Source organism: Leisingera coralii, from assembly GCF_049056525.1.
In the GTDB taxonomy this organism is placed as follows: domain Bacteria; phylum Pseudomonadota; class Alphaproteobacteria; order Rhodobacterales; family Rhodobacteraceae; genus Leisingera; species Leisingera coralii.
In genome coordinates this window covers 109,237-151,497 of record NZ_JBHUPT010000017.1, presented here as the reverse complement: position 1 = coordinate 151,497, position 42,261 = coordinate 109,237, and the positions used below count along the sequence as shown (strand labels likewise).

At 61.3% G+C, this 42,261-nt stretch carries 42 protein-coding genes, 1 tRNA gene and 1 riboswitch (1 of these 44 only partly in view); of the genes, 28 read left to right on the top strand and 15 right to left on the bottom strand.

What is annotated here, in order from left to right; all coding sequences use genetic code 11:
* The first annotated feature begins 245 nt into the window (after nt 1–245).
* Nucleotides 246–1,970, top strand: coding sequence for a DUF1217 domain-containing protein (locus ACFMBG_RS07320; protein ID WP_421054047.1), 1,725 nt, complete (start codon nt 246–248; stop codon nt 1,968–1,970).
* Nucleotides 1,971–2,113: 143 nt separating this feature from the next.
* Here ACFMBG_RS07320 and ACFMBG_RS07315 read toward each other — a convergent pair whose 3' ends face one another.
* On the bottom strand, nt 2,114–2,629 hold the full coding sequence (locus ACFMBG_RS07315) for a GNAT family N-acetyltransferase (RefSeq protein ID WP_421054046.1): 516 nt from the start codon (nt 2,627–2,629) through the stop codon (nt 2,114–2,116).
* 234 nt (nt 2,630–2,863) lie between these two features.
* On the bottom strand, nt 2,864–4,129 hold the full coding sequence (gene purD, locus ACFMBG_RS07310) for a phosphoribosylamine--glycine ligase (RefSeq protein WP_421054045.1): 1,266 nt from the start codon (nt 4,127–4,129) through the stop codon (nt 2,864–2,866).
* 133 nt (nt 4,130–4,262) lie between these two features.
* Between purD and xseA the strand changes: the two genes are divergently transcribed.
* Nucleotides 4,263–5,765, top strand: a complete 1,503-nt coding sequence (xseA, locus tag ACFMBG_RS07305) for an exodeoxyribonuclease VII large subunit (RefSeq protein WP_421054044.1) — start codon at nt 4,263–4,265, stop codon at nt 5,763–5,765.
* Nucleotides 5,766–5,820: 55 nt separating this feature from the next.
* On the opposite strand, the gene ACFMBG_RS07300 is transcribed toward xseA, so the two are convergent.
* A complete protein-coding gene (locus ACFMBG_RS07300) occupies nt 5,821–6,216 on the bottom strand; it encodes a hypothetical protein (RefSeq protein ID WP_421054043.1) in 396 nt (131 codons plus the stop codon).
* Nucleotides 6,217–6,363: 147 nt separating this feature from the next.
* Between ACFMBG_RS07300 and ACFMBG_RS07295 the strand changes: the two genes are divergently transcribed.
* The 4 genes from ACFMBG_RS07295 to ACFMBG_RS07280 all read left to right on the top strand — a co-directional run bounded on the left by ACFMBG_RS07295 (nt 6,364) and on the right by ACFMBG_RS07280 (nt 9,888).
* Nucleotides 6,364–7,005 carry a lysoplasmalogenase gene (locus ACFMBG_RS07295; protein ID WP_421054042.1) on the top strand — a complete coding sequence of 214 codons (642 nt, stop codon included), beginning with the start codon at nt 6,364–6,366 and terminating at the stop codon, nt 7,003–7,005.
* A gap of 76 nt (nt 7,006–7,081) precedes the next feature.
* A complete protein-coding gene (gene ftsY, locus ACFMBG_RS07290; RefSeq protein ID WP_421054041.1) occupies nt 7,082–8,260 on the top strand; it encodes a signal recognition particle-docking protein FtsY in 1,179 nt (392 codons plus the stop codon).
* A gap of 83 nt (nt 8,261–8,343) precedes the next feature.
* The gene (locus tag ACFMBG_RS07285) at nt 8,344–9,246 is read left to right on the top strand and encodes a DMT family transporter (RefSeq protein ID WP_421054040.1); all 903 of its coding nucleotides are present in this window, start codon (nt 8,344–8,346) and stop codon (nt 9,244–9,246) included.
* Nucleotides 9,247–9,276: 30 nt separating this feature from the next.
* Nucleotides 9,277–9,888, top strand: a complete 612-nt coding sequence (locus ACFMBG_RS07280; RefSeq protein ID WP_421054039.1) for an inner membrane-spanning protein YciB — start codon at nt 9,277–9,279, stop codon at nt 9,886–9,888.
* Between the two features lie 126 nt (nt 9,889–10,014).
* Here ACFMBG_RS07280 and ACFMBG_RS07275 read toward each other — a convergent pair whose 3' ends face one another.
* Nucleotides 10,015–10,698 carry a glutathione S-transferase N-terminal domain-containing protein gene (locus ACFMBG_RS07275; protein ID WP_421054038.1) on the bottom strand — a complete coding sequence of 228 codons (684 nt, stop codon included), beginning with the start codon at nt 10,696–10,698 and terminating at the stop codon, nt 10,015–10,017.
* A gap of 135 nt (nt 10,699–10,833) precedes the next feature.
* A riboswitch (SAM riboswitch) is annotated at nt 10,834–10,912 on the top strand.
* Nucleotides 10,913–10,971: 59 nt separating this feature from the next.
* On the opposite strand from ACFMBG_RS07275, the gene metZ reads away from it, so the two are divergent.
* On the top strand, nt 10,972–12,162 hold the full coding sequence (gene metZ, locus ACFMBG_RS07270) for an O-succinylhomoserine sulfhydrylase (protein ID WP_421054037.1): 1,191 nt from the start codon (nt 10,972–10,974) through the stop codon (nt 12,160–12,162).
* A 117-nt stretch (nt 12,163–12,279) separates the two neighbouring features.
* On the opposite strand, the gene ACFMBG_RS07265 is transcribed toward metZ, so the two are convergent.
* Nucleotides 12,280–13,068, bottom strand: coding sequence for a HalD/BesD family halogenase (locus ACFMBG_RS07265; RefSeq protein ID WP_421054036.1), 789 nt, complete (start codon nt 13,066–13,068; stop codon nt 12,280–12,282).
* A 108-nt stretch (nt 13,069–13,176) separates the two neighbouring features.
* Here ACFMBG_RS07265 and ACFMBG_RS07260 point away from each other — a divergent pair, with 108 nt between their 5' ends.
* The 12 genes from ACFMBG_RS07260 to ACFMBG_RS07205 all read left to right on the top strand — a co-directional run bounded on the left by ACFMBG_RS07260 (nt 13,177) and on the right by ACFMBG_RS07205 (nt 29,281).
* Nucleotides 13,177–14,031, top strand: coding sequence for a LysR family transcriptional regulator (locus tag ACFMBG_RS07260; RefSeq protein WP_421054035.1), 855 nt, complete (start codon nt 13,177–13,179; stop codon nt 14,029–14,031).
* A 110-nt stretch (nt 14,032–14,141) separates the two neighbouring features.
* Nucleotides 14,142–15,245: a GTP cyclohydrolase FolE2 gene (folE2, locus tag ACFMBG_RS07255; protein ID WP_421054034.1), complete on the top strand. Its 1,104-nt coding sequence runs from the start codon at nt 14,142–14,144 to the stop codon at nt 15,243–15,245.
* Between the two features lie 292 nt (nt 15,246–15,537).
* Entirely contained in the window at nt 15,538–16,455 is a 918-nt protein-coding gene (locus ACFMBG_RS07250) for a hypothetical protein (RefSeq protein ID WP_421054033.1), read from the top strand.
* 47 nt (nt 16,456–16,502) lie between these two features.
* The gene (locus ACFMBG_RS07245; protein ID WP_421054032.1) at nt 16,503–17,951 is read left to right on the top strand and encodes a TrkH family potassium uptake protein; all 1,449 of its coding nucleotides are present in this window, start codon (nt 16,503–16,505) and stop codon (nt 17,949–17,951) included.
* 178 nt (nt 17,952–18,129) lie between these two features.
* Entirely contained in the window at nt 18,130–19,368 is a 1,239-nt protein-coding gene (locus tag ACFMBG_RS07240; protein ID WP_421054031.1) for an aspartate kinase, read from the top strand.
* A gap of 271 nt (nt 19,369–19,639) precedes the next feature.
* Nucleotides 19,640–21,880 (top strand): phosphoenolpyruvate--protein phosphotransferase, encoded by a 2,241-nt coding sequence (gene ptsP / locus ACFMBG_RS07235; protein WP_421054030.1) that lies wholly within the window; start codon nt 19,640–19,642, stop codon nt 21,878–21,880.
* A gap of 216 nt (nt 21,881–22,096) precedes the next feature.
* Nucleotides 22,097–24,391, top strand: coding sequence for a bifunctional salicylyl-CoA 5-hydroxylase/oxidoreductase (locus ACFMBG_RS07230; protein WP_421054029.1), 2,295 nt, complete (start codon nt 22,097–22,099; stop codon nt 24,389–24,391).
* The gene (locus ACFMBG_RS07225; protein WP_421054028.1) at nt 24,388–25,143 is read left to right on the top strand and encodes an SDR family NAD(P)-dependent oxidoreductase; all 756 of its coding nucleotides are present in this window, start codon (nt 24,388–24,390) and stop codon (nt 25,141–25,143) included. Before ACFMBG_RS07230 ends, ACFMBG_RS07225 begins: the two co-directional genes overlap by 4 nt.
* The gene (locus tag ACFMBG_RS07220) at nt 25,140–25,592 is read left to right on the top strand and encodes a MarR family winged helix-turn-helix transcriptional regulator (RefSeq protein WP_421054027.1); all 453 of its coding nucleotides are present in this window, start codon (nt 25,140–25,142) and stop codon (nt 25,590–25,592) included. Before ACFMBG_RS07225 ends, ACFMBG_RS07220 begins: the two co-directional genes overlap by 4 nt.
* Nucleotides 25,592–26,395 carry an enoyl-CoA hydratase family protein gene (locus tag ACFMBG_RS07215; RefSeq protein WP_421054051.1) on the top strand — a complete coding sequence of 268 codons (804 nt, stop codon included), beginning with the start codon at nt 25,592–25,594 and terminating at the stop codon, nt 26,393–26,395. The genes ACFMBG_RS07220 and ACFMBG_RS07215 overlap by 1 nt, the downstream gene beginning before the upstream one ends.
* Nucleotides 26,396–26,505: 110 nt before the next feature.
* Complete coding sequence (locus ACFMBG_RS07210; RefSeq protein ID WP_421054026.1) at nt 26,506–27,666, top strand: acyl-CoA dehydrogenase family protein; 1,161 nt, start codon at nt 26,506–26,508, stop codon at nt 27,664–27,666.
* A gap of 1 nt (nt 27,667) precedes the next feature.
* The gene (locus ACFMBG_RS07205; protein WP_421054025.1) at nt 27,668–29,281 is read left to right on the top strand and encodes an AMP-binding protein; all 1,614 of its coding nucleotides are present in this window, start codon (nt 27,668–27,670) and stop codon (nt 29,279–29,281) included.
* A 124-nt stretch (nt 29,282–29,405) separates the two neighbouring features.
* Here the strand turns inward: ACFMBG_RS07205 and ACFMBG_RS07200 are convergent.
* Nucleotides 29,406–29,479: transfer RNA gene (locus tag ACFMBG_RS07200), tRNA-Cys, on the bottom strand.
* A 523-nt stretch (nt 29,480–30,002) separates the two neighbouring features.
* Here ACFMBG_RS07200 and ACFMBG_RS07195 point away from each other — a divergent pair.
* Nucleotides 30,003–31,127 (top strand): hypothetical protein, encoded by a 1,125-nt coding sequence (locus ACFMBG_RS07195; protein WP_421054024.1) that lies wholly within the window; start codon nt 30,003–30,005, stop codon nt 31,125–31,127.
* A gap of 95 nt (nt 31,128–31,222) precedes the next feature.
* On the opposite strand, the gene ACFMBG_RS07190 is transcribed toward ACFMBG_RS07195, so the two are convergent.
* A complete protein-coding gene (locus ACFMBG_RS07190; RefSeq protein ID WP_421054023.1) occupies nt 31,223–32,170 on the bottom strand; it encodes a retron St85 family RNA-directed DNA polymerase in 948 nt (315 codons plus the stop codon).
* Nucleotides 32,167–33,132: a retron St85 family effector protein gene (locus ACFMBG_RS07185; protein WP_421054022.1), complete on the bottom strand. Its 966-nt coding sequence runs from the start codon at nt 33,130–33,132 to the stop codon at nt 32,167–32,169. Before ACFMBG_RS07185 ends, ACFMBG_RS07190 begins: the two co-directional genes overlap by 4 nt.
* A 711-nt stretch (nt 33,133–33,843) precedes the next feature.
* On the opposite strand from ACFMBG_RS07185, the gene ACFMBG_RS07180 reads away from it, so the two are divergent.
* Both ACFMBG_RS07180 and ACFMBG_RS07175 read left to right on the top strand, forming a co-directional pair.
* Nucleotides 33,844–34,782, top strand: coding sequence for a HipA family kinase (locus tag ACFMBG_RS07180; protein WP_421054050.1), 939 nt, complete (start codon nt 33,844–33,846; stop codon nt 34,780–34,782).
* Entirely contained in the window at nt 34,779–35,657 is an 879-nt protein-coding gene (locus tag ACFMBG_RS07175) for a DUF3037 domain-containing protein (RefSeq protein WP_421054021.1), read from the top strand. The genes ACFMBG_RS07180 and ACFMBG_RS07175 overlap by 4 nt, the downstream gene beginning before the upstream one ends.
* A 273-nt stretch (nt 35,658–35,930) precedes the next feature.
* Here the strand turns inward: ACFMBG_RS07175 and ACFMBG_RS07170 are convergent, their stop codons facing one another.
* The 7 genes from ACFMBG_RS07170 to ACFMBG_RS07140 all read right to left on the bottom strand — a co-directional run bounded on the left by ACFMBG_RS07170 (nt 35,931) and on the right by ACFMBG_RS07140 (nt 39,712).
* Nucleotides 35,931–36,821, bottom strand: coding sequence for a hypothetical protein (locus ACFMBG_RS07170; RefSeq protein WP_421054020.1), 891 nt, complete (start codon nt 36,819–36,821; stop codon nt 35,931–35,933).
* Between the two features lie 61 nt (nt 36,822–36,882).
* Nucleotides 36,883–37,869, bottom strand: coding sequence for a tyrosine-type recombinase/integrase (locus ACFMBG_RS07165; protein WP_421054019.1), 987 nt, complete (start codon nt 37,867–37,869; stop codon nt 36,883–36,885).
* A gap of 2 nt (nt 37,870–37,871) precedes the next feature.
* The gene (locus ACFMBG_RS07160) at nt 37,872–38,030 is read right to left on the bottom strand and encodes a hypothetical protein (RefSeq protein WP_421054018.1); all 159 of its coding nucleotides are present in this window, start codon (nt 38,028–38,030) and stop codon (nt 37,872–37,874) included.
* 163 nt (nt 38,031–38,193) lie between these two features.
* Nucleotides 38,194–38,568, bottom strand: coding sequence for a hypothetical protein (locus tag ACFMBG_RS07155; RefSeq protein ID WP_421054017.1), 375 nt, complete (start codon nt 38,566–38,568; stop codon nt 38,194–38,196).
* Nucleotides 38,568–38,816: a hypothetical protein gene (locus ACFMBG_RS07150; RefSeq protein WP_421054016.1), complete on the bottom strand. Its 249-nt coding sequence runs from the start codon at nt 38,814–38,816 to the stop codon at nt 38,568–38,570. The genes ACFMBG_RS07155 and ACFMBG_RS07150 overlap by 1 nt, the downstream gene beginning before the upstream one ends.
* Nucleotides 38,817–38,895: 79 nt before the next feature.
* Nucleotides 38,896–39,177: a hypothetical protein gene (locus ACFMBG_RS07145; protein WP_421054015.1), complete on the bottom strand. Its 282-nt coding sequence runs from the start codon at nt 39,175–39,177 to the stop codon at nt 38,896–38,898.
* 238 nt (nt 39,178–39,415) lie between these two features.
* Complete coding sequence (locus tag ACFMBG_RS07140) at nt 39,416–39,712, bottom strand: helix-turn-helix domain-containing protein (protein ID WP_421054014.1); 297 nt, start codon at nt 39,710–39,712, stop codon at nt 39,416–39,418.
* Nucleotides 39,713–39,801: 89 nt separating this feature from the next.
* Between ACFMBG_RS07140 and ACFMBG_RS07135 the strand changes: the two genes are divergently transcribed.
* From ACFMBG_RS07135 to ACFMBG_RS07110, 6 genes are all read left to right on the top strand, one after another.
* Nucleotides 39,802–40,035, top strand: a complete 234-nt coding sequence (locus ACFMBG_RS07135; RefSeq protein ID WP_421054013.1) for a hypothetical protein — start codon at nt 39,802–39,804, stop codon at nt 40,033–40,035.
* Nucleotides 40,032–40,355: a hypothetical protein gene (locus ACFMBG_RS07130; RefSeq protein ID WP_421054012.1), complete on the top strand. Its 324-nt coding sequence runs from the start codon at nt 40,032–40,034 to the stop codon at nt 40,353–40,355. The genes ACFMBG_RS07135 and ACFMBG_RS07130 overlap by 4 nt, the downstream gene beginning before the upstream one ends.
* A 97-nt stretch (nt 40,356–40,452) precedes the next feature.
* Nucleotides 40,453–41,325 carry a helix-turn-helix domain-containing protein gene (locus tag ACFMBG_RS07125; protein ID WP_421054011.1) on the top strand — a complete coding sequence of 291 codons (873 nt, stop codon included), beginning with the start codon at nt 40,453–40,455 and terminating at the stop codon, nt 41,323–41,325.
* Entirely contained in the window at nt 41,322–41,615 is a 294-nt protein-coding gene (locus tag ACFMBG_RS07120) for a hypothetical protein (protein ID WP_421054010.1), read from the top strand. Before ACFMBG_RS07125 ends, ACFMBG_RS07120 begins: the two co-directional genes overlap by 4 nt.
* Nucleotides 41,616–41,619: 4 nt before the next feature.
* Nucleotides 41,620–42,033: a hypothetical protein gene (locus ACFMBG_RS07115; RefSeq protein ID WP_421054009.1), complete on the top strand. Its 414-nt coding sequence runs from the start codon at nt 41,620–41,622 to the stop codon at nt 42,031–42,033.
* Nucleotides 42,030–42,261 carry the 5' portion of a DUF1064 domain-containing protein gene (locus ACFMBG_RS07110; RefSeq protein WP_421054008.1) on the top strand. It continues 197 nt past the right edge of the window, so the window shows 232 of its 429 coding nt (coding positions 1–232); it begins with the start codon at nt 42,030–42,032; its stop codon lies beyond the right edge, outside the window. The genes ACFMBG_RS07115 and ACFMBG_RS07110 overlap by 4 nt, the downstream gene beginning before the upstream one ends.

The following is a 42,261-nucleotide window of genomic DNA, read 5'->3' as shown; positions in this document are numbered from 1 at the left end:
ACGCCGCGCATTGGCGCGGCGCCCGGCCCAACTGCGAGGCCCGTCCCGTCGGGGATGGGCCGGAACAGGCGGGAGCGTTTCCGGCCTCCTGCGGCCTGGGCCGGTGAGGGATGGCTGGACAGCCCGCTACCGGCCGGCCTGCGTCGGAGTCCGTTTCCGGTTTATTCACCACCTTCGGTTTATCTTGTGCCGGATGAGCAGATCCGGGCGCGCGGCCCCGGGGCGGTTTTACAGGAGACAGCAGCGTGAGCTTTACGCCATATGTGTTCGGCACCGGCATCGCAGGGTGGACCTTCCTGCAGCGGACCCGGGACCAGCAGCAGGAGGTTTTCGAGAAATCGCCTGTCCTTGACCGGGCGGTGCAGGATTTCACTCAGAGGATCACCAGCGTTCAGTCGGCGGACCAGCTGCTGGATGACTACAACCTGCTGACCGTGACCCTGGGCGCCTTTGGCCTGGATGAGGATATCAACAACAGGGCCTTCCTCAAGGAGGTGCTCGAATCCGATATGAGCGACCCTCAGTCGATTGTGAACCGGCTCAACGACAACCGGTACCAGGCGCTGGCGGAAACCTTCGGCTTCGGCAGTTCGGACGGCCCCAAGCTGCCCAGCGCCAGGGCGGAGAATGAATTTGCCGGTATCAACACACCGGATGACCTGCTCTCGAACAGCACGCTTCTGCGCCAGGCGCTCGGAAACGTGGGGCTGGAAGGGATGGAAAACAATCAGTTCTTTCTGCAGAAAGTTCTGGAATCCGATCTGGAGGACCCCAACTCCTTTGCCAACAAGCTGTCCGATCCGCGCTTTGCCGAATTTTCCAGGCAATTCAGTTTCGGCCAGGTGCCGGAATATGAAAACAGCATCGAGGCACTGGTCAACGAGTTCAACGAGCATACCGATGGCCTCGCCAGCGCGGACGACCTGCTGGCCGATGAAGACCTGCTGCAAGCCGTCATCGAGACGTTCGATCTGGAAAGAACCTATCCGGACTTTCTGCGGCGGGTTCTGGAATCGGATACCACGGATCCCGATTCCTTTGTGAACCAGCTGGAGGACAAGCGGTACCTTGCGGTGTCCGAGGCCTTCGGGTTCGGCTGGCCGGACATCAATGCGATGACCGATCCGGAGGAGCTGCTGTCAAACCCGGCGCTGCTGGAGGATGCGCTGGACACCTTCAACCTCAGCAACCGGGGCGAGGACTACTTGCGCCAGGTGCTGGAATCCGACCTGTCCGACCCGAATTCCTTCGTCAACCAGCCGGAGAACCTGGCCTATTACGACTTTGCCGATGCCTTCCAGAACGAATGGCCGGAACCTGTCAGCAAGATGCAGGTGTTCTCGGATGAGATCACGGACAAGCTGGGCACATTCACCGATCCACGGGACCTGGTATTCGACCTGAGCCTGTTCGAGGCAACGCTGGACCTGTTCGGCCAAAGCAAGCGGAGCACTGAATTCGACACGGTGATCCGCGCCTTCGAGTCCGACCTGTCGTCCAGTATTTCTTTCGCGAATTTGCACTATGATACCGGTTTGAAGGCAATGACTAATGCCTTTTCCTTCAACAAGGGGGAGACCGGCCGGGTGTACCCGGAAGGATTTGCAGAGGAAATTGCAGAGCTCTACTCTACCCGCCAGTTCGAAATCGAAATCGGCAATTCGGATCCCAACATGCGGCTCGCGCTGGCGCTGGAGCGCGAATTGCAAAGCGTTGCGGATGCGGGCGGCAGCGAGAACGCCCATTGGTACAACATCATTGGTTCGCCGCCGCTGCGCACTGTTTTTGAGACCGCGCTGGGCCTGCCGTCCGGCATTGCGCAGCTGGATGTCGAGCGGCAGCTGGTCGAGATGAAGGACCGCGCCTTTGCGGCCTTCGGGACAACCCACCCGGCGGACTTCCTGGAGCCCGAGATGCTGGATCAGTTCCGCAGGCGGTTCCTGCTGCTGAGCGATCTGAACACCCTGTAAGGCGGCACCCGGCGCGGGCGGCTGACGCCACTGCCCCGGCAGCAAGGCTGGCGGTGCCGGAGCGTTCCGGGCCAGCGTGGTTTCTGAAGCGGATGGCGGTTGCACGGCCGCCGCGGTGGCAGCCGTTGCGGCTGGCCGGCGCCTCACTGGCGGCCCGTCTGAGGTGCCTCCGGCCCCGGCAGGGCCTCTTGCGGCCGGACGGGCTTCCGCATGGTGATCGAGGTCGGCCGGTCGAACCCCTCATGCGCGGTTTCTGCTGTCTTGACAAATCCCATCCGGGCAAAGGCAGCATGGTTTTCCGCCAGTTCGACACGCGTTTGCAGCTGAAGCACCGGCAGGCCGAGGGCCGCGGCACGTTCTGCCGCCAGCCTCACCAGACGCCGGGCCAGCCCCATCCTGCGCTGCGGCCGGTCCACCGCAAGCTTGCCGATATGCAGGCAGCCGTCCATAGGCGTCAGGAAAACACAGGCTTGCGGCGGGGCGCCGATAACCCAGATTTCGGCGGTCCGGCATTGCTCCTGCAAGGTCTCCACTGTCAGGCGGTGCATGGAGGAGGGCGGATCGATACGTCCGTCCATATAGGCAAAGCTGCGCCGGATCAGGTTCAGAACATCCTGAAGGCACGGATCGTTCCCGGCAAGGCGGCGGGGGGTGTTCACCGGGGCACCCCGGCCGGGCGTGGCGAGGGCGGCAGAAACGCCCGGATAGAGGCTTGGGTCATGGCCATATCCTTAGCTGCTGCAGAATGATAACTTGCCCTGCACCGCCGGGCAATCCGCTGCCGTGTCGCCGCAGCCTCCGCTGCCGCCGGGCGCGCCAGCGCCCGGCCACGCCCAACTGCGGCGGGCAATCTCCGATTGGCCGGGAGCAGGCGGGAGCGCTGCCGGTGCCGCTTAGCCCAGCGCGCGCCAGCCGATGTCGCGGCGGAAGAAGCCCTGCGGCCAGTCGACGCCGTCCACCATCGCATAGGCCCGGTCGCGGGCCTCCTGCAGGGTTTCGCCGCGGGCGGTCACGTTCAGCACCCGGCCGCCAACAGCCAGCACCTTGCCGTCCTGCTCCTGGGTGCCCGCGTGGAACACCATGTTGCTGCTGTCCTCGGGCAGCGCGTCCAGCCCCTTGATCTCGGAGAACTTCTCGTAAGACCCGGGGTAGCCTTCGGCCGCCATCACCACGGTGATCGCGTGATCGTCGGCCCAGTTCACCTGCGCTTCGCCCAAGCGGCCCTCGGCGGCAGCGTGCATCAGGTCCAGCGCCTGGGCACCGAGGCGCATCATCAGCACCTGGCATTCCGGATCGCCGAAGCGGACGTTGTATTCCACCAGGCGGGGCTGCCCGTCCTTGATCATCAGACCGGCATAGAGCACCCCCTGATAGGGCATGCCGCGCTCTGCCATCACCCGCATGGTGGGCTTGACGATCTCTTCCATCGCCTTGGCCTCGACCGCCGCCGACAAGACCGGCGCGGGAGAGTAGGCGCCCATGCCGCCGGTGTTGAGGCCGGTGTCGCCTTCGCCGACGCGCTTGTGGTCCTGGGCGGAGCCGATCGCCAGCACGTCCTCGCCATCGACCAGCACAAACAGCGAGGCCTCCTCGCCCTCCATGAACTCCTCGATCACCACCTCGGCGCCGGCGCCGCCAAAGGCGCCGCCGAACATGCCGTCGATGGCGGCAATGGCTTCATCTTCCGTCATCGCGATGATCACGCCCTTGCCGGCCGCCAGCCCGTCCGCCTTGACCACTGTCGGCGCACCGTGCCGGCGCACATGCGCCTTGGCGGCCTCGGCATCGGTGAAATGGCCGTAAGCAGCGGTGGGGGCGTTTGCCGCGTCGCAGATTTCCTTGGTGAAGCTTTTGGAGGCTTCCAGCCGCGCCGCTGCCCCGGAGGGGCCAAAGACCAGGATACCGGCCTCGCGCAGACGGTCGCCGACACCTGCGGCCAGCGGCGCCTCGGGGCCGATAATCACGAAGTCGATGGCATTTTCCTCGGCAAAGGCGGCCACGGCGCCGCCGTTCTCGATATCCAGGGCGGCGCAATCGGCGATCTGGGCGATGCCTGCGTTGCCCGGTGCCACGATCAGCTTGTCGCATTTGGGGTTCTGCATCACCGCCCAGGCCAGGCTGTGTTCGCGCCCGCCGCTGCCGAGGATAAGGATGTTCATCTGCGTGTTCTCCGATCTGCCTGAGCCGAGAGGTCCCCCGGCGCTGTCCGGGGCTTGCCTTGCTTGCGGCGCGTTCTATGCTGCGCGCGACTTCAAAACAAGACCGGCCAAAAGCCGCAGGAGAGCAGCCCCGATGTCCGACCTGTTTGACGATCCTCAGCCAGGGCAGAATGCCCCTGAGTTCACCGTTTCCGAGATTTCCGGCGAGGTGAAGCGCACGCTGGAGAGCACCTTTGGCCGCATCCGGGTGCGGGGCGAAGTCGGGCGGGTGTTCAAGGCGCGCTCGGGGCATCTCTATTATGACATCAAGGACGACCGCTCGGTGCTGGCCTGCACCACCTGGAAGGGGCAGATCAGCGGCCTGTCGGTGGTGCCAGAGGAAGGGCTGGAGGTGGTGGTCACCGGCCGCCTGACCGCATTCGGTGCCCAGTCCAAGTACAACATGAACGTTGATGAGGTTGCGGTTGCCGGCCAGGGCGCGCTGATGGCGCTCTTGGAAAAGCGCAAGAAGCAGCTGGAGGCGGAGGGCCTGTTTGCGCCGGAGCGCAAGAAGCCTTTGCCCTATCTGCCGCAGATCATCGGGGTGGTGACTTCGCCCTCCGGCGCGGTGATCCGGGACATTCTGCACCGGCTGCGCGACCGCTTCCCGCGCAAGGTGCTGGTCTGGCCGGTCGCGGTGCAGGGGCAGAACTGCGCGCCCGAGGTCGCCCGCGCCATCGAAGGCTTCAACCACCTGACGCCGGGCGGCGCGCTGCCGCGGCCCGATCTGATCATTGTTGCCCGCGGCGGCGGCTCGATCGAGGATCTGTGGGGCTTCAACGAGGAGATCGTGGCCCGCGCCGCGGCGGCCTCGCAGATCCCGCTGATTTCTGCGGTGGGGCATGAGACGGACACCACGCTGATCGACTTCGTGTCCGACCGCCGGGCACCGACGCCGACTGCGGCAGCGGAGCTGGCGGTGCCGGTGCGGCTGGAACTGATGGCGTGGAGTGAAAACCAGGGCGCGCGGCTGACCCGTGCTGCCGGGCAGGCGGTGCAATTGCGGCGCCAGCGGCTGAACGATCTGGCCCGGGCGCTGCCCAAGCCCGATACCCTGCTGGAAACCCCGCGCCAGCGGCTGGACCGGATTTCCGACCGGCTGCCGGGAGCCCTGATCAGCGGCGTGCAGCGGCGGCGGGTGCATCTGAGCGAGACCGCGGCGACCTTACGCCCGGCCACCCTGCGCCAGCTGGTTGAGGGGCGGCGCAACCGGCTGAGCAACCTGTCCTCGCGCCTCAGCCTGCGGCCGATCCAGCGGGAAATGGTGGCGCAGAAGGACGCGCTGGGGCGGCTGGCGCAGCGGCTGGATGCGGCGCAGGCGGCGCGCATCGACCGCCAGCGCCAGGCGCTGGCCGCCGCTGGCCGCCAGCTGGAGATCCTCAGCTACAAGGCGACGCTGGAGCGCGGTTATGCGGTGGTGCGTTCGGGTGAGGAGATCCTGACCACCAGGGCCGCCGCTGCCAAGGCCGGGGCGCTGCAGATCGAATTTGCGGATGGCACGCTGGATCTGGACGGTGGGGCTTCTGCGCAGTCTTCCAGGAAAGCCGCGCCGAAACCGCCGGCAGAAAGCGGCGGCAGCCAGGGCTCGCTGTTCTAGGGGCAGGGCGCCAGCTTCTTTCTGGTCTCAAATACCCGATGCGCTGCAGGCGGCCTCAGACGCCCAGGTCGGGGCCGTAGCACAGCATCTCCTCGCCGATATCCTCGGCCTCGTAGAGTTCTGTCGAGGCCGGGTCGTCCTCGAACCGGGCGGTCAGCCCGCGGGGGGTCAGCTCGAACGTCCAGCACTGCGGATCGTCGCGGTTTTCATAGACGAAACAGATCTGGCCTGCTTCCTCGTACCAGCTGCCTTCCTGGCATTTTCCATCGAGGAAGGACCAGATCACCCGGCGGTCTGGCAGGTAACGCTCGACCCCGTACAGGGAGCCGCCGAAGCCATAGAACAGCGTGCGGCCCTGGGTGTAGCGGTCGAACTCGCCTGCGCTCAGCTGCTCGCCCGCCGTCAGCGGGGCGGGCAGGGCTGCCAGCAGGAGAATCATCAAGGAACGCATGAACCCACTGTGCCCCAGGACCGGGGGGGCACCAAGCGTCGCGTTGGGCCTGGCTGAGCGGTTTCTGTGCCGGCTCCCGCCGGGTCACCTTTGACGGCGCGCGGGCTGCGGGGACAAGGTGCTGGAAAATCAAAGGGGAGGCAGGAGATGGCGGTGGAACTGGCACTTTGGGCGGGGGCTGGGGCCTGTGCACTGATTTATCTAATCATGGCAGCGCAGCCGCCCGGGCTGCTGCGCAGCGTGCTGAAGACCGCCTCGGTTGCTTTGCTGGCGCTGGCGGCGGTGCTGGCCGGGGCGCCCTGGCTGCTGGCTGCGGCGCTTGGCTTGTGTGCATTGGGTGATTTGTGTCTGTCGCGCGAGGGCGAGGGGGCGTTCATGGCGGGCGTCGGCGCCTTTGCCGCCGGGCACCTGGCCTATGCGGTGCTGTTCCTGACGCGGGCCGCGAGCGATCCGGCGCGGCTGCTGCAGATGCCGCCGGCAGTCATCGCGGCGGGTCTGCTGGTGCTTGGCCTGGTGATGGCGCGCATTCTGGCGCCGCGGGCGGGCGCGCTCAAAGGCGCGGTGCTGGCCTATATCCCGATCATCCTTGGCATGGGGGCGGCGGCGCTGACGCTGCCATTCGGAACCTGGGTTTTTGCTGCGGCCTGCGCCTTCATGCTGTCGGACATGGTGCTGGCGGCGGAAACCTTCGTCCTGCCGGAAGATCATGTGCTGCGCCGGATCACGCCCTATGCGGTCTGGCCGCTCTATTGGGGGGCGCAAGCGGGCTTTCTGGCGGCATTTTCCTAGATCCGCGGTGCCTTGCGCTTTGCACTCCGGGTAAATCCGCATTAGGTGGGGTGCAGACCCTTTTGCGGAGACCGATATGGCGTTTTTCTCAAAGCTCAAGGAGCGGCTGTTCAAATCCTCCTCCAAGCTCGAGCAGGGGCTCGACGCGATTGTCGAAGAGGGCTCGGACAGCAGCGCGGCTGAGGCCGCAGAGGCTCATGCTGAGGCCCTGGCAGAGTCCCCGGCGGTGACGCCGGAGCAGCCAGCGCCTGCACCGGTTCCGCAGCCGGAACCCGTAGCTGAGCCCGAGCCTGAGCCCGAGCCGGCACCGCAGCCGGTCGCGGCCCCCAAGCCTGCGCTGCAGCCTGCTCCGGAGCCGGAGAAGAAATCTCCGGGCCTGCTGGGACGCCTGATGGGACGCAGCGCTGCGGCGGAACCGCGCCGGGCGCTGGATGATGACATGCTGGAGCAGCTGGAAGAGCTGCTGATCGCCGCCGACATGGGGGTGGACACCGCGCTGCGGGTGACCGCCAACCTGGCCGAGGGGCGGATGGGCAAGAAGGTCTCCAGCCGTGAGATCAAGGAACTGCTGGCGCAGGAAGTCGCCCGCATCATGGAACCGGTGGCCAAGCCCTTGCCGATCTATGCCAAGCGCCCGCAGGTGGTGCTGGTGGTGGGGGTGAACGGCTCTGGCAAGACCACCACTATCGGCAAGCTGGCCAGCCAGTTCAAAGGCGCAGGCAAGAAGGTGGTGATTGCCGCAGGCGACACTTTCCGCGCTGCTGCCGTTGAACAGCTGCAGGTCTGGGGCGACCGCGCCGGGGTTCCGGTGCTGACCGCGCCCGAAGGTTCCGATCCGGCCTCATTGGCGTTCGATGCGATGACCAAGGCGCAGGAAGAGGGCGCTGACCTTCTGATGATCGACACCGCTGGCCGCTTGCAGAACCGCGCCGACTTGATGGAGGAGCTGGCCAAGATCGTCCGCGTCATCCGCAAGAAGGATGAGACCGCGCCACACAACACCCTGCTGGTGCTGGACGCCACCACCGGCCAGAACGCGCTGAGCCAGGTGGGGACGTTCCAGCAGCTGGCCGATGTCTCCGGCCTGGTGATGACCAAGCTGGACGGCACCGCCAAGGGCGGCGTGCTGGTGGCGCTGGCGGACAAGTTCGGCCTGCCGATCCACGCCATCGGCGTCGGCGAGCAGATCGACGATCTGGCGCCCTTCGATCCGGAAGAGTTTGCGGCAGCCCTGACTGGTCTGGAACAGAACTGATCCTTCATTCTTCTGGCTGAAAATATCCCGGGAGTCCGGGGGCAGAGCCCCCGGCGCTCTCATCCCGCGCAAAGGCATTTCATTTGAGCGATTGGCTGATTTCCCTGGAAGGCACCGAGGCCGGGCATCAGGCGGCGCTGTTCCTGGCGATCTGGGCCGCGTTCCTGCACGCAGTCTTCGGCGCGCTGCAGAAGGGGCGGCATGATCCCTGGCTGTCGCGCGGGGCGATCGATTTTTCCTACTGCGTGATGGCGGCGCCATTTGCCTTCTTCGTGGTGCCCTGGCCCGAGCCGCATATGTGGGTGATTTTTCTGATCGCCTGGGTGATCCATGTCTTCTACAAGCTGTTCCAGGCAATGGCCTATACCAAGGGCAGCTACACGGTGGTCTACCCGGTAGTACGCGGCACCGGGCCGCTGTTCACGGTGATCGGCTCCTTCTTCCTGTTCGGCGAGGTGTTCACCCCGGTGCAGTGGCTGGGGGTGGCGGTGCTGCTGGCCGGTATCTTTGGTCTGGCGGCCTATAACTTTGTTTTCCTGGAAGCCAACCGCGACACCTTCGGGATTGCACTGCTGTTTGCCTTTATCACCGGGTTGTTTGTGGCCGCCTACACCACATATGACGCCTATGGCATCCGGGCGACGGCGGATCCGTTCACCTTCCTGGCGTGGTTTTTCATGATAGACGGGCTGGTGTTTCCGGTGATTGCCTTTGTGCGCTGGCGGAACCTGCCTGCGCCGCCCGAACCGGGGCCGCTGATGATCCGGGGCTTTTTTGGCGGGCTGGTGGCCTTTGCGTCCTTTGGCGCCATCATGCTGGCGACGCGGCTGGACAAGGTGGGGGAGGCAGCAGTGCTGCGCGAGACCTCCACCGTGTTTGCTGCCCTCATCGGCTGGCTGGTGCTGAAGGAAACCGTCGGCCCGCGGCGGATCGCGCTGATGGCTTTGATCGCGCTGGGCGCCGTGATAGTGGAAATGGGCGGCTAAAGCCCGCGCACAGAACTGACAGGAGGCCCCATGGCCGGAAAGAAGATCAACCCCACCCTGAAGATGGTGCTGGAACTGGGCCCGATTGTCCTGTTCTTCATCGGCTATCTGAAGCTGAAGGATGAGGTGTTTCTGATCGGCGGCAGCGAATACAAGGGCTTCATCGTCATCACCGCGGCGTTCATCCCGCTGATGGTGGCCTCGACGCTGGCCCTTTGGAAGCTGACCGGGCATCTGTCGCGGATGCAGTTTGCCACGCTCATCCTGGTGGTGCTGTTCGGCGGCATGTCGGTGTGGTTCAACGACGACCGTTTCATCAAGATGAAGCCGACGATGCTGTATCTGCTGTTCGGCGGTCTGCTGGGGATCGGCCTGATGCGGGGCCAAAGCTGGCTCAAGGTGGTGATGGAAGAGCTGATGCCGCTGAAGCAGGAAGGGTGGATGATCCTGACCCGGCGGCTGTGCGCATTCTTCTTTGGCCTGGCGGTGGCGAACGAGCTGATCTGGCGCACCCAGGGCACCGAGACCTGGGTCTATTTCAAGACCTTCGGCCTGCCGGTGGCGATGTTTGCCTTCTTCATGTTCCAGGGGCAGCTGTTCCAGAAATACGGCGACGAGGAAGAGGCCGGCCCGGCGGAGTAACCGGCAGCTGGCCATCCTACGGAATTCGCGTGGAGGGCGGAGCCTGCCTGGGCGGGCGCGAATGCGCCTGCCAGGGGGCAGGCAGGCGCAGCCCGGCCTATCGGCCGGGCGGAACCTTCTTTACGGTCACTTCCCAAACAAAACCTGCTGCGCCTTGGTGTCCGACCGGTCAGCGCGCAGATCCGCATGCAGCGCCCGGCCGGCCACAACGCCGGGGCGGGACCACATCAGCTCCAGCCAGCGGGCAAGATGCGGCTTGTCTTCCAGCGTCTGCTGCTGGCCTTCCCAGAGCGAGGCCCAGGGCCAGATCGCCATATCGGCAATCGTATAGTCCGGCCCGGCCGCATACTCATTCTCCGCCAGCTGCCGGTCCAGAACGCCGTAGAGGCGGGCGACCTCGCTGCGGTAGCGGTCCTTGGCATAGGGCAGATCCTCAGGCGCGTATTTCAGGAAGTGATGCGCCTGACCCGCCATCGGGCCGACCCCGCCCATCTGCCACATCAGCCATTGGTCCGCCTTGAGCCGGGCGCGCTCATCCTTGCCATAAAACTGTCCCGTCTTGCGGGCGAGGTATTGCAGGATGGCGCCGCTTTCGAACAGCGAGACCGGCGCGCCGCCGGGTCCGTGCGGGTCGATGATCGCGGGCATCTTGTTGCCGGGAGAGATCTTCAGGAACTCCGGCGCGAACTGATCGCCCTTGCCAATGTCGATCAGGGTGACCTCGTAAGGAAGCCCCATCTCCTCCAGCGCGATGGAGATTTTCCAGCCGTTCGGGGTGGGCCAGTAGAAAAGCCGGATGGGGTCCTGCATCTTGCGCCTCCGTCTATCAACCCGGCCACAGGAGCATGGGGGGCGCGGGCAGGCAAGGGGCCGCGGTGCTCACATCCGTGTGACGCGGGGGGATGCGGCGGCTTGACCGAATCCCGCAAGATGCGTAAAGCCCGTGCATCACATCGTGGCGATTTGTTACCGGATTGCGGGCCACGTTAAACAATCCCGCTAAAGAGGTCAGGACGTGAAGGACCCCCTTTCGCTTGGCCGATCGGGGGTTTTTTGTGCGTTATGGGCGCGAGGAGACAGAAGATGAGCGACAACTGGAACAGCCGGACAAAGCTGGTGCATGGCGGCACCCGCCGCAGCCAGTACAACGAGGTGAGCGAGGCGATCTTCCTGACCCAGGGCTTTGTCTACGAGAGCGCCGAGCAGGCGGAGGCGCGGTTCATCGAGACCGGCCCGGATGAGTTCATCTATGCCCGTTACGGCAACCCGACTGTGGACATGTTCGAAAAGCGCATCGCGGCGCTGGAAGGGGCCGAGGATGCCTTTGCCACCGCCTCCGGCATGGCGGCTGTGAACGGCGCGCTGACCTCGCTGATGAGGGCGGGCGACCATATCGTGTCGGCCAAGGCGCTGTTCGGCTCCTGCAATTATATCCTGGCGGATGTGCTGGGCCGCTTCGGGGTTGAGGTGACCTTTATCGACGGCACCGACCTGGAGGCCTGGAAGGCAGCCGTGCGCCCGGACACCAGGGCGGTGTTCTTCGAGAGCATGTCGAACCCGACGCTGGAGGTGATCGACATTGCCGCGGTTGCGGAGATCGCCCATTCGGTTGGCGCCACGGTGGTGGTGGACAACGTGTTCTCGACCCCGGTGTTCTCCCGCGCCATCGAACAGGGCGCCGATGTAGTGATCTATTCCGCGACCAAGCATATCGACGGCCAGGGCCGGGCGCTGGGCGGGGTGGTGCTGGGCACCAAAGACTACATCCGCGGCACGCTGGAACCCTATATGAAGCACACCGGCGGTTCGCTCAGCCCGTTCAATGCCTGGGTGATGCTGAAGGGGCTGGAGACACTGTCGCTGCGGGTGAATGCGCAAGCCGAAACCGCGCTGAAGATCGCCGAAGCGCTAAACGGCCATCCTGCGCTGGAGCGCACCATCTATCCGGGGCTGAAGACCCATGCGCAGAACGCGCTGGTGCAGACCCAGCTGGGCGGCAAGGGCGGCACCGTGCTGTCGCTGGACCTGAAGGGCGGCAAGGCAGCGGCGTTCAAGTTCCTGAACGCTATGACCATCCCGGTGATCTCCAACAACCTGGGCGACGCCAAGTCCATCGCCACCCATCCGGCCACCACCACCCACCAGCGCCTCAGCGATGAGCTGAAGGAGGAGTTGGGCATCACCCCCGGCCTGGTGCGCTTCTCGGTCGGGCTGGAGGATGCCGATGACCTGATCGCCGACCTCAAGGCGGCGCTGGAAGCCTCGCAGGCGTAACGCTGCCTCAGCCGGAAGATCTTTTATTCATCTGGCTGAAAATATCCTCGGGGGTGAATTGAGCCGGAGGCTCAAGAGGGGGCAGACAGCCCCCTCTCTTTTTTCAATGCTATCTAGTCAGGAGGCCCGGCCGTAAAAACCGATGTTCTCCTCGTCGGTGAACCGGACGCCCGGGCGTTCGTAGAAGGTGAAGACAGCAATCACCCGGGTCTTCTCACCCTTCACCGTGCCGACCCGGTGCGGTGAATTCTTGCCGCGGAAAATATTGAGCGTGCCGGGCGCCAGGGTGATTGAGCGCATGTTCGGGTCTTCGCCGGCCAGCAGCCGCTCGACGCCTTCGTAATTCGGGTCCTCGTCGCTGCGCAGCTCCGGGCTGTAGATGAATTCGCCGCCTGCCTCGGGCGCCTGCAGCAGCATGGTGGTGGTGAACTCGGAGCGGTCGAAATGCCAGTTCAGCGCCTGCTCAGCGCCGTAGGCCATGATGTTCAGCCGTGCCAGCGGATCGTCCATGGTGTAGAGCGCGGGCTTGTCCATGGTGGCGGCCAGGAACTGGGCAAAGGGCGGCCAGTCATAGAGCCGCAGAACCGGCGAGCCGGGGAACTGATCGGCGCAGAGGGTGAAGTTCGAGGTCTCGACCTTCTGCAGGGCAGGGTGGTCCGGGGCCAGCCCCTCGACCGCGTCCATGAAGTAGATGTTGTGCCAGCGCTTGTGGTGGAAGCTTTCGGTTTCGAACTTCCCCTGCAGCGCATCGGCGGCGGCTTGGGCCACGTCCGGCTTCATCAGCCCTTCCAGGCTGAACATGCCGTCCGCGGCCAGTTCGGCGCGGCAGCGGTCCACCAGGGCGTGCCACTCCGGGGTGCCCGGGCGGTCGAGCGGGTAACGGTGCAGATCAAGAATATCGCGCATCAGGTGTTCCTTGGGTCTTGATGGTTTCACCAAGCCTGCGCGCCAGACCGCGATCTGACCACTACAAAATACCTTGGCGAGCATAAGGTTTTCTTGCACTGTGCCGCCATGAAGCTGCCGCCCCTGAACGCCCTGCGCGCCTTTGAATGCGCTGCCCGCTGCGGCAGCTTTTCGGCTGCCGGGGCGGAGCTGGGGGTGAGCTCGGCGGCGGTGTCGATGCAGGTCAAGAATCTGGAGGACTGGCTGGGGCTGAAGCTGTTTGCGCGCCGGGCTAACCAGGTGCGGCTGACAGATGCGGGGCGGGATTACTATCAAAGGGCAGCGGTGTCGCTGGCGGAGATCGCCAGTTTCACCGAGGCGATGACCGAAGGCGCCAAAAGCCGCCCGCTGGTCATCTCGGCGACGCCTGCATTGGCGCAGCTGTGGCTGCCGGCGCGGCTGAAGCTGTTTGCGCAGGCGCGCCCCGATGTGACGGTGCGGCTGCGGATCGAGGATGACAGGATCGATCTGGAGGCTGAGGGCATTGATGCCCGGCTGACCTATGGCGGCGAGCATCCGGAGCACCGGACCCGGGAGCTTTTCACGGACCGGCTGGTGCCGGTCGGAGCCGATCCGCAGGCGGAAACCGGCACTGCCCCGCTGGTGGAGGTCAGCTGGGGCGAGACGATTTCCTCGGTGCCCGGCTGGCGGCAGTATTTTGCGCAGCACGGCATTGCGCGCGAAAACCTGGCGGCGGCGGCCATCGGGCAGTCGGTGCCCTCGGTGGTGTCGCTGGTGCAGGCTGGCTTGGGAATTGCGCTGCTGCCGGAGCAGGTGGTGGGCGGCGAAATCCGCGCGGGCAGGCTGCACCGGCTGCAAGGCCCCGCAATGGAGATGGCGCGGCCCTATGTGCTGGTGACGGCGCATTACAAGTCGCGTTCCCGGCGGCTAAGGGCGCTTGCGGAGGCGTTAGGGGTCCGATAAGGCGCCGGTTCTGCCGCATTTGGCGGATCCGTTTTGAAAATTGCCGCGTAACAGTATATGAGGGTGGCCTGCCGGACCCTATATGGGCCGTATCACTGGGGGAAACGCCGATGAACATTCATAACCGCGACGCCGCAGAGGCTCCGGACCGCGAGGCAGCCGCCGCCGCGCTGGATGTGCTGCGGGCTTGGGCCGGCACCGTGACCGAAACCGAGATTGCCGAGCTGGACCCGGCTGTGGCGCGGCTGCTGCCCGGCCGCGAGGTTGGCAATTTTCCGGAGCTGTCGCGGCAGTATCCCGAGGATTTCAAATCGGACGAGGCCTACCGCGCGACGCTGCCCGACCTGCAGAACGGGCCGACCAGCCTGATCCGCGGCGCGCAGGAGCAGATCCAGCATGTGGGGATTTCCAACTTCCGCCTGCCGATCCGCTTCCACACCCGCGACGACGGCGACTTGACGCTGGAGACCAGCGTGACCGGCACCGTGTCCCTGGATGCGGGCAAGAAGGGCATCAACATGTCCCGGATCATGCGCACCTTCTACAAGCACGCGGAGCGCACCTTCAGCTTTGAAGTGATGGCGAACGCGCTGGATGACTACCTGAGCGATCTGGACAGCCCGGATGCGCGCATCCAGATGCGGTTCTCCTTCCCGGCGCGGGTGCAAAGCCTGCGGTCTGGCCTCAGCGGCTATCAGTATTACGACTTTGCGCTGGAGCTGGTGGACCATGACGGGGTGCGCGAGAAGATCATGCACCTGGACTATGTCTATTCCTCGACCTGCCCGTGCTCGCTGGAACTGTCCGAGCACGCCCGCCAGGCGCGCGGCCAGCTGGCGACGCCGCATTCGCAGCGCTCGGTGGCGCGGATTTCGGTGCAGTCGGTGCCGGGCAGCGAGTGCCTGTGGTTCGAAGACCTGATCGAGCTGTGCCGCAAGGCGGTGCCGACCGAGACCCAGGTTATGGTCAAGCGCGAGGACGAACAGGCCTTTGCCGAGCTGAACGCCGCCAACCCGATCTTTGTCGAAGACGCGGCGCGGCTGTTCTGCGAGGCGCTGCAGGGCGATGCGCGGATCGGTGATTTCCGGGTGGTGGCCAGCCACCAGGAAAGCCTGCACAGCCACGATGCGGTCAGCGTGCTGACCCAGGGCCCGCTGTTCAAGGCGATGAGCCTGGATCCGAAACTGTTCTCCACCCTGATCCATCACGGCTGAGCTGAACGCGGAGCTGCCTGATTTGCAGGCAGGTTTCCGCCGGATCTGCGGCATTTTCTGCGTTGCCGCAAATTTTATGCCGCTGCGCAGAAACGCATGTTAGCCTGCTCTGCGAATCCCCCGGTTATCCTGCCGGGGGCAGGGGAGCTTGTACGCAGGTGTCTGCAATTGACGGCCCGAATTCTGCTGTACCCGGCCCGGTGCTCATCCGGTGTCCGCTCCCCTTTACCCTTGCCCGGACAACACAGAACAGCCCCGGCGCAAGGCCAGTGCAGGACTTGAGGAGTATCAGATGACGAGCTTTCACCATATTGCCGGTTTGACGGCAAGGGCGCATGAATGGGCAGGGTTTGCAGCCGGCATGCAGCTGAAGCTGTGGCGCCAGGCGGCAGAGGCCGCATTGCAGGCCCCCTATGAGCAGATGCGGATGGCGCATTCGATGATGGAGGCGCAACGGCGGCTGATGGGGGCAAGCCCGGCGGCCGCGGAGACCGCGCCGGAAGGCAAAGCCGAACCGGCAGCGGAGCCGAAAGCGGAAGTCAAAACGGAGCCCAAGGCGGAAGCCAAAACGGAACCCAAGGCAGCAACTGCCTCCAAGGCCCAGTCCCGGAAAAAGCCGGCTGCCAAGGCGGCCAGGAAAACTGCCGCGAAAAAGCCCGCGGCCCGCAAGACCGCAACCCGCAAGCCCGCCGCGCGAAAGGCGCCGGCACGTGCAGCGGCCGCAAATGCGGCGGCCAAGCCGGTGCCGACCAAAACGGCAGCAGCGCAACCAGCGACGGATGCGGTGGAAAATCAGGCCGCCAAGCAGAGCGGGCCGGCCGCCGGACCGGGGATGAAAGAAGCGCCCGCGGTGTTCCGCACCTCCTCAACCCGCAAGAGCGAGCCGGAACAGGCGGCCAAGGCGGTGGAGAAACCTGCAGCCAAAGCCGAAACACCAAAAGCCGCAGCGCCGGAAGCCAAAGCACCGGAAGCCAAAGCACCGGAAGCTAAGGCACCGGAGGCTAAAGCATCGGAAGCCAAGGCACCGGAGGCTAAAGCCCGGGTGTCTGAAGCGAAAACGCCGGAAGCAAAATCACCGGCACCGGAGGCAAAAGCACCGGCCAAGGCAGAGGCACCCCAGTCCGCATCATCCAAGCGGCCTCGCCAGCCCTCGTCGCCGCCGCAGATGCCGCAGCGCAACGCTCCTGCCACCAGCGGCAGCGGCGAATAGTGCCGCACACTTGACACTTACCGCGCGGGGGGCCAACGCTGCGCCGCATGTTGGATCTCCGCCCGGTTGGATATGTCATCGGCCTTCTGGTCGTCATCTTGGGAGCCATGATGGTGTTCCCGCTGCTGGTCGACCTGCTGGACGGCCGCGGCGAATGGCATGTGTTCCTGGAAAGCGCGCTGTTCACCATTCTGGTCGGCGGGGTGCTGGCGCTGAGCTGTGCCAATGGCGTGAAGGAGGGGCTGAGCATCCGCCAGACCTTCCTTTTGACCACCACGGTCTGGCTGGCGCTGCCGCTGTTCGGGGCGATTCCGCTGATGCTGGGCGCGACCGAACTGCGGTTTGTCGACGCCTTCTTCGAGGCGATGTCGGGGCTGACCACCACCGGCTCGACGGTGATTTCGGGGCTGGATGATCTGCCGCGCGGACTGCTGTTGTGGCGCGGCATCCTGCAGTGGGTCGGCGGTATCGGCATCATTGTCGTGGCAATGGTGTTCCTGCCCGAGCTGCGGGTCGGGGGGATGCAGATCTTTAAGTCCGAAGCCTTTGACACCTTTGGGAAAATCCTGCCGCGCGCGCAGGCGATCGCCAAACAGATCGCGTTGATCTACGTGTCGCTGACCATGGTCTGCATGCTGGTTTACATGGTGATGGGCATGGGGCCGTTTGATGCGCTGGTGCATTCGATGACCACCATCGCCACCGGCGGTTTTGCCAATTACGATGCCTCCTTCGGCGCCTTTGCCGGGCCAGTGGAATATGCCGCCTCCGTCTTCATGATCCTGGCTGCGCTGCCGTTCGTGCGCTATGTGCAGCTGATCAACGGCCACGGCACCCCGATGCTGCGCGATAGCCAGATCCGCGGGTTCATGATGACGCTGGGGCTGCTGGTCGCGATTGCGGCAGGGGTGCTGTATTACGCGCGTCCGCATGGGGGCGAGGAAGCGCTGCGCTCCGCCCTGTTCAACATCACCTCGATCATGTCCGGCACCGGATATGCCAGCGCCGATTACATGCAGTGGGGCAGCTTCCTGGTGATGATCTTTTTCTTCACCGGGCTGATCGGCGGCTGCGCGGGCTCGACCGCCTGCTCTGTGAAGATCTTCCGCTATCAGCTTCTGTTTGCCTCGATCCGCGGCCAGATCCAGCGCATCCGCTCGCCGCACGGGGTGTTCATTACCCGCTATGAGGGGCGCCCGGTGGATGCCGAAGTGCTGAGCTCGGTGATCTCCTTCTTCATGTTCTTTGTCGTCACCCTGGGGGTGGTGGCCTGGGCGCTGGCGCTGACCGGGCTGGATTTCGTGACCGCGGTGTCAGGCGCGGCCACTGCTGTGGCGAACATCGGCCCCGGCCTGGGCGACACCATCGGCCCGGCAGGCAATTTCTCCACCCTCAACGATCCGGCCAAATGGATCCTGAGCGCGGCGATGCTGATCGGGCGGCTGGAGCTGATGGCGGTCTACGCCATTCTCACGGTAAGGTTCTGGCGCGGCTGAAGGCCAGCGCTTTGGCAAAAATTGCGCAAGCCGGGTGTTGTGGCGCTTTGCCGCGCCGAAGGGGCGGGCTGAACCGCAGCTTCCTTGCCGGATGGGGCTGCGCGCTCTTGCCCTTACAGGGCCGCTCGCATATGAGGCACGGGACCGAAACCCGCAAGCGCAGGGAGACCCGCTCCATATGCCCGTACTTGTGATGAAATTCGGCGGCACATCTGTCGCCAACCTGGACCGCATCCGCCGCGCTGCCAAACGTGTCGGCGTCGAAGTGGCCAAGGGCTATGACGTGATCGTCATCGTGTCGGCGATGTCCGGCAAGACCAATGAGCTGGTGGGCTGGGTCGACGAGACCTCACCGCTTTATGATGCGCGCGAATATGACGCCGTGGTATCCTCAGGCGAGAATGTGACCGCTGGCCTGATGGCGCTGACGCTGCAGGAGATGGACGTCCCCGCGCGCAGCTGGCAAGGCTGGCAGGTGCCGCTCATGACCAACTCGGCGCACAGCCAGGCGCGGATCGAGGACATCCCGCCGGAAAATATCCGCGCCAAGTTTGCCGAGGGCATGAAGGTGGCGGTTGTGGCGGGCTTCCAGGGCATCAGCCCGGAGGGCCGTATCACCACCTTGGGCCGGGGCGGCTCGGATACTACTGCAGTGGCGTTTGCCGCCGCGTTCGAGGCGGAGCGCTGCGATATCTATACCGACGTGGATGGCGTCTATACGACCGATCCGCGAATTTGCGACAAGGCGCGCAAACTCGACAAGATCGCCTTTGAAGAAATGCTGGAGCTGGCCTCGCTGGGGGCCAAGGTGCTGCAAACCCGCTCGGTCGAACTGGCAATGCGCTACAAGGTGAAGCTGCGCGTTCTGTCGAGCTTTGAGGAACAGTCCGACGAGGCCGGAACCCTGGTCTGCGACGAGGAGGAAATCATGGAATCCAATGTTGTGGCCGGTGTGGCCTATTCCCGTGACGAAGCCAAGCTGACCGTGCAGTCGGTGGCGGACCGCCCCGGGATCGCGGCCACCATCTTTACCACGCTCAGCGACGCCGGTGTGAACGTCGACATGATCGTGCAGGACGTCTCCGAGGATGGCCGTACCGACATGACCTTCTCCTGCCCGACCGACCAGGTTGCGCGCGCCGAACAGGCGCTGCTGGCGATCAAGGAAAAGGGCGAGCTGAACTATGCCGAACTGCTGGCCGACAGGGATGTGGCCAAGGTGTCGGTGGTCGGCATCGGCATGCGCTCGCAATCCGGTGTGGCGGCAAAGATGTTCAAGGTGCTGTCGGATGAGGGCATCAACATCAAGGTGATCACCACCTCGGAAATCAAGATCTCGGTGCTGATCGACCGCAAGTACATGGAACTGGCCGTGCAGGCGCTGCATGACGCCTTCGAGCTGCAGAAAGCCGGTTAAGTGCTGATCTGACAAAGAGATTCGGTAAATTGCAAAGGCGCCCTTCCGGCGCCTTTGTTGTGTCTGGGCCGTTCTGTGCGGTATTTTGCACAGCGCAGGCTCGGGCTGCGCTGATTGCGGGCAATACAGTAAAAACACTTGGACTTTTCATCCTGGGGTGGGACAAGTGGGTGGAGGAGAGAGCGCAGGCGTACTACTCTGGGCGGTATCCGCTCTGGAGCAGCAATCAGGGCGGCAGCGTGCGGGGGGAAGACCTCGGGAGAGGGTGAGAATGGCCGATACCACGGAATCCGAAAGCAGGAAGCTTCTGGGCCGCTTGCGCGAGGCGATGGCGAGTGATGTTGCCGGCCAGGCGCGGCTCGACAAGATCACCCATCTGATCGCCGACAGCATGGGGACCGAGGTGTGCTCGGTCTATCTGTTCCGCGACGACGAGACCCTGGAGCTCTGCGCGACTCAGGGTTTGAACATCGAATCGGTGCACCAGACCCGGATGCGCATCGGCGAAGGCCTGGTCGGCCGGGTGGCACGGTTCGGCAAGGTCATCAACACGCCGGATGCCCCGCATGCAAAGGGCTTCCGCTATATGCCGGAAACCGGGGAGGAACGGTATTCCTCCTTCCTGGGCGTGCCGGTGCAGCGGCTGGGCGAGATGCTGGGCGTGCTGGTGGTGCAGTCCAAGGATGCGCGCGAGTTTTCGGCAGACGCGGTCTATGCGCTGGAAGTGGTGGCGATGGTGATCGCCGAGATGACCGAGCTGGGCGCCTTTGTCGGCGAGGGCGCGGCGTTGTCGCCGCTGCACCAGCAGGCGGTGCTGATCCATGGCACATCCGCCCAGGAAGGCGCGGCGGAGGGCCATGTCTGGCTGCATGAGCCCCGGGTCATTGTTACCAATCCGATTGCTGATGATCCGCAGCGCGAGCTTGAGCGGCTGAACAATGCGGTTGAGGAGCTGCGGGTCGGTGTCGACAAGATGCTGGAGGTTTCCCGCAATGGCGACAAGGAGCAGCTGCAAGTCCTTGAAGCCTACCGGATGTTTGCCAATTCCAAGGGCTGGATGCGGCGCATGGAAGAGGACATTGCCCGCGGCCTGAGCGCCGAGGCGGCGGTGGAGAAGGAGCAGTCCCAGGCCCGGGCCCGCATGTCGCAGGTGCAGGACGCCTACCTGCGCGAGCGCCTTAGCGATCTGGACGACCTGTCGAACCGGCTGCTGCGGATCCTGACCGGTCAGGGCGCTGACACCGGTGCGGAGCTGCCGGAGAACCCGATCCTGATCGCCCGCAACATCGGCCCGGGCGATCTGCTGGAATACGGCCGCTCCTTGCGCGGGATCGTGCTGGAGGAGGGCTCGGTGGGCTCACACGCGGCTATCGTCGCGCGGGCACTGGCGATCCCGCTGGTGGTGAATGCCAAGCGCGTCACCACCGAGGCGCTGAACGGCGACCACATCATGGTCGATGGCGACCAGGGGGTGGTGCATCTGCGCCCGGATGACACGGTTGTCGGCGCATTCCGCGACAAGATCGCGATGCATACCCAGGCGCAGGAGCGCTATGCCTCCATCCGCGACAAGCCCGCAGTGACCAAGGACGGGCAGCGCATCAACATGGTGATGAACGCGGGCCTGATGGCGGACCTGCCGTCGCTGGATGGCTCCGGCGCCGAGGGGGTGGGCCTGTTCCGCACGGAACTGCAATTCCTGGTCCGTAACCAGATGCCGAAACGCTCGGAACTGGTGGCCTTGTACAAGCGGGTTCTGGACGCAGCCCACGGCAAGCCGGTGGTGTTCCGCACCCTGGATATCGGCTCCGACAAGGTGCTGCCCTACATGAAGCCCACGGATGAGCCGAACCCGGCACTGGGCTGGCGGGCGATCCGGGTGGGGCTGGACAAGCCGGGCGTGATGCGGATGCAGCTGCAGGCGCTGCTGCGCGCCGCCGAGGGCCGGCCGCTGTCGATCATGTTCCCCTTTGTCGCGCAGTTCGAGGAATACCGCGCCGCCAAGGCCGAGGTCGAAAAGACCATCGAGCGCGAGCGCATTCTGGGTCACGTGCTGCCTTCGGACCTGGAGGTGGGCGCGATGCTGGAAACGCCGTCGCTCGCCTATGCGCCGCAGAAATTCTTTGACGAGGTGGCCTTCATTTCGATCGGCGGCAATGACCTGAAGCAGTTTTTCTTTGCCGCGGACCGCGAGAACGAGCGGGTGCGCCGCCGCTATGACACGCTGAATGTGAGCTTCCTGAGCTTCATTGAGCGGATCGTCGAGCGCTGCGCCATCTCCGGCACGCCGCTCAGTTTCTGCGGCGAGGATGCGGGGCGGCCGGTCGAAGCTGTGTGCCTCGCCGCCATGGGCATCCGCACGCTATCGATGCGTCCGGCCTCGATCGGGCCGGTGAAGTCGCTGCTGTTGCGGGTGGACCTGGGTGAGCTGCGCAAGATCATCTCGGACGCGCGCCACCGCGGCGACCAGGCGGTGCGCCCGGCGGTGATGGAGTACCTGCGCGGGCTGTAATCCGCGGCTGTCAGTTGCTGCGGGCTGCCGGCACTTCCCATTGTCCCGCCCCGGGCGGGGCGCATCTGCGTTCTGCACTTTCTGGGGCGGCGCCGGACCCGTGCCGCTCCGTTTCCCTGCGGTCATTTGTTTCAAGCTTAAAACTTTAGGCTTGAAGTTTTTCCGGACCCGCTTATCCTGATCCCTGTAAATAGCGCTGAGCGGGAGAGGATGGTTATGAAAGTCGTCTGTCTGGGGGGAGGGCCTGCCGGCCTCTACTTTGCGATCTCGATGAAGCTGCGCCAGCCGGACGCCGAGGTCACGGTGATCGAGCGCAACAAGGCCGATGACACGTTCGGCTGGGGTGTGGTGCTGTCGGATGACGCGCTGGAGAACCTCACCGAAAACGACCCCAAAAGCGCGGCGGCGATCCGGGAAAACTTTGCCTACTGGGATGACATCGCGGTTGTCCATAACGGGACCCGCACGGTGTCGGGCGGCCACGGTTTTGCCGGGATCGGGCGCAAGCAGATGCTCCTGCTGCTGCAGGACCGGGCGCGGGAACTGGGGGTGGATCTGCAGTTCGAGACCGTCGCCAAGACCGCTGCCGAGTATCAGAAGGAATATGACCTGGTCGTCGGCTGCGACGGGCTGAATTCCAGTGTTCGCAATGAGTTCGCGGAACACTTTAAACCGGAAATCGACGTGCGCCCCTGCAAGTTCATCTGGCTGGGCACCCATCAGAAATTCGACGATGCCTTCACTTTCATCTTCGAGAAGACCAAGCACGGCTGGATGTGGATCCACGCCTACCAGTTCGACGACGACACCGCGACGGTGATCGTCGAATGCTCCGCCGAGACCTGGGAGAACTGGGGCTTTGAGGGGATGAGCAAGGAGGAGATCATCCGAACCTGCGAGGAGATCTTTGCCGATCACCTTGGCGGGCATCAGCTGATGTCCAACGCTGCGCATTTGCGCGGGGCGGCGGTGTGGATCAACTTCCCGCGGGTGCTGTGCGAGAAGTGGCACCACGAGAACGTGGTGCTGTTGGGCGATGCCTCTGCCACGGCGCATTTCTCGATCGGATCGGGCTCGCGGCTGGCGTTTGACAGTGCGATTGCCCTGGCGGAGCTGCTGACCACGGAACCGTCGATGGAGCGTGCCTTTGAGCGCTATCAGGAGGAGCGGCGGCTGGATGTGCTGCGGCTGCAGTCGGCGGCGCGCAACTCGCTGGAGTGGTTCGAGGAAGTCGAGCGCTACCTGGACATGGATCCGGTGCAGTTCAATTATTCGCTGCTGACCCGCTCGCAGCGGATTTCCCACGAAAACCTGCGCCTGCGCGATGCGGAGTGGCTGCAAAGCGCTGAGAAGTGGTTTCAGGACAAGGCAGGCGCGCCCGCGGATGCGCCTGTACGGCCGCCGATGTTCGCCCCGTACAAGCTGCGCGGCATGGAGCTGAAGAACCGGATCGTGGTCTCGCCCATGGCGCAGTACAAGGCGGTCGATGGCTGCCCGACGGACTGGCATTTCGTCCACCTGGGCGAGCGTGCCAAGGGCGGCGCCGGGCTGGTCTATACCGAGATGACCTGTGTCTCGGCGGAGGGCCGGATTTCGCTGGGCTGTCCGGGGCTTTATGCGCCGGAGCATGAAGCGGCGTGGAAGCGGCTGACGGATTTCGTCCACGGTGAAACCAGCGCAAAAATCTGCTGCCAGATCGGACACTCGGGCCGCAAGGGATCGACACAGCTGGGCTGGGAGGAAATGGACGCGCCCTTGCCTGACGGGAACTGGGAGACGGTCTCGGCCTCACCCATTCCGTGGTCGGACAATAACCCGGCGCCGCGGGAGATCACACGGGCGGAAATGGATGCGATCAAGGCGGAATTCGTGGCCGCCGCGCAGATGGCAGAGCGCGCAGGGTTTGACATGATCGAACTTCATGCGGCGCATGGCTATCTGATTTCGTCCTTTATCTCGCCAAAATCGAACATTCGCACGGATGAGTACGGAGGCAGCCTGGAAAATCGCCTGCGTTACCCGCTGGAGGTGTTCCAGGCGATGCGCGCGGTCTGGCCGGAAGACAAACCGATGTCGGTCAGGATCTCGGCCAACGACTGGGTCGGCGACGAAGGCGTGACGCCGGAGGAAGCGGTGGAGATCGCCAGGGCCTTCACCTCTGTCGGTGCGGATATCATCGACGTTTCTGCCGGACAGACATCGGTTGATGCGCAGCCGGTTTACGGCCGCATGTTCCAGACGCCGTTCTCCGACCGCATCCGCAACGAGGCCGGGATTGCCACCATGGCGGTGGGCAACATCTATGAGGCCGACCACGCCAATTCGATCCTGATGGCGGGGCGGGCCGATCTGGTCGCAGTGGCGCGGCCGCATCTGGCTGATCCCTACTGGACGTTGCACGAGGCAGCCCGGATCGGCGACCGGCACGGGGACTGGCCGCTGCCGTATCTGGCGGGCCGCGATCAGCTGTGGCGGCTGGCCGACCGTGAGGCGGAGGTGATCCGGGCATGAGCGTGGCGGGCAGACATGCGGTGATTTCCGGCGGCGGCTCCGGCGTTGGGGCCGAGCTGGCCGCACGGTTTGCCGCGGGCGGCGCCAAGGTCACGATCCTGGGCCGCCGCATGGAGCCGTTGCAGGAGGTGGCGGACCGTACCGGCGCCTTTCCCGCCGTATGTGACGTGACGGACCGGGCGGCACTGGATGAAGCCTTGGCTAAGGCCGCTGAGGCAAACGGGCCGGTCAGTATTGCGCTGGCCAATGCCGGCGCGGCACCGTCCAAGCCTTTTGAGCGGATGACCACGGGGGACTTCGAGGCGGCGCTGTCTGTCAATCTGACCGGTGTCTTCAATCTGTGGCAGGCTTGCCTCCAGGGCATGAAAGACCAAGGCTGGGGGCGGCTGATTGCTATTGCCTCCACCGCCGGGCTGAAGGGCTACCCTTATGTCTCCGGCTACTGCGCCGCGAAACACGGGGTTGTCGGCTTGACCCGGGCGCTGGCGGTGGAACTGGCGAAAACCGGGGTGACGGTGAATGCGATCTGCCCGGGTTTCATTGAGACGCCGCTGCTGCAAAGATCATTGGACAACATCGTGGCCAAGACCGGCATGACACAGGAGCAGGCGGCAAAATCCCTGCGCCGCGGCAACCCGCAGGACCGGTTCATCCAACCAGCGGAGGTGGCGGAGGCGGCACTGTGGCTGGCCGGCGAAGGCGCGGGCTCGGTCAACGGCAGCGCGCTGCCCATTTCGGGAGGGGAGATTTGAGCACAACTTCGAAAGACCGGCTGCGGCTGTGGCTGAAGGTGCTGAAGGCCACCAAGGCGGTGGAGAGCGAAGTGCGCGAGAACCTGCGCCGCGACTTCTCCACCACGCTGCCGCGGTTCGATGTGATGGCGGCGCTGATGCAGCACGAAAAAGGCCTCAAGATGAGCGAGTTGTCGGGGGTTCTGAAAGTCTCAAACGGCAACGTGACGGGCATTGTCGAGCGGCTGGTCGAAGACGGCCATGTGCTGCGCGAGAAGGTCGAGGGTGACCGGCGCGCCAACCTGGTGCGGCTGACGGCAGCCGGCAAGGCGGAGTTTGCCCGTCAGGCAGACGCGCATGAGGGCTGGATCAACGCGGCCTTTGACGGGCTGACCGCGGATGAGGCGCAGAGAATAACAGAAAGCCTGGACGCGGTGGCCCGGCGTCTGGAAAACGGAGGCAAGGCGTGATGCTGAACACGGACCCGAAACACTTTCTGTGCCGGATCGAGGACGGCATCGCCACAGTCTCGCTGGACCGGCCGGAGCGGAAGAACCCGCTGACCTTCGACAGCTACGCCGAACTGCGCGACTGGTTCCGAGATCTGCACTATGACGACAGCGTCAAGGCGGTGGTCCTTGCCTCCAACGGTGGCAACTTCTGCTCTGGCGGCGATGTGCATGACATCATCGGGCCGCTTACCAGGATGAGTATGAAGGAGCTGCTGGCCTTCACCCGGATGACCGGCGATCTGGTCAAGGCGATGGTGAACTGCGGCAAGCCGGTGATTGCGGCGATTGACGGGATCTGTGTCGGGGCAGGGGCAATCATTGCCATGGCCTCCGACATCCGGATCGCGACGCCGGAGGCGAAGACCGCGTTCCTGTTCACCCGGGTCGGACTGGCGGGCTGCGACATGGGCGCCTGCGCAATCCTGCCGCGGATCATCGGCCAGGGACGGGCGGCAGAGCTGCTCTATACCGGCCGGTCGATGAGCGCCGAGGAGGGGCACGCCTGGGGCTTTCACAACAAGCTGGTTCCGGCGGATGAGCTGCAAGCCGAGGCGCAAAGCTGGGCGGAGCGGATCGCTTCCGGCCCCAATTTCGGCCATATGATGACCAAGACCATGCTGGCGCAGGAATGGTCGATGTCGATCGAGCAGGCGATCGAGGCCGAGGCGCAGGCGCAGGCGATCTGTATGCAGACAGCCGATTTCGAGCGCGCCTATCATGCCTTTGTGAAGAAGGAAAAGCCGCTGTTTGAAGGCGACTGAGCCGCGGCACCGCTGGAGCCTGCGCCAGAGGAGGGTGCGGATGCCTCCGGCGGGAGTATTTTGGGAAAGATGAAACGGGCGCGCAGCCTGTTCACCGGGAGGAGACGCGGATGGCGGACAAGAGCTTTCTAACCTGGCCGTTCTTTGAAGACCGGCACCGTGCCTTGGCGGCGGAGCTGGACGATTGGGCCGGGGCGAATCTGGGCGGGATTGATCATTCCGACACGGATGCGGCCTGCCGGTCGCTGGTGGCGGCGCTGGGTGCGGCGGGCTGGACCCGGCACAGCGGCGCCGAAGCCGGGGAAACGCTGGATGTGCGCACCCTGTGCCTGATCCGCGAGACGCTGGCGCGCCATGACGGGCTGGCGGATTTTGCCTTTGCCATGCAGGGGCTGGGCACCGGGGCGATCTCGCTGTTCGGCACGCCGGAGCAGCAGGCCGAGTGGCTGCCGCTGACCCGGGCCGGCAAGGCGATTTCGGCCTTTGCCCTGACCGAGCCGCAGTCGGGGTCGGATGTGGCGAATTCCACCATGACCGCCACGCTGGAGGGCGATCACTATGTGCTGAACGGCGAGAAGACCTGGATATCCAACGGCGGGATTGCCGATGTCTACACGCTGTTCGCCCGCACCGGCGAGGCGCCGGGGGCCAAGGGGCTGAGCGCCTTTGTCGTTCCCGCTGGCATGCCCGGGTTCGAGGTGGTGGAACGCCAGCAGGTGATCGCGCCGCATCCGCTGGCCACGCTGCGGTTCACCGATTGCCGTATCCCGAAATCCGCGCTGCTGGGGCAACCGGGGCAGGGCTTCAAGATTGCCATGTCGGTGCTGGATGTGTTCCGCGCCACTGTGGCAGCGGCTGCGCTGGGGTTTGCCCGCCGGGCGCTGGACGAGGCGTTGCAGCGGGTGACGGAGCGGCAGGTGCAAGGCGCGCCGCTGTTCGAGTTGCAGATGGTTCAGGGCCATATCGCCGACATGGCGCTGGATGTGGATGCCAGCGCGCTGCTGGTCTACCGCGCCGCTTGGGCCAAGGATTCCGGTGCCGCGCGGGTCACGCGGGAGGCCGCGATGGCCAAGCTGTTCTCCACCGACCAGGCGCAGCAAGTCATCGACAAGGCGGTGCAGCTGCACGGCGGCGATGGCGTGCGGCGGGGGCAGAAGGTGGAGGAGCTGTACCGCGATATCCGCGCCTTGCGGATTTACGAGGGCGCCTCTGACGTGCAGCGGGTGGTGATCGCCCGTCAGGCCCTTGGCGCCTTTCAGGGAGGGAATTGAGATGCTGGGACCATCAGCCCACGTGGATACATTCGCCCGGGACAACCTGCCGCCAGCGGACCAGTGGCCGGAGTTCCTGTTGGAAGGGTTCGACTACCCCGAATATCTCAACGCCGCGGTCGAGCTGACCGATGCGATGGTCGAGAAGGGCTTTGGTGACCATACAGCGCTGATCGGCAATGGCCGCTACCGCACTTACAAGGAGCTGGCCGACTGGACCAACCGGCTGGCCCATGTGCTGACCGAGGATCTGGGTGTGAAGCCCGGCAACCGGGTGCTGATCCGCTCCGCCAACAACCCGGCAATGGTGGCCTGCTGGCTGGCCGCGACCAAGGCGGGCGCGGTGGTCGTCAACACCATGCCGATGCTGCGCAAGGGGGAGCTTGCCAAGATCGTCGACAAGGCCGAGATATCGCACGCGCTGTGCGACACGAGGCTGAAGGATGAGCTGGTCGCATGTGCCAAGGACTCCAAGTTCCTGAATACGGTTGTGGGCTTTGACGGCACCTCCAACCACGATGCAGAGCTGGACCGGCTGGCGCTGGAAAAGCCGGTGACCTACGAGGCGGTGAAGACGGGCAGGGATGATGTGGCGCTGCTGGGGTTCACATCCGGCACCACCGGGTCGCCCAAGGCGACGATGCATTTCCACCGCGACCTGCTGATCATCGCCGACGGCTATGCCCGTGAAGTGCTGGATGTGCAGCCGGAGGACGTGTTTGTCGGCTCGCCGCCCCTGGCGTTCACCTTTGGCCTGGGCGGGCTGGCGATCTTCCCGCTGCGCTTTGGCGCGGCGGCGACGCTCCTGGAGAATGCCTCGCCGCCGAACCTCATCGAGATCATCGAGAAATACAAGGCAACGGTCTGCTTCACTGCCCCGACTGCCTACCGTGTGATGCTGCGGGCTATGGAGGAAGGCGCGGATCTGTCCTCGCTGCGGGCGGCGGTTTCGGCGGGCGAAACCTTGCCCGCGCCAGTCTATCAGGAGTGGATGGACAAGACCGGCAAGCCGATGCTGGACGGGATTGGCGCGACGGAGATGCTGCATATCTTCATCACCAACCGGTTCAGCGACCACCGGCCCGCCTGCACCGGCAAGCCGGTGGGCGGCTACCAGGTGAAGGTGCTGGACGCAGACGGCAACGAGGCCCCGCGCGGCGAGGTCGGGCGGCTGGCGGTGAAAGGGCCGACCGGCTGCCGCTATCTGGCCGACGACCGCCAGGCGGACTACGTCAAGGACGGCTGGAACATCACCGGCGACAGCTTCATTCAGGACCCTGACGGCTATCTCCACTTTGCCGCCCGTAATGACGACATGATCGTCTCGGCCGGCTACAACATTGCCGGACCGGAGGTCGAGGCGGCGCTGCTGGCGCATGATGCTGTGGCGGAATGTGCAGTGGTTGGTGCCCCGGACGAGGCCCGCGGCGAAATCGTGCAGGCACATGTGGTGCTGGCCGAGGGGCAGGTGCCGTCGGAGGATCTGGTCAAACGTCTGCAGGACCACGTGAAGGCTGTGATCGCGCCTTACAAGTATCCCCGTTCAGTGGTGTTCACCGAGGCGCTGCCGAAGACGGAGACCGGCAAGATCCAGCGGTTCCGGCTGAAAGGGTAGTGCCGGCAGTTATAGCTTGCAACGCACTACTTGGCGGCCGCCGTGCCGCCAGGCGGTCCGCTGCGGGACATGTGCCGTGTGTCGGCAGTGCCTTGGATTTTCACAGATTTTCAGCGGATTAAGGTGGAGGCGAGTACCGGAATCGAACCGGTGTACACGGATTTGCAATCCGCTGCGTCACCACTCCGCCAACTCGCCTTTTGCCTTATTTCTAAGGTCCTTGTGGTGTGAAGCGGGGAGTACCGTGATTCACGTCTAAGCACAAGTCTAAACATTCACGGTCTGTTTTTGTTCTGTTCCCGGATCTGAGCGAGGTTGTTCGGTGGATAGCAGAACCGCAAGACAATCTTGGCATAGCGTTGCTCCCCGAAAGATATAGATGCTAGAGTGCGTAGTCGGTCCGCCTAGACCAGTCCGCAGAACCTAGTTCATGTGATCAAGATACGCCATGGGTGCCAAAAGCTTCGAGCGCAGTTCAGACTTACACAGTCGGCAGCTGTGCATAGATAAAGGCACTTGCAATCCTAGCTTTTAAGGCGATGAGATGAGGTTTCATGCTGTGACGCGGCACAACGACGTAGTCGTTAGCCTCTATTGGAGTATTTTTCTACTTGGCTACCATCGCAGCATAAAACTGCCGTTGGAAGCTCGAAAAAAAAGGGGCTATTGGTGAAACGCCGACATACACATTTTGCACGAAAATTGAAGGACGACATTGGTTATGCCTAAAACGGCTTTCTCATCCCATTTTCGTCGAGAACTTGACCCGGAGCAGCTCCTGGTTCTGATTGGGGCCGCTTCTATTAATGCTATCTCGAATGAGCAACGAGAGTGGATCCGCGAAGATGTGGTGTGTTCGTCTTGTGGAGCTACTGGTGCTCAGATTGTAAGTGAAGCTAAGTCAAGATTGACCACAAAGGCAGTGCGCCAGCCTCATTTCAGATTTATGAGCCCGAGCGGTCAAGATGCTCACCACGCTTTCTGTGAATTTAGCAGTGAATCACCGATTAAATCGAGCGCCTCCTTGATTGACTTCGCAAGTGAACGGAGCGCAGAGACCCGTTATGTTCGTGTGCTTGTCTGTAGGGGGATTGAAAATGAAGTATTCGACCAAGGATCAATCCGTGGCATGCGCCAATGGTTCTTCGACATAAAGTCCAAGACGCGTACTCGCGTGACCGCTACGCCAAATGCCATCGACTGGATGGAAAAACTGTGGAGACATCAATCGCACCGTCGATGGCCTTTCCGGCCTGTACATGCCCAAATGCCCAACTTCAACTGGGAAGAGGCTGCAAAGTATCAGTTCACGGAAGAGCATTTTGACCTTTTGCAATGGCTAGGCGAAAGAAGAAGAGTGGCAAGCTCTTTTGAAGTTCCATACGATCGGGCGAGAATACTAGCAGGCAAATATTTCGGACAAGAGGTCTTTGATGTTGTCGCGCTGCAGCCATATTATGAGAAAACTGTACGCCTTGCCTTCTTTGTTGCTGAAAATTCAGACTTTCCGAAGAAGATTCATCCTGTAAATTACCGGTCGCGCGGAGTTCCGGTTTCTCTTCTCGCACTTTGCGCATTGCTACTCTTCATATCGGATTGGAATGTGGACGTTGCTATCGGGCTGTTTGCAAAAATGATCTCGCTACCAAACGCTGGCGACGAAACGTTAGGAAACGTGATGGGGCTCAACCCATTTCACGACTACGCTGCTTGGGAAACACTTTCTATTGCGTCAGAACTTGCCGCTCGCAGCACATTCAATCTCGATTACGCAGGAACTCTAGAAGTAATTGAATTGCGCTTGCGCGAGGAGCACCAACGCTGGCTTGAAAGCATGCCCAATTGACTACTCTGAGCTACATACCAGCATGCGGTTATCCAGCACGTTGATAGTTAATATGGAGCATCACATCTGCCTGCTCCAAGACGGGGGGCAGCCATTTACTCATCGGTGTGTCGACGTGGACTTGCAAATGCCTGATCCACCAGAGACATTTGCTTCGTGTACTTATCCCGAAGCCGACAAATAAAATCTGGCTCAATCTGATTTGCATAGGCTAGGTAGCCCTTTAAGCTAGCTAGCTCCTCCGGCGAAGCGATTTTCGCTTCAAAAACACGGGTCCGAAGGCTCCTTTTAGTCTGTCGACCCAATGACATTTTTCCTTCGTTCGAAATCGTTACGCCAGTAATGTGTCGGTTGAATTTCGTAGAGGAAAAAACAGTTTTTTTATTGTTGATCTTCAAGTGAGGACTTTGGGATTCCTCCGTCAGTCTGTGAATGTCTCTGGACACTGAGAAGAGGGCGTCTTTTTCATTTGTTGAGAATGAAAGGTCATCTGAATACCTTGTGTATGCGATCCCTTTCCCATGTATCAATTCGGCCACACTGTCGTCAAAGTGCTTCAAAAGCGCGTTTGAAATAGGGGGCGATCCAGGGGAGCCAATGCTTAGACGCAGGTCTCCCTCCTGATATTGAAAGAAAATTCTCGCCATCATTTCGGCATCAGATTCATTGTCTAGTACACCTTCGCGGAGAAGATAGTCAACAAAATCACCGCTTCGGATCGACGGAAAGAAATCTTCAAAATCCATCTTCAAAAGAAACCGATTTGATACGTGAGGGGTCACATTGTCGCAGATGCTCAGGCCTTTCCGGTACGCTGTGGCGTGATCACTGAACTTGAACTTTGGGAGAAGGAATTCAGCCAGAAGGAATCTTTGTATTGCCTTCAGGTCTTTGGAGGGCTGGGAAATCGTTCTCTTTTTTTTCCCAGAGCGCTTTGGGATTTTGTAAGTCTTGTACCGATGAGGCGCCGTTTGAACATACAAATAGAACTCGTTCCGCGAAAACGCAAACCTTCTCCGAACCTTTTCAAAAACAGCGCTCATGACTGTTCTCCCTGAAGCTTGTTCCATAAGTTCAGGCGCCTGCTGAAGCTCAAATTCTTGCTTTTGTTTTTGCGGTAATGCTCAAGAATTTGCACCTTTATTGCTCTGCTGTCGTATCTTCTCGTATGGCCATCCTCTTGCACCTCATGTTTGAAGGAAAGTTCTACCCTGTTTTCAACATCTGGAGGTGCAAAGAAGAAGAACTGCGATGATCTCTTTTCCTTCACGATTAATCCAAATTTTTGCAAGATATAGAGGGCGGAGTTCAATTTTTTTCGATCCAAATTCACTCCAACTCGCTCAAGGTAGGTGGATATCTCATTGAGTGTTAGTATCGTGAATAGATCCACAATTTGGTAGATCAAAAATATCAAATGCCCTCTATTTTCAACATTAAATGCAGTCGATTTTTCTATCTTGCCGGATATGTGAAATACTTCACCGACAATCTCTTCGATCTCCGATGTCTTTATTTCTTCGACCTTGTCGACATTTATGTCGTAAACCAGAACGGATTCAGTTCGCATATCTTCCATTGGGTTTAGAAGGCCGAATTTTATGAATGACTCTGATTTGTGGTGGTCGCTGTGCACAATTACGATAAGCTTGCTTCTTAATGCACTGTTTGCGTAAAACAGACCCAATTCGGCTAAGGAGCCTGCGCTTTCTAGTATCACCACAATCAAAGATGAAATCGCGGCGATATCGTTTTCGAAGTCAGAAAGGCTTGTGTATGCATCCTTCCAGTCTTTGAAATTCTCAGCCAAGACGAACCCTTTAGATTTTTCAGGGTCGCGGGCCGAGTAATTCATAAACATATTACGTACGGAGTGGTTCGTTAAGACTCTGATGTCGACAGGACCACCACAAATAAATGTGAGATGTGGGGCAAGAAGTACCCGACACGACCGCAAGTCAATTAGGTCAACAAATTTCTCGCGAGGATCAGCGTGTTCTATCATCTGATCCTCGCGAGTGGTGCTCAATACCCTTAAAGAAGCGATAAGGCCCGAAAGGGATTATCGGCGTGAGGGCTCGCAGCGGTGATAAGCCCTTTCGGGCCTTATCGCGCCAAAAAGCCATCAATAAGTTGGGGTCTGGCTGTACACCGGACCGTGCGTCGCCGCACCTACACGTAAAGAGCATTCTCAGCCTACTGAATTTTTAAGATTCTTCAACCGTCTGTACGGCACTGTATCTATCTAGTTCTGAGCCTTGCAAGTTTTTGGGGGCTCGAGGTTCTTGTACTATTCCTCATGTTGCATTGGTCTACATTGGGCGCCCATATTTTCAAGGCTCTATGTCATCTGACGAGCTACCGGCTAACGCCGGGAAGGGGCAACTATCCGATTTTCCGGATGCTGCAGTACGACGCGTCTAGGTACAGCGCCGTTGTTGATTGAAATATACCCGCAACCACAAAACTGGGTTGCCTAGGAGCGTCTTCGGATCGCCGGAAACTTTGCCAGGAGGCGGACTGGCGCCGCTGCCCGGCAGCCTTTGAGAAGCCACCGGAGAACGGCCGCGGCTGAGTGCAGCTTTCCCTCTGGCAGCCGAATCCCATATGTCTAGCCGCCGATATGGAAGTTCGGTAGTTCAGTGCGCCCGGTGGCCGGTTCGATATCTGGCTCCCCCTCCAAAAATGATTGAAAACATCAGCGCCTCAGGTGCTGATGAAGCGGCTGAGGTCACGATTTGAGCACTCTTCCACCTTGAGGCTAGCTCTGAATCTAGGTTTAAACTATTTGGGATGTCGTGTGGGCAGTAAGAATCGTGGGGGAGTGATTGGTGGTTTGGCGGTGCTGAAGGCAAGTGCTACAGAATATCTAGGAAGGGCTGAGTCGGGCAGGTCCCATCCCATGAAATGTATCTGTGAGCTCGAAAATGGTGACGAAGTCGAAGTTTATGTGAAGTACAAAGACTTTCACGATGAGCTGATCTTTGATCACCTGACCGGAGAGTTGGTTGCAAATCGGTTCGCGATAGACTTGGGTTTGCCCGCCGCCACGCCCTGTTTGGTTGAGGTGTCCGCAGATTTTCTTGCATTGCTTCCCCCGGACGACCAAGGAGCTGCGATTAAAGAGGCATTTAACCATTCTGGTGGCATTGCTTTCGGCTCGATTGCCTTTCCAACTATCCGCCGATGGACTCCTGGCAACTTGGTCCACAAAGGGCAACTTGAAGCAGCTACCAGGCTATATCTGTTCGACACAGTCGTGGAGAACTCAGACAGGGGGGGTGGAAATACAAACCTACTGTCTCTGGGTCATGACTTTAAAGTCATAGATTTTGGGCACAGTTTTCAGCGTTGTCACGACGGGGTCGGCGACGACTTTGGGGCGAAGCCGTGGCAGCCGGATGGTATCAAGAACCACTACTCTGGGTCCCTGCAGCACGCTCTCTATGGGGGGCTCAAGAATGTCACAGAACCCATGATTTCGAGTTTCACAGAGACTTTAGCTAACCTTTCAGACAATGTTATCGAAGACTATGTTAGCATGGTGCCCTTAGAGTGGGGGCAAGAATGCGCGTGCAATATCGTCGACTACTTGTTAGACGCACGCAAAAATGCGGTTAGTTTTCATACTCGAGCGAAGGAGGTGTTGCTATGAAACGTAAGTTGAAATTTGGCTACTGCCTCCTGCAGTACGAGCACAATCCGTGGCTCAAGGAGAGGCTGAATATTGGCATTCTGGTGTTCGGGCCATCAGCTAACTACTTGAAACTAAAGACACGTGGTTGGGATGGCCGTATCCTGTCGTCCTACCCTGGTCTCGAGAAGGCGAACTTTACAGAAGACCTTAAACAAATCGAGCGCTCTGTCACTAGTTTCTTCCGTAAGGGCTTCAGAGAACCAAGCCTATTCTTGGAAGACAAGTTGGCATCAACACTCAATAAAGAAGAGCATGATGCACTTTGGATCGGTCAGATGTTGTCTCCAGATGCCGATTCTAGCTACCGATGGGTTGCCGGTGGCGTTGGTCTTTGCTCTTCACTAGACGAAAAGCTAGAGCAGCTGTACCTGCGCTTTGTGTCCTGCTACGACAAGCCTAAACATGACGCGAACCGCACAGATGGTCAGGTGTGGTCAACCTTCAGTTCGAAACTCTCTGAGCGTAACTTAGAACGTTTCATAGAGCCGGATAAAACCGTTCGAACTGATTTGGGACCTGTCAAATTTCACGCTGGTTATCAGAATGGTTCGCTTCATGTGATTCAGCCTCTATCTTTCGACTTGAGTGACGAGGACCATGTTAGTTCAAAAGCTGCGAAGTGGGCTGGGTACGCTCAATCAGTGCAAAGCTATAGTAAGGGGGCTGTAAAGCCACACTTTGTATTGGGGCGCCCTGCGAAGCAGCGTCTTGAAGGTTCATTCGATAGAGCAAGGCTATTTCTTGAGAAGATGTCTGGCCTTGGAAGCGTGGTCACTGAAGAAAACTCTGAGCAATTTGTCGATACCATCGAAAGACAAATGGCTGGCCATTAACGCACTCTTATAGGACCTTTCGCGGTTTGATGCCGCTCCAGGTTCTCATTTGTGCTGCCTGAGCCTCGAAGGCCAAGGGACTTTTCCAGCCCAAAGCTGAGTGTCTGCGGCGTGGATTATAGAATCCGCCATTTTGTAGAAGAAAGCCATCGTCAGCTCGGCCGAGATGCGCCTTAGCCTTGATCTCTGCCGAAAAATTTCTGCTTGGGGCTGCAAGTAAAATACGCGCTATCAGCTGCAGTAACATATTTTGCGTGTGGATAGCTGATTGCTTTAAGCTAGCGCTTTGAGTCGGCGTTCAATCCACTCGTTAGCCCATTTTGCAGGCCCACGTACTCCCTTCATGGGATCTTCCGGTCGATCTGCCAGCACGCGTGGGTTATTGTTCAAGCGTCGCAGCGCGTCCTGTGCTCGTTGCAATTGCGCCGAACTCAAGGACGGATTTTTATTGTTTTTGATGTCTGCGATCAGAGTCTTGTGAAGGGCAGATGTTAGTGTCCAGACTGTATGAAGTCGAATACCTTCAAGTCTTGGGTCCTTAGCAAGTCTGTCGAGTGTGCCAACGAGCTTGTCGAAATGGGCCGGGTCGCGGCGCGTTCGCAAGACTTCTGCCGCAGCGTAAAGGTTCTCCGGTGAGGCGCCTGGCTCCATCCCCTTCATTACGGGGGCTAAGTCTTCCAGCGTGCCTGCCACGGCTTTCAATGACTGCCGCACTGCAGATAGCTCCGGGACCGGAGCATGCGCATTGAAAGAGCTCAAAATCTCCTCGAACCGAAGCCGTTCTCGCTCCAGCTCAGATTCCAGTGCCTCGACCTCGACTTCCGTGTCTCTAAGTTTGTCCTTCAGTTCTTTTAGCTCGATTTCAATGTCACCGATTTTGAAGCGAGAAACGTGCCGGGGGATCTCGGCAACCATTGAGCGATTGCTCATCAGCCAAATAGCGATGGCTATCGCAAGTAGTTGCCAAAGGGAGATGTTTTCCAAGATCAGTTTAAGATATTGAAATGTTGCGTTATTTTCCATGGCAAGCCCGGCAAGGTTAAAGCGGGCGCCGGAGGGCGCGCCCAAGCTGTTTAAAGGAATCTGTTTGGCGCTAGACTGCCGGTACCTAGCGGTGGTTGCAAGTTCGACCGCGGCTTGGAGCGTGAAACGTTCAATTTGCAAAAGCTGAGCGTCCGAGGCCCTCCGGACTTTTGGATTTTGCAAGATGATTGGGTTGGCGCCTTCAGTGGTTCTGTTCGCGAGTGTTTTGGGCTTTGAGTGCGCGGACTTTCTGGCGCACAGTGGCCGAGTACTTTGCGACCATTGCCATCGACTGACCGGTAACAGAAGCAATCAGTTCGTCTGAGCAGCCCGCAATAGCCAGTTCCGAGGCCGTGGTATACCGCAGGCTGTGAATATCGTACTCTAGCGCACCAATGCTCTCGCGAACCTTGCGAACTGCCTGCGAGGCGCCGCGATATGACCATGGGCCCGTTGCGGCATGGTTGGTTAGAAGGAAGACCGAGCGCCGTGGTGCTGTTTCCAGGGTGGTGCGGAGGGGGGAGGTCATGGGTACCCAAAGCCGCTTGCCCGTCTTGTTTTGGGTCAGATTGATGCCGCCGTCCTGAATATCGCCCCACTTCATTTGCAGGATGTCTCCAATCCGCTGACCGGTTCCGACGCACAGTTCGAACAGCAGCAGCTCCCGGCCAGTCGCCTCTTGGCGATACTTCTTTATGAGTTCGGCGGGCCATGGCTTCCGATCTTCGTAAGGACTTTTCAGGGTCGAGATGCCCTTCGCAGGATTTTCTTGCCGCCAGCCTTCGTCAATCGCATGTTCAAGCAGAACGCGGATCACTTGAACCAGATAGTTGGCCGCGCGATACCGGTCTGCGTTCGCATCCCGCAGCCGAATGATGTCCTTGCGCTGGATCTTGGCAGGGTCCTGCGGCCCGAAAAGGCCATCGAGCTGGTCGAGTACCTTCCGGTAGTCTTTCTTGGTGCGGTCCTTGAGTTTGGACCATCGAGGCGAATTCTGGTAGCTGCGGATCAGCTTCGTCCAGGTACGCTTGCTCGGAACCTGCGGAACGCCCTTCAGGATCACCGCATATTCCGCCCAGAAGTCTGGGCCAATGTCCTGGTTGATCATCTTCTTCGAGGGCCAGCCCCGGCGCTGGAAATACAGGCCATTGCGCTGGCGGTAGACATAGGGCGGCAGGTCCCGTTTCATCTTCAGTTCACTCGCATGTCGATCAGGTCGTAAGGGTCGGTGCTGTCCGCGCTGGGCGCCGTTTGGGCGTCTTGGTTCGGAGCCCCAGGCAGTACCAGGATGCTGCCATCGGGCTCGACACGGAACCGCGCGTATGGATCAATCCGTCGGGCTGTCTTCATCACCCGTTCAATTTCCCGAGCAGTGAGCGCCACTGTGCTGCCCTCCTATAAACCTAAATTGTATCTGATTTCGTCGTTCTGGGCGCGGCTGGTTCGTGAGTGGTGGCTGCCGCGCCCCGGCGGAGCGGGTGCCAGTCCGCAAGGGGAGAGTATTAGCCGAGGATTATACCCTAGCCGGTTGAAGCGGCTGCAGGTTTTTGGTCACCGCCAAAGAGGGCGTTTCGGGCAGCGGCGCCTGGCCACTGTAAGGACAATCGGGCCGCCCATCTGTAGCGCGGCGTGATCCATCGAGTGTGTGGTACAGGCGCGCTGCCCGGATCCACGCATCAAGGGCGCTGGGCATGTCGGCGCCGCTGGCAGGTATCCCCAACAGAGATACGTGCCAGCGCACCGCATCGAAATCGAAGCGGTCGCCAGAATAGACGCTGCCCGGGGTGATTTTGCCGCCCAGCGACCAGAGTAGCATCGCCTGGCCGAACCTGCAGCGGTTTTGCATGTCCTGTGCAGTGGCGTAGATCTGTTGGCGTGACGGCTGCATTATTCGGCTCCGACGGGCGTGGTCAGCTTGGGGCTAGCCTTTGCGATCCAGTTGCCGATAGCTTCGTCTTCACCCATGCCGGTGGCGAAAACGCCGTGCAATTGGATCTCGACCAGCGAATTCGGCGGCATGGAATATGGGTAAAGGCCGCCGGTTTCGATCACCGCGCAGGCTACAGAATCCTGCCTTTCGCGGCCTTTCAGCTTTGCAATGGTTTCAGCGAACGCTCGGGCGGTCTCGTTCGTCATGCGAACCTCAAATTTTTCAGTGTGGTTTGACCTGCCCGGTAGGCGATCGCCGGGCAAGGGAGCGGTTGGCGCTTCAGTCTCAAGCTGCCGGAGGAAGGGAGTATCCTTTGGCTTCCGCGATCTCGCGTGCTTTCCGAGCGATGCGTAGCAGGCGGGTGTCAAAGCTGGTCGGTTCCGGCGCCGGTTCCGGACGGTCGATCAGGTGCGCGGCGCGTAGACGGGCCGGGTCAAAACCTTGTCCGCGGGCGGCCTTCAGGGCGGCCCAGGCTGTGGTGAACTGGGCGGGGTTATCAATGTGTTCCTCCGGCCGCGAGGCGATCAGGCGGGCGGCGGCAATGACCTCTTTGGAATGCTCTTGCATCTATTCCTCCATCGGTGATGTGAGGCAACGATAATACGGAAAAATCGTACAGGTCAATATAAGATGTGCGAAAAAATCGTATTCCATTGATCTGGTTGCGGCTTGCAGTGACTGTTCCTGTTGGTACAAAACGGGAACAAATGAAGGAATCGCATGTTTTGTAGATTGGTTGCCAGGGTGTTGATCCCTTTGGGGGTTAACCTGAACTGGCTGTTTGCGCCGCTAGTTTGGAGGCGGGTTAGTCGAGGTGCTTCAATATCTCTTGAAGCACGTCGGCGGGCAGCCGCGCGGGGTCGCCGCCCAAGATAAAGTTGAAGTCGACTTGGAATGCGCCGAGGAAATAGCTCATAAGCCTTACTGATGGTGAGCCGGATTGTTCTTGGGAGCGAAAGGTTGTGTATTTGATGCCCGCGTTCGCGGCGATCTCTTTTTGTGAGAGTCCTGTCATCAAGCGTGCAGCGACCAGTCGCTTGTGGATGGCCTCGGGGGAACTGTCGCCGCGGCGGCAAAGCTTTTCGATCTCTAGATAATCCATGTGACTGTACTCGCTGAAATACGATAAATTCGCACCAAGTAAGAGTTGCACTGTTGAAAGTGCGAAAAAATCGTATTATCGCTGTGGCCATGACCATTCGCGATTACATAGAGGCCTTGGGCGGATATCGTGCTGTAGCGAAGCGCTTGGGCAAGAGGCACACCACCGTGCACACACATATGCAGGCCGGGGCATTGCCCGCTGCCTGGTACGATGCGCTTTGCCTGATGGCGCATGAGAAGGGGATCGCGGAACCGCCGCGGTCCCTGTTTTCTTTCCTCACGGTTGAGCGAAGGGCTGAAGCAGGGGAGGCCGCCGCATGAACCACCCGCGCCTGACCCTGATCGTGAACAATGATGCGCCATGGCCGCAGGATGCCGGAGGCGCTAAGCAAAAATCTTGGTCAAATCAGTTTGACCCATATGCGCTGAAGGTCAGCGCGCCTGACCTGTGGTCGGCCTATTTCCGCGACCGGTTCCGCAGCCCGCGCGAGGTGGCGCTGTTCTGTGACGTCAGTTTCCAGACAGCGCTGAACTGGTGGGGCGCGGTGACTGCGCCCGCTAGCCACATCGCGTTGCTGGTAATGCTGACCGACCCGGGCGCGCCGAAGTTCTTTAGCCAGGCAACGGAGCAGGCGGCTTGATGGGGCGTGACGGCAAGCACCGGGCGCACCGGCTACTGATTTTCGCTCAGGTCTTCAGCGGCGCTGGGCGCATCACATCGAGAAAAACGAGGCAGGTATGAGCATCGAATTGTATTCGCTGGTCAAGCGGCGCGCCGTTGGATCTCCGACGAAGAAGGCGATCCTGCTCTACATGGCTGACGCCGCCAGTGATGACGGGTCGGGTATCTGGGTCAGTAAGGGCAACATGGCCGCCGACCTGGAGCTGAAGAGCAAGCGCACAGTGCAAACCAATATCAGCGAGCTGGTGGCCTCCGGGCTCGTTTCCGAGGTGGGGCAGAGGAAGTGCAGAAACGGCTTCACGGTCGAGTACCGGATCAATCTAAAGGCCGTTTCAGGCCTGCCGCCGACCCGTGCAGGAAATGCACCCGTACCACAACATATAGCGGGTGCAGGAAATGCACCCGTGCAGGAGATGCACCCGACAGGTGCAGGAAATGCACCCCTACCGGTGCAGGAGATGCACCCAAACCATCCTAGGAACCATAAAGGAACTATGTGCCCGGCTGACGCCGGACACACACAAGCCCTAGATTTTGATTTCGATGGTTTCTTCGCCGAGTTTGTCAGCGTCTATCCCCGGCTCGAGCGCCGGGCGGCGACAGTGGCGGCGCTGCGCGCGGCGCTGGGCGAGGGGACTGATCCGCAGGTGATTCTGGCCGGGGCCCGCGCCTACGCTGCGCAGCAGGCCGGGAACAGGGCAATGTTCATCAAGCGGTCGGACACTTGGCTGTCGGAACGCCGCTGGGTGGATCACACCACCGATCAGCAGTCGGCGGCTGACCCGCGGAAGGTGCTGGAAGCACGGGCTCAGGAGATCCGGGAATGCAAGCCCTGGGCGCGAACCATCAAGCCCAGCCAGGCCGGGGAGTGCATCGCTGCAGGGTTGGTTACGGCGGCGGAATGTGCAGCCGCGGGGATCAACGTATGAGCAGCCCGCATCTCGACCCGGACACCCATGGCAGCAAGTTTGGAAAGGTCACCGTGACCGTCGATCTGGATCTCGGCGATTGCATCATCATCGCTCCGGGCAAAGGTCTGATCGGTCAAGAGGTACCGTGCCGCCAGCGATACAACAGCCTCGATGAAATCCGGGGTGCCTATCGCACGCAGAACTGGTTGAGCCGTAAACCCCAGCAGCACCCCCATGCTGGAGATATGGCAAGAGCTCTCAAGTTCGCAGGGCGGAAGCTGAAAGACCACCAGACAAGGCAGCGCTAGGACCATGGCAATCACCCCCTTGAAGCATATTACCCGCGAAACGCTCGCGCCGCTGTGGAACCGTCACGACATCCCCACAGAGCGTATAGCCGCCGCGCTGGGCGTGACCCGCCAGGGGCTCAGCTACAAGGCGAAGACGCTGGGTCTCTCCAGTCGTGCGAAGGTGCGAAAGCGCTTGGTGGACGATGAGACCTTCACCCGAATGTGGAACGCAGGCGTTTGCTCCACGGAAATGGCGGAGCATTTCGGGTACACCCATCGGTCGGCCATCGGCACCCGGCGCCGGAACCTTGGCCTGCCTGCGCGCACCAGGGGGCGGGGCGGCACCAATCATGGCGGCTGGCAGCAGACGATCAGCCTCGCCCAGTTCTTTGAGGCGGAACTGGCCGAGGCAATGCGGGCAGAAGCACAGAAATGAAAGGCAGCTTGATGACCGAGCGGATGACGGCAGAACAGTATCGTGAAGCACACCAAAAACCGGCAGGTGAGGATCGTCGCCGAGTGCGGGGGACCCAGCGCACTACCACGGCCGATGGGATCACGCATGACAGCAAGACAGAGGCCCAGCGCTGGGCAGAATTGCTGCTGCTGCAGGAGGCGGGAGAAATTTGTGGCCTGCGCCGACAGGTGGAAATTCCCCTTCATG

Excerpts from the sequence above, each read along its gene's own strand:
- purD (WP_421054045.1), bottom strand. The coding sequence starts at position 4,129 with ATGAACATCCTTATCCTCGGCAGCGGCGGGCGCGAACACAGCCTGGCC.
- xseA (WP_421054044.1), top strand. The coding sequence starts at position 4,263 with ATGTCCGACCTGTTTGACGATCCTCAGCCAGGGCAGAATGCCCCTGAG.
- ACFMBG_RS07300 (WP_421054043.1), bottom strand. The coding sequence starts at position 6,216 with ATGCGTTCCTTGATGATTCTCCTGCTGGCAGCCCTGCCCGCCCCGCTG.
- ACFMBG_RS07295 (WP_421054042.1), top strand. The coding sequence starts at position 6,364 with ATGGCGGTGGAACTGGCACTTTGGGCGGGGGCTGGGGCCTGTGCACTG.
- ftsY (WP_421054041.1), top strand. The coding sequence starts at position 7,082 with ATGGCGTTTTTCTCAAAGCTCAAGGAGCGGCTGTTCAAATCCTCCTCC.
- ACFMBG_RS07280 (WP_421054039.1), top strand. The coding sequence starts at position 9,277 with ATGGCCGGAAAGAAGATCAACCCCACCCTGAAGATGGTGCTGGAACTG.
- ACFMBG_RS07275 (WP_421054038.1), bottom strand. The coding sequence starts at position 10,698 with ATGCAGGACCCCATCCGGCTTTTCTACTGGCCCACCCCGAACGGCTGG.
- metZ (WP_421054037.1), top strand. The coding sequence starts at position 10,972 with ATGAGCGACAACTGGAACAGCCGGACAAAGCTGGTGCATGGCGGCACC.
- ACFMBG_RS07265 (WP_421054036.1), bottom strand. The coding sequence starts at position 13,068 with ATGCGCGATATTCTTGATCTGCACCGTTACCCGCTCGACCGCCCGGGC.
- ACFMBG_RS07260 (WP_421054035.1), top strand. The coding sequence starts at position 13,177 with ATGAAGCTGCCGCCCCTGAACGCCCTGCGCGCCTTTGAATGCGCTGCC.
- folE2 (WP_421054034.1), top strand. The coding sequence starts at position 14,142 with ATGAACATTCATAACCGCGACGCCGCAGAGGCTCCGGACCGCGAGGCA.
- ACFMBG_RS07250 (WP_421054033.1), top strand. The coding sequence starts at position 15,538 with ATGACGAGCTTTCACCATATTGCCGGTTTGACGGCAAGGGCGCATGAA.
- ACFMBG_RS07245 (WP_421054032.1), top strand. The coding sequence starts at position 16,503 with ATGTTGGATCTCCGCCCGGTTGGATATGTCATCGGCCTTCTGGTCGTC.
- ACFMBG_RS07240 (WP_421054031.1), top strand. The coding sequence starts at position 18,130 with ATGCCCGTACTTGTGATGAAATTCGGCGGCACATCTGTCGCCAACCTG.
- ptsP (WP_421054030.1), top strand. The coding sequence starts at position 19,640 with ATGGCCGATACCACGGAATCCGAAAGCAGGAAGCTTCTGGGCCGCTTG.
- ACFMBG_RS07230 (WP_421054029.1), top strand. The coding sequence starts at position 22,097 with ATGAAAGTCGTCTGTCTGGGGGGAGGGCCTGCCGGCCTCTACTTTGCG.
- ACFMBG_RS07225 (WP_421054028.1), top strand. The coding sequence starts at position 24,388 with ATGAGCGTGGCGGGCAGACATGCGGTGATTTCCGGCGGCGGCTCCGGC.
- ACFMBG_RS07215 (WP_421054051.1), top strand. The coding sequence starts at position 25,592 with ATGCTGAACACGGACCCGAAACACTTTCTGTGCCGGATCGAGGACGGC.
- ACFMBG_RS07210 (WP_421054026.1), top strand. The coding sequence starts at position 26,506 with ATGGCGGACAAGAGCTTTCTAACCTGGCCGTTCTTTGAAGACCGGCAC.
- ACFMBG_RS07205 (WP_421054025.1), top strand. The coding sequence starts at position 27,668 with ATGCTGGGACCATCAGCCCACGTGGATACATTCGCCCGGGACAACCTG.
- ACFMBG_RS07195 (WP_421054024.1), top strand. The coding sequence starts at position 30,003 with ATGCCTAAAACGGCTTTCTCATCCCATTTTCGTCGAGAACTTGACCCG.
- ACFMBG_RS07190 (WP_421054023.1), bottom strand. The coding sequence starts at position 32,170 with ATGAGCGCTGTTTTTGAAAAGGTTCGGAGAAGGTTTGCGTTTTCGCGG.
- ACFMBG_RS07185 (WP_421054022.1), bottom strand. The coding sequence starts at position 33,132 with ATGATAGAACACGCTGATCCTCGCGAGAAATTTGTTGACCTAATTGAC.
- ACFMBG_RS07180 (WP_421054050.1), top strand. The coding sequence starts at position 33,844 with ATGAAGCGGCTGAGGTCACGATTTGAGCACTCTTCCACCTTGAGGCTA.
- ACFMBG_RS07175 (WP_421054021.1), top strand. The coding sequence starts at position 34,779 with ATGAAACGTAAGTTGAAATTTGGCTACTGCCTCCTGCAGTACGAGCAC.
- ACFMBG_RS07165 (WP_421054019.1), bottom strand. The coding sequence starts at position 37,869 with ATGAAACGGGACCTGCCGCCCTATGTCTACCGCCAGCGCAATGGCCTG.
- ACFMBG_RS07160 (WP_421054018.1), bottom strand. The coding sequence starts at position 38,030 with ATGAAGACAGCCCGACGGATTGATCCATACGCGCGGTTCCGTGTCGAG.
- ACFMBG_RS07155 (WP_421054017.1), bottom strand. The coding sequence starts at position 38,568 with ATGCAGCCGTCACGCCAACAGATCTACGCCACTGCACAGGACATGCAA.
- ACFMBG_RS07150 (WP_421054016.1), bottom strand. The coding sequence starts at position 38,816 with ATGACGAACGAGACCGCCCGAGCGTTCGCTGAAACCATTGCAAAGCTG.
- ACFMBG_RS07145 (WP_421054015.1), bottom strand. The coding sequence starts at position 39,177 with ATGCAAGAGCATTCCAAAGAGGTCATTGCCGCCGCCCGCCTGATCGCC.
- ACFMBG_RS07140 (WP_421054014.1), bottom strand. The coding sequence starts at position 39,712 with ATGGATTATCTAGAGATCGAAAAGCTTTGCCGCCGCGGCGACAGTTCC.
- ACFMBG_RS07135 (WP_421054013.1), top strand. The coding sequence starts at position 39,802 with ATGACCATTCGCGATTACATAGAGGCCTTGGGCGGATATCGTGCTGTA.
- ACFMBG_RS07130 (WP_421054012.1), top strand. The coding sequence starts at position 40,032 with ATGAACCACCCGCGCCTGACCCTGATCGTGAACAATGATGCGCCATGG.
- ACFMBG_RS07125 (WP_421054011.1), top strand. The coding sequence starts at position 40,453 with ATGAGCATCGAATTGTATTCGCTGGTCAAGCGGCGCGCCGTTGGATCT.
- ACFMBG_RS07120 (WP_421054010.1), top strand. The coding sequence starts at position 41,322 with ATGAGCAGCCCGCATCTCGACCCGGACACCCATGGCAGCAAGTTTGGA.
- ACFMBG_RS07115 (WP_421054009.1), top strand. The coding sequence starts at position 41,620 with ATGGCAATCACCCCCTTGAAGCATATTACCCGCGAAACGCTCGCGCCG.